This window comes from Nostoc sp. JL31, from assembly GCF_017114965.1.
GTDB lineage: Bacteria > Cyanobacteriota > Cyanobacteriia > Cyanobacteriales > Nostocaceae > Nostoc > Nostoc punctiforme_A.
In genome coordinates this window covers 113,183-170,853 of record NZ_JABXKO010000118.1, presented here as the reverse complement: position 1 = coordinate 170,853, position 57,671 = coordinate 113,183, and the positions used below count along the sequence as shown (strand labels likewise).

At 42.1% G+C, this 57,671-nt stretch carries 53 protein-coding genes, 1 tRNA gene and 1 pseudogene (2 of these 55 running past the window's edge); 24 read left to right on the top strand and 31 right to left on the bottom strand.

The features are described from left to right. Positions 1 to 495: the 3' portion of a polysaccharide deacetylase family protein gene (locus tag HWQ43_RS31355; RefSeq protein ID WP_292740887.1), read on the top strand. It extends 351 nt beyond the left edge of the window; the window shows 495 of its 846 coding nt (coding positions 352–846); the start codon falls outside the window, past its left edge; its stop codon occupies positions 493 to 495. A 34-nt stretch (positions 496 to 529) separates the two neighbouring features. Here the strand turns inward: HWQ43_RS31355 and HWQ43_RS31350 are convergent, their stop codons facing one another. Continuing rightward, positions 530 to 919 carry an alr0857 family protein gene (locus HWQ43_RS31350; RefSeq protein WP_292740886.1) on the bottom strand — a complete coding sequence of 130 codons (390 nt, stop codon included), beginning with the start codon at positions 917 to 919 and terminating at the stop codon, positions 530 to 532. A gap of 16 nt (positions 920 to 935) precedes the next feature. After that, the gene (locus HWQ43_RS31345) at positions 936 to 1,442 is read right to left on the bottom strand and encodes an HNH endonuclease (RefSeq protein WP_292740934.1); all 507 of its coding nucleotides are present in this window, start codon (positions 1,440 to 1,442) and stop codon (positions 936 to 938) included. 437 nt (positions 1,443 to 1,879) lie between these two features. On the opposite strand from HWQ43_RS31345, the gene HWQ43_RS31335 reads away from it, so the two are divergent. The 3 genes from HWQ43_RS31335 to HWQ43_RS31325 all read left to right on the top strand — a co-directional run bounded on the left by HWQ43_RS31335 (position 1,880) and on the right by HWQ43_RS31325 (position 5,511). Further along, the gene (locus tag HWQ43_RS31335) at positions 1,880 to 2,215 is read left to right on the top strand and encodes a hypothetical protein (protein ID WP_094347436.1); all 336 of its coding nucleotides are present in this window, start codon (positions 1,880 to 1,882) and stop codon (positions 2,213 to 2,215) included. Positions 2,216 to 2,866: 651 nt separating this feature from the next. Next, entirely contained in the window at positions 2,867 to 4,915 is a 2,049-nt protein-coding gene (locus HWQ43_RS31330) for a GAF domain-containing sensor histidine kinase (protein WP_292740932.1), read from the top strand. 8 nt (positions 4,916 to 4,923) lie between these two features. Beyond that, positions 4,924 to 5,511, top strand: coding sequence for an SRPBCC family protein (locus HWQ43_RS31325; RefSeq protein ID WP_292740884.1), 588 nt, complete (start codon positions 4,924 to 4,926; stop codon positions 5,509 to 5,511). Between the two features lie 94 nt (positions 5,512 to 5,605). Here HWQ43_RS31325 and HWQ43_RS31320 read toward each other — a convergent pair. Then, positions 5,606 to 5,678: transfer RNA gene (locus HWQ43_RS31320), tRNA-Glu, on the bottom strand. Positions 5,679 to 6,004: 326 nt separating this feature from the next. Between HWQ43_RS31320 and HWQ43_RS31315 the strand changes: the two genes are divergently transcribed. Beyond that, the gene (locus HWQ43_RS31315) at positions 6,005 to 7,924 is read left to right on the top strand and encodes a cation:proton antiporter (RefSeq protein WP_292740882.1); all 1,920 of its coding nucleotides are present in this window, start codon (positions 6,005 to 6,007) and stop codon (positions 7,922 to 7,924) included. Between the two features lie 61 nt (positions 7,925 to 7,985). On the opposite strand, the gene HWQ43_RS31310 is transcribed toward HWQ43_RS31315, so the two are convergent. Next, entirely contained in the window at positions 7,986 to 8,618 is a 633-nt protein-coding gene (locus HWQ43_RS31310) for a cytochrome b N-terminal domain-containing protein (protein ID WP_292740880.1), read from the bottom strand. Between the two features lie 100 nt (positions 8,619 to 8,718). Continuing rightward, on the bottom strand, positions 8,719 to 9,414 hold the full coding sequence (locus HWQ43_RS31305) for a triacylglycerol lipase (protein WP_292740878.1): 696 nt from the start codon (positions 9,412 to 9,414) through the stop codon (positions 8,719 to 8,721). A gap of 614 nt (positions 9,415 to 10,028) precedes the next feature. Here HWQ43_RS31305 and HWQ43_RS31300 point away from each other — a divergent pair. After that, complete coding sequence (locus HWQ43_RS31300; protein ID WP_292740876.1) at positions 10,029 to 11,504, top strand: hypothetical protein; 1,476 nt, start codon at positions 10,029 to 10,031, stop codon at positions 11,502 to 11,504. 464 nt (positions 11,505 to 11,968) lie between these two features. Here HWQ43_RS31300 and petJ read toward each other — a convergent pair whose 3' ends face one another. The 6 genes from petJ to HWQ43_RS31270 form a co-directional block, all read right to left on the bottom strand. Beyond that, complete coding sequence (gene petJ, locus HWQ43_RS31295; RefSeq protein ID WP_292740874.1) at positions 11,969 to 12,313, bottom strand: cytochrome c6 PetJ; 345 nt, start codon at positions 12,311 to 12,313, stop codon at positions 11,969 to 11,971. Between the two features lie 246 nt (positions 12,314 to 12,559). Further along, positions 12,560 to 12,979 carry a plastocyanin gene (gene petE / locus HWQ43_RS31290; RefSeq protein ID WP_292740871.1) on the bottom strand — a complete coding sequence of 140 codons (420 nt, stop codon included), beginning with the start codon at positions 12,977 to 12,979 and terminating at the stop codon, positions 12,560 to 12,562. Positions 12,980 to 13,222: 243 nt separating this feature from the next. Then, positions 13,223 to 13,714: a photosystem II cytochrome c-550 gene (gene psbV / locus HWQ43_RS31285; protein WP_094347444.1), complete on the bottom strand. Its 492-nt coding sequence runs from the start codon at positions 13,712 to 13,714 to the stop codon at positions 13,223 to 13,225. 133 nt (positions 13,715 to 13,847) lie between these two features. Beyond that, positions 13,848 to 14,063: a hypothetical protein gene (locus HWQ43_RS31280; RefSeq protein WP_099100724.1), complete on the bottom strand. Its 216-nt coding sequence runs from the start codon at positions 14,061 to 14,063 to the stop codon at positions 13,848 to 13,850. Between the two features lie 181 nt (positions 14,064 to 14,244). Further along, complete coding sequence (locus tag HWQ43_RS31275; RefSeq protein ID WP_292740868.1) at positions 14,245 to 15,081, bottom strand: carbohydrate ABC transporter permease; 837 nt, start codon at positions 15,079 to 15,081, stop codon at positions 14,245 to 14,247. After that, entirely contained in the window at positions 15,078 to 15,986 is a 909-nt protein-coding gene (locus HWQ43_RS31270) for a carbohydrate ABC transporter permease (RefSeq protein WP_292740866.1), read from the bottom strand. The genes HWQ43_RS31275 and HWQ43_RS31270 overlap by 4 nt, the downstream gene beginning before the upstream one ends. A 245-nt stretch (positions 15,987 to 16,231) precedes the next feature. Here HWQ43_RS31270 and HWQ43_RS31265 point away from each other — a divergent pair, with 245 nt between their 5' ends. Beyond that, the gene (locus HWQ43_RS31265; RefSeq protein WP_292740864.1) at positions 16,232 to 18,667 is read left to right on the top strand and encodes an ATP-binding protein; all 2,436 of its coding nucleotides are present in this window, start codon (positions 16,232 to 16,234) and stop codon (positions 18,665 to 18,667) included. Here the strand turns inward: HWQ43_RS31265 and HWQ43_RS31260 are convergent. Continuing rightward, a complete protein-coding gene (locus tag HWQ43_RS31260) occupies positions 18,582 to 18,902 on the bottom strand; it encodes a hypothetical protein (RefSeq protein ID WP_292740862.1) in 321 nt (106 codons plus the stop codon). The two genes, HWQ43_RS31265 and HWQ43_RS31260, sit on opposite strands and share 86 nt — an antisense overlap. A gap of 56 nt (positions 18,903 to 18,958) precedes the next feature. Here HWQ43_RS31260 and HWQ43_RS31255 point away from each other — a divergent pair, with 56 nt between their 5' ends. After that, a complete protein-coding gene (locus HWQ43_RS31255) occupies positions 18,959 to 20,335 on the top strand; it encodes a hypothetical protein (RefSeq protein ID WP_292740860.1) in 1,377 nt (458 codons plus the stop codon). A gap of 11 nt (positions 20,336 to 20,346) precedes the next feature. Further along, the gene (locus tag HWQ43_RS31250) at positions 20,347 to 20,676 is read left to right on the top strand and encodes a hypothetical protein (protein WP_292740858.1); all 330 of its coding nucleotides are present in this window, start codon (positions 20,347 to 20,349) and stop codon (positions 20,674 to 20,676) included. A gap of 157 nt (positions 20,677 to 20,833) precedes the next feature. Here HWQ43_RS31250 and HWQ43_RS31245 read toward each other — a convergent pair whose 3' ends face one another. Continuing rightward, positions 20,834 to 22,054, bottom strand: coding sequence for an ABC transporter substrate-binding protein (locus HWQ43_RS31245; RefSeq protein ID WP_292740930.1), 1,221 nt, complete (start codon positions 22,052 to 22,054; stop codon positions 20,834 to 20,836). 227 nt (positions 22,055 to 22,281) lie between these two features. Here HWQ43_RS31245 and HWQ43_RS31240 point away from each other — a divergent pair, with 227 nt between their 5' ends. Continuing rightward, a complete protein-coding gene (locus tag HWQ43_RS31240; RefSeq protein WP_292740856.1) occupies positions 22,282 to 23,721 on the top strand; it encodes an MFS transporter in 1,440 nt (479 codons plus the stop codon). 67 nt (positions 23,722 to 23,788) lie between these two features. On the opposite strand, the gene accD is transcribed toward HWQ43_RS31240, so the two are convergent. From accD to HWQ43_RS31210, 6 genes and pseudogenes are all read right to left on the bottom strand, one after another. Then, positions 23,789 to 24,739, bottom strand: a complete 951-nt coding sequence (gene accD, locus HWQ43_RS31235) for an acetyl-CoA carboxylase, carboxyltransferase subunit beta (protein ID WP_292740854.1) — start codon at positions 24,737 to 24,739, stop codon at positions 23,789 to 23,791. A 213-nt stretch (positions 24,740 to 24,952) separates the two neighbouring features. Beyond that, positions 24,953 to 25,126 carry a hypothetical protein gene (locus HWQ43_RS31230; protein WP_292740852.1) on the bottom strand — a complete coding sequence of 58 codons (174 nt, stop codon included), beginning with the start codon at positions 25,124 to 25,126 and terminating at the stop codon, positions 24,953 to 24,955. A 218-nt stretch (positions 25,127 to 25,344) separates the two neighbouring features. After that, positions 25,345 to 26,172, bottom strand: a complete 828-nt coding sequence (locus tag HWQ43_RS31225) for an A24 family peptidase (protein ID WP_292740850.1) — start codon at positions 26,170 to 26,172, stop codon at positions 25,345 to 25,347. A gap of 123 nt (positions 26,173 to 26,295) precedes the next feature. Continuing rightward, the gene (locus HWQ43_RS31220; RefSeq protein WP_104908437.1) at positions 26,296 to 26,556 is read right to left on the bottom strand and encodes a hypothetical protein; all 261 of its coding nucleotides are present in this window, start codon (positions 26,554 to 26,556) and stop codon (positions 26,296 to 26,298) included. Positions 26,557 to 26,646: 90 nt separating this feature from the next. After that, positions 26,647 to 27,735 (bottom strand): 3-isopropylmalate dehydrogenase, encoded by a 1,089-nt coding sequence (gene leuB / locus HWQ43_RS31215; protein WP_292740847.1) that lies wholly within the window; start codon positions 27,733 to 27,735, stop codon positions 26,647 to 26,649. A 141-nt stretch (positions 27,736 to 27,876) separates the two neighbouring features. Continuing rightward, positions 27,877 to 30,628: pseudogene (locus HWQ43_RS31210) on the bottom strand (HAD-IC family P-type ATPase). Positions 30,629 to 31,130: 502 nt separating this feature from the next. On the opposite strand from HWQ43_RS31210, the gene HWQ43_RS31205 reads away from it, so the two are divergent. Next, positions 31,131 to 31,616, top strand: a complete 486-nt coding sequence (locus HWQ43_RS31205; RefSeq protein WP_292740845.1) for an SRPBCC domain-containing protein — start codon at positions 31,131 to 31,133, stop codon at positions 31,614 to 31,616. 44 nt (positions 31,617 to 31,660) lie between these two features. Here the strand turns inward: HWQ43_RS31205 and HWQ43_RS31200 are convergent, their stop codons facing one another. Continuing rightward, positions 31,661 to 32,047, bottom strand: coding sequence for a hypothetical protein (locus HWQ43_RS31200; protein WP_292740843.1), 387 nt, complete (start codon positions 32,045 to 32,047; stop codon positions 31,661 to 31,663). Positions 32,048 to 32,187: 140 nt separating this feature from the next. On the opposite strand from HWQ43_RS31200, the gene rppA reads away from it, so the two are divergent. Both rppA and HWQ43_RS31190 read left to right on the top strand, forming a co-directional pair. Continuing rightward, a complete protein-coding gene (gene rppA, locus HWQ43_RS31195; RefSeq protein ID WP_292723872.1) occupies positions 32,188 to 32,868 on the top strand; it encodes a two-component system response regulator RppA in 681 nt (226 codons plus the stop codon). Between the two features lie 129 nt (positions 32,869 to 32,997). Further along, complete coding sequence (locus HWQ43_RS31190) at positions 32,998 to 34,278, top strand: HAMP domain-containing sensor histidine kinase (RefSeq protein WP_292740841.1); 1,281 nt, start codon at positions 32,998 to 33,000, stop codon at positions 34,276 to 34,278. Positions 34,279 to 34,417: 139 nt separating this feature from the next. Here the strand turns inward: HWQ43_RS31190 and HWQ43_RS31185 are convergent, their stop codons facing one another. Continuing rightward, positions 34,418 to 35,692 (bottom strand): APC family permease, encoded by a 1,275-nt coding sequence (locus HWQ43_RS31185; protein WP_292740839.1) that lies wholly within the window; start codon positions 35,690 to 35,692, stop codon positions 34,418 to 34,420. 463 nt (positions 35,693 to 36,155) lie between these two features. Here HWQ43_RS31185 and HWQ43_RS31180 point away from each other — a divergent pair, with 463 nt between their 5' ends. The 4 genes from HWQ43_RS31180 (at position 36,156) to purT (ending at position 40,717) form a co-directional block, all read left to right on the top strand. After that, positions 36,156 to 37,106 carry an ABC transporter ATP-binding protein gene (locus tag HWQ43_RS31180; protein WP_292740837.1) on the top strand — a complete coding sequence of 317 codons (951 nt, stop codon included), beginning with the start codon at positions 36,156 to 36,158 and terminating at the stop codon, positions 37,104 to 37,106. Positions 37,107 to 37,150: 44 nt separating this feature from the next. Next, a complete protein-coding gene (locus tag HWQ43_RS31175; RefSeq protein WP_292740835.1) occupies positions 37,151 to 38,902 on the top strand; it encodes an ABC transporter permease subunit in 1,752 nt (583 codons plus the stop codon). A 103-nt stretch (positions 38,903 to 39,005) separates the two neighbouring features. Next, a complete protein-coding gene (locus HWQ43_RS31170; protein ID WP_292740833.1) occupies positions 39,006 to 39,488 on the top strand; it encodes a pentapeptide repeat-containing protein in 483 nt (160 codons plus the stop codon). A gap of 65 nt (positions 39,489 to 39,553) precedes the next feature. Next, the gene (gene purT, locus HWQ43_RS31165) at positions 39,554 to 40,717 is read left to right on the top strand and encodes a formate-dependent phosphoribosylglycinamide formyltransferase (RefSeq protein WP_292740831.1); all 1,164 of its coding nucleotides are present in this window, start codon (positions 39,554 to 39,556) and stop codon (positions 40,715 to 40,717) included. A gap of 244 nt (positions 40,718 to 40,961) precedes the next feature. On the opposite strand, the gene HWQ43_RS31160 is transcribed toward purT, so the two are convergent. Next, positions 40,962 to 42,365 carry a serine hydrolase gene (locus tag HWQ43_RS31160; protein WP_366932937.1) on the bottom strand — a complete coding sequence of 468 codons (1,404 nt, stop codon included), beginning with the start codon at positions 42,363 to 42,365 and terminating at the stop codon, positions 40,962 to 40,964. A gap of 671 nt (positions 42,366 to 43,036) precedes the next feature. Here HWQ43_RS31160 and HWQ43_RS31155 point away from each other — a divergent pair. Then, positions 43,037 to 43,669 (top strand): DUF1003 domain-containing protein, encoded by a 633-nt coding sequence (locus tag HWQ43_RS31155; protein WP_292740828.1) that lies wholly within the window; start codon positions 43,037 to 43,039, stop codon positions 43,667 to 43,669. A gap of 471 nt (positions 43,670 to 44,140) precedes the next feature. Here HWQ43_RS31155 and crtH read toward each other — a convergent pair whose 3' ends face one another. Then, positions 44,141 to 45,631 carry a carotenoid isomerase gene (gene crtH, locus HWQ43_RS31150; RefSeq protein ID WP_292740826.1) on the bottom strand — a complete coding sequence of 497 codons (1,491 nt, stop codon included), beginning with the start codon at positions 45,629 to 45,631 and terminating at the stop codon, positions 44,141 to 44,143. A 408-nt stretch (positions 45,632 to 46,039) separates the two neighbouring features. On the opposite strand from crtH, the gene upp reads away from it, so the two are divergent. The 3 genes from upp (at position 46,040) to HWQ43_RS31135 (ending at position 47,518) form a co-directional block, all read left to right on the top strand. Further along, positions 46,040 to 46,690: a uracil phosphoribosyltransferase gene (gene upp, locus HWQ43_RS31145; protein WP_292740824.1), complete on the top strand. Its 651-nt coding sequence runs from the start codon at positions 46,040 to 46,042 to the stop codon at positions 46,688 to 46,690. A 75-nt stretch (positions 46,691 to 46,765) separates the two neighbouring features. Further along, positions 46,766 to 47,119, top strand: a complete 354-nt coding sequence (locus HWQ43_RS31140; RefSeq protein ID WP_292740927.1) for a hypothetical protein — start codon at positions 46,766 to 46,768, stop codon at positions 47,117 to 47,119. A gap of 129 nt (positions 47,120 to 47,248) precedes the next feature. Continuing rightward, positions 47,249 to 47,518 carry a YggT family protein gene (locus HWQ43_RS31135; protein ID WP_292740822.1) on the top strand — a complete coding sequence of 90 codons (270 nt, stop codon included), beginning with the start codon at positions 47,249 to 47,251 and terminating at the stop codon, positions 47,516 to 47,518. Positions 47,519 to 47,717: 199 nt separating this feature from the next. Here the strand turns inward: HWQ43_RS31135 and HWQ43_RS31130 are convergent, their stop codons facing one another. Beyond that, complete coding sequence (locus tag HWQ43_RS31130) at positions 47,718 to 48,149, bottom strand: biotin carboxylase (protein ID WP_292740821.1); 432 nt, start codon at positions 48,147 to 48,149, stop codon at positions 47,718 to 47,720. Between the two features lie 87 nt (positions 48,150 to 48,236). Continuing rightward, positions 48,237 to 48,824: a Uma2 family endonuclease gene (locus HWQ43_RS31125; protein ID WP_292740819.1), complete on the bottom strand. Its 588-nt coding sequence runs from the start codon at positions 48,822 to 48,824 to the stop codon at positions 48,237 to 48,239. 223 nt (positions 48,825 to 49,047) lie between these two features. Between HWQ43_RS31125 and HWQ43_RS31120 the strand changes: the two genes are divergently transcribed. Next, positions 49,048 to 49,662, top strand: a complete 615-nt coding sequence (locus tag HWQ43_RS31120; RefSeq protein ID WP_292740818.1) for a hypothetical protein — start codon at positions 49,048 to 49,050, stop codon at positions 49,660 to 49,662. Between the two features lie 45 nt (positions 49,663 to 49,707). Here HWQ43_RS31120 and HWQ43_RS31115 read toward each other — a convergent pair whose 3' ends face one another. From HWQ43_RS31115 to HWQ43_RS31100, 4 genes are all read right to left on the bottom strand, one after another. Further along, on the bottom strand, positions 49,708 to 50,910 hold the full coding sequence (locus tag HWQ43_RS31115; RefSeq protein WP_292740815.1) for an alpha/beta hydrolase: 1,203 nt from the start codon (positions 50,908 to 50,910) through the stop codon (positions 49,708 to 49,710). Positions 50,911 to 51,157: 247 nt separating this feature from the next. Then, positions 51,158 to 51,805 carry a Uma2 family endonuclease gene (locus tag HWQ43_RS31110; protein ID WP_292740925.1) on the bottom strand — a complete coding sequence of 216 codons (648 nt, stop codon included), beginning with the start codon at positions 51,803 to 51,805 and terminating at the stop codon, positions 51,158 to 51,160. Positions 51,806 to 52,338: 533 nt separating this feature from the next. Then, positions 52,339 to 53,856 carry a pitrilysin family protein gene (locus HWQ43_RS31105; protein ID WP_292740813.1) on the bottom strand — a complete coding sequence of 506 codons (1,518 nt, stop codon included), beginning with the start codon at positions 53,854 to 53,856 and terminating at the stop codon, positions 52,339 to 52,341. A gap of 37 nt (positions 53,857 to 53,893) precedes the next feature. Continuing rightward, positions 53,894 to 55,591 (bottom strand): pitrilysin family protein, encoded by a 1,698-nt coding sequence (locus tag HWQ43_RS31100; RefSeq protein ID WP_292740811.1) that lies wholly within the window; start codon positions 55,589 to 55,591, stop codon positions 53,894 to 53,896. Between the two features lie 151 nt (positions 55,592 to 55,742). Here HWQ43_RS31100 and HWQ43_RS31095 point away from each other — a divergent pair, with 151 nt between their 5' ends. After that, positions 55,743 to 56,357 (top strand): TetR/AcrR family transcriptional regulator, encoded by a 615-nt coding sequence (locus HWQ43_RS31095; RefSeq protein WP_292740809.1) that lies wholly within the window; start codon positions 55,743 to 55,745, stop codon positions 56,355 to 56,357. Positions 56,358 to 56,419: 62 nt separating this feature from the next. Here HWQ43_RS31095 and HWQ43_RS31090 read toward each other — a convergent pair whose 3' ends face one another. Then, entirely contained in the window at positions 56,420 to 56,860 is a 441-nt protein-coding gene (locus HWQ43_RS31090; RefSeq protein WP_292740807.1) for a DUF4332 domain-containing protein, read from the bottom strand. Positions 56,861 to 56,935: 75 nt separating this feature from the next. On the opposite strand from HWQ43_RS31090, the gene HWQ43_RS33940 reads away from it, so the two are divergent. Continuing rightward, positions 56,936 to 57,172 carry a hypothetical protein gene (locus tag HWQ43_RS33940; protein WP_366932936.1) on the top strand — a complete coding sequence of 79 codons (237 nt, stop codon included), beginning with the start codon at positions 56,936 to 56,938 and terminating at the stop codon, positions 57,170 to 57,172. Between the two features lie 47 nt (positions 57,173 to 57,219). On the opposite strand, the gene HWQ43_RS31085 is transcribed toward HWQ43_RS33940, so the two are convergent. Then, positions 57,220 to 57,671 carry the 3' portion of a class I SAM-dependent methyltransferase gene (locus HWQ43_RS31085; protein WP_292740806.1) on the bottom strand. It continues 292 nt past the right edge of the window, so only the last 452 of its 744 coding nucleotides appear in the window; its start codon lies beyond the right edge, outside the window — the gene reads right to left on this strand; its stop codon occupies positions 57,220 to 57,222.

Below are 57,671 nucleotides of genomic sequence, written 5' to 3'. Positions count from 1 at the left end.
GTTAAAGCAACATTCTTTTGGGTAGGACAAGCTTTACAAGCAAATCCAGACTTAGCCAAGCGTGAAGTAGCCGAGGGACACGCTATTGGCAACCATACTTGGCATCATTGGTATCGGCGAATGGATGAAGCCACAGCCAAGAGTGAAATTGATCGCACAGCCGATTTGATATACAAAACTACAGGAGTCAAAACTTCTCTGTTTCGTCCTCCTGGAGGCTTTTTAAATAACGGACTAGCCGCTTACGCGAAAAGCCAGAAAGATGCTGTCATTATGTGGTCGCTAACTTCCGCTGATACCGATCCTCACGCCAAACCCCAGGCATTTGTAAATAATGTCCTGAAAGGCGCGAAATCTGGTTTTATTGTTTTAATGCATGATGGTGGTGGCGATCGCCACAGAACTGTAGAAGCTTTGCCACAAATTATCAGCGGACTCAAACAGCAAGGCTACCGATTTGTGACAATTCCTGAACTGCTAAAAATGGCGCAATAGAGGGTGAGGACAATTTCTCACCCGACTATTTCGTTTATTCACTCATGACAGAAGCACAAGATTGAGCTTCCTGCCAAAGTTTGTGCAAAAAGAACTCAGCGCGATCGCTCATAGTAGTGACAAACACACCGATAGAATCCTTAGAACTAGCTGATAGCCAAGAACCCCGCAGGGTGACTTCCATATATTCGGCATCGCACGCACAGAGGACAATGATTTCTCTGTCATCTCTTTTTACCTCAGACCTCAGTACTTCTACTCCTGGCAAATCAACAGGAAGCAAAAAGGAAGCGGTAGTGGGTTCAATGCACAAACCTTGCCCAACTCGCAGGGCTAAAATCACTCGTTGCGCTACCCATTCTTCTAGCGACAAAGTGACACATTCCAAATCAAAACTGCTTTCAGTGTAAGTTAATTTCAGCATTTCTTATGCTCTCCTGTTATTCCAGGTTTGCTTGCATATCTATCCAAAACTGTTCAGCAAAAGAAATCGCGGGGTGGATTGGCGATTTTGGTTTGGTACGCAGTTGCATACCAGTTTCAAACAGGGTGCGATCGCCTTTACGGGAGTTACATCTTTCACAAGCTGTGACTACGTTATCCCAAGTGTGAGAACCACCTTTAGAACGCGGCATCACATGATCTAGCGTTAGATGTTTGCTGCTACCGCAATATTGGCAACTGTGATGGTCTCGTCGCAATACTTCCCGCCGATTCACTGGCGGAACTTTCCACATCCGCTCATTAGAAGTGATTGTCAAGCGAATATGTTTTGGCACATCAATTACCAAACTGGGTGAGTGAACTTGCCATCCGCTTTCTCTGGTAAAACCCAGCGGTTGCGCCTTGTTGGTTACTAACAGCACAATCGCCCGCTTGATATTGACCCGACATAGTGGCAAGTAATTTTGAGAAAACACCACCACAGATTGCTCTAACACTTGCATTGCGTTCGCGCCGCGCATGGAAGATATCGTCACAGCTTAACTCCTTATAAAAAAACCCCCGCTTCAAGTTTTCGGTGAAGCGGGGGTTAGAATTGACCGGAAAATTTTCTGGTCTCATATCGGTACAGGATTCCTTCGCCTGTACCCCCCGCTTTTTTGATTTAGTTGTGGTTTTGCAATTAGTGCACTAAAGCCTACATACTTATAATCATCATTCCCCTCTGTGATTTGCCCATGATTTCGGCTACCATCGCCCATAAATAAATACTCCACTTCCATAGCAGCTGATTCCCAATTGGTTCGGCAATTGGTAAGGCACAAAATTGAAGTAGAGATGGGGTAAATGGATTTCACAGAAAATTTCACCTATTGAACATTCCTTTAAACATACTACACTTGTATTACTATCCTGTCTATACCTTTAAGGAGAAAAACTGATGCATACGATCGCTCGCACCCCAACCACCGATATGGAAGTTACCAGCATTCGCCTAGAACGGGAACTCAAAGATAAGCTCAAAGAAATAGCTGGGAATCAGGGATATCAAGCTCTGATCCGAGATATCCTTTGGAATTATGTCCAGCAAAAATCAGGTGAGTGGAAGCCTCGATTTTCGCGATCCGACATTCGAGCTAGCATAGCTGCCACAGCTCAACAAGAAGAACGCTGTGTACTTACAGGTCAACTAATTCAACCCCAAGAACCGATGTTGTTAGGACTAACGAGGAATGGCGATATGGTTCCTCTGAGTGTCGAGAGCTTGGCTGGATAAACTTCGTCCATTTTGAAACCTGGTGTAGGGCGGGCATCTAGCCCGCCACCACCAACAGGGAGTACAAAATGCTCTTATTACTTTAAAAAATATAGTTCTGAAAATAGATGTCGTTTAGTTTTATATTCAAACGAATGCAGCCTAGTTATTTTTACTACTGGGCTGCATTTAAAATTTAGCCAAAATTGCAACCTCCTCCTACCTCCTTTACTTTTATTGATATTTTACTGAGAGTTACGGAGATCAAGGAGTAGCTTGTTAAACCTACTAGTTTTTCAAAAAATGTAATAAAACTTTATAAACAGGTTGCGTAATTTTACGCGCTTAAAAGGGGAATTTTGCTGTAATTCCAGAGAAATTACGGTTTATGTATACTTACAGACAGGATAGAGTTAGTAATTATTTCAAGATAGAGTAGTTAAAAATAAGCTAACTTAAGCATTTATAGGATATCTTAAGAATTTTATTACTTATGTACCAATGTAGCAATTTGTGTAGCAATTTGCTTGATTCAATGGAAATTTGGCTATCTGAGATAGAAAAGGGCTATAACAGGTGAGAGAAAGTATTCACACAAAATTTGTCAATTATTCAGGGTGTAGCAACACAACTAACGGTGAAGAATATGCCAAGAGGTTGGGTGCAAGAACAATGGGGTTATTATCGGAGGGCGGGCCAGAAATGAAAAAACCTTTATCATCGCCGCCACATTACATAGATGACATAGATCGACTACAACCTTACCAAGTCAAGCTGATGCAGCATCAGGAAGAACCTGCCCGCGAGTTGGTACAAAAAATTAACCAAATCATTGCTAATAGCTCTGCTACGGCTTTGATGCTGCAAGAGATTGCCCAATTGCTAGGAGTTGCTTTTCAAGTAGATTGCTGCTGCTTGGTTTCAGTGGCGGATGAGACATCTGACGAAGCAACTACTACTAATTGGTGTGCTGATGAGTTTCTAGGGTTGCCACACCCAGAAGAAATGTTTTCGATGGAACAGTTGCTTATGCACTCGCCAGTGCTGCAATGCGCTGCCCAACCATTGACTATTGAAGACATTTCGATCATTCAGAACAGTCTGGTAATTGGGTGTCAATATTTACCACTACCGATAAAAGCGGTTTTGGCAATTCCCACTCGCTTTGGTGGTAATAATAATGGAGTGATTAATCTGATTAAATTCCAACCTTATGAATGGAGTGAATCAGAAAAACAATTGCTCAAAGAAGTGGAGTCGGCTTGCGCGATCGCTTTTTCTGGAGTAGCACAAGCTCAACAAATTACTCATCAAGAGCAGTCCCTGCAAAAAAGTAAGCAACATCAAAGCTTGATCAAGCAATTAACCATATTGAGTCGTAGCAACTTGGAGCTGAATCAAATGCTCCAGTTAGTTATCGCCTCGACAGCCGAATCTCTACAGGCAGATCGGGGTCTGCTCATATTACTAAAATATACAGATCCACTATTTAAAACTCAAGCTAAAAAACAAATCCCCAAAGCGAAAGCTAATGTGATCGCCCAATGGGCTAGAGAAACACAAAATTCCGGCACTAGTAAACTAGACACCTTAGCTGAGTCTTTCTTGATTTCAGACTGTGGTTTATGCCAGCGTGCCTTCATGGATTCTGGAAAACCAGTAATCTTCGATGACTATACAGATCAAAACGATACCTTGACAGCTACTCCATTATTTGCGATAGAGAAATTGCCTGCGGTACTTTTAGTGCCATTGGAAAGTCAAGGTAAAATTTTAGGATTCTTGGTGCTACAGCAAGCTGTGATTCGCAATTGGCAACCAGAAGAATTAAATCTTGTGGAAATGGTTTGCGCTCAAGTGAGTAACGCCATAATTCAGTCACAGACATTGCGCCAAGTGCAAACCTTGGTAGATGAACGGACGGCAAAACTTCAGAGTAGTCTGGAACTCCAGGCAAAATTGCATGAAAGAACACGGCAGTATGTTGAGCAGCTACGGAAACTCAATGAACTCAAAGATGAATTTTTGAGTAACATGAGCGATCGCCTACGCTACCCCTTGACAAATATGCTGATGTCAATAAAAAACTTGCGTTTGCCAGGAATAGCACCAGAACGTCAGGGTAGATATCTAGATATTCTTGAGCAGGAATGTTCAAAGGAAATCAACTTGATTAATGACTTGTTGACACTCCAAAAGCTAGATTCGCCTCACGAAGCCCCGCAATTAGAATCTATAGATTTAAATACTAAAATTCAAGATATAGCAGCATCTTTTGAGAAAAAACTTGCGGAAAAGGGATTAAAAATTTCTGTAGATTTGCCGGAGGAATCGCTCAAACTGCAAACTGAACTGGAGAGTTTTGACCGCATCCTGCAAGAATTGTTAACGAATGCCTGTAAATACTCAGAGCCTGATACAATAGTCCGCCTTGAAGCGGTTCATCGAGTCGATCAACAAATCGATCAAGTTATCATGAAGGTGACGAATATAGGACGTGCCATTTCTGAAGAAGAAGCGACCTATATCTTTGATAAATTCCGTCGGGGAAAAGGGCGCTGGACTCCAGGGACTGGCTTGGGACTTGCTCTAGTCAAGTCTTTAGTGCAGCATCTCAATGGAGCGATCGCTGTTGCAAGTCTCCCAATTTCGGATTCTGAACAGAGCGAAATTTGCTTCACCTTGACTCTGCCCCAATTTTCTGACGAAAGCAAACCATAATTCTGAAAGTGACTAAAAAACAGAACACAACAGAGAACTCTGATTTGCAATCTTCCACTGATGACACCAACCTAGAAGGGGATTTGCTTGCTCAGGTAGAAGTTCAAATTGAGAAAATAGCAGAGCGACAGCGGCAAATCAGCGCTAAAGTCCAAATTCCCCACCCAGTGGAGCAAATCTGGAAGGTTCTGACAAATTATGAAGCCTTACCAGACTTCCTCCCCAACCTCGCCAAGAGTTGTCTAATCGAGCATCCCGATGGTGGAATTCGACTGGAGCAAGTAGGCTCCCAACGCTTACTGAATTTCAACTTTTGTGCGCGGGTAGTTCTAGATTTGGAAGAATGCTTCCCTAAAGCAATTAATTTCCGTATGGTAGAGGGAGATTTTAAAGGCTTTTCTGGTAGCTGGTGCTTAGAGCCTTATTCTTTCGGTGAGTATCTAGGAACAAATCTGTCCTATACAATTCAAGTTTGGCCTAAACTCACTATGCCAGTGGGAATGATTGAAAATCGTCTGAGCAAAGATTTGCGGTTAAATCTTTTGGCTATTCACCAACGTGTAGAAGAGCTAGCCAGCAAAGAACCGTATGCATAACAACAATTAAACCATCATTCAGGGTATTCCTGGATGATGGTTTTTATTGCTAGATTTCAGAAAAAAAAAGCTTTTGCTTTTTATTGTTTTTAAGTACCCCCAGGGGAATTCGAATCCCCGTTACCTCCGTGAAAGGGAGGTGTCCTAGGCCTCTAGACGATGGGGGCATCGGACTCAGACCTTTTATAAGTTAACCAATTTTCTTGCTCTTGTCAACAGGTTTTGCCAAAAAAAGTTTGTGGCAGCTAAACTGGGTGGAAGCAAAAGCTTGAAGAGGATACAAAGATATGGAGACAGATAAAAAAGCCCGTAGATACTTCTGCGGTCAGCCGCAGGGTGCGTCAGCGTTGGGTGTGGGGAATTTCGGGGTATACACATATCTAACAAACGCTGAAGACAGCAAGGAACAAAGGGTATGATGTTGTACCCTGTAGAGTTAATATCTACGGTTTTTTACAAGAGATTTTGAAATAAATCGCTCAAAATCTACAACATGGAAGCATCTTTTGAAATCACCATACAGATGGCGATCGCTGTCTTTGCAGGCATTAGCGCCCAAGTGCTGGCTGCATACCTTCGTGTACCCAGCATCGTCTTGTTATTGCTGTTGGGCATTTTGTTTGGCTCTGATGGTATAGGGCTTTTGCATCCCCACGTGCTAGGCACTGGACTGGAAGTTATAGTCGCCCTCGCAACGGCAATCATTTTGTTTGAAGGCGGACTTAACTTGGATCTGCGAGAGTTAGGTAGAGTTTCAGTCAGCCTACAATTGCTCGTCACTCAAGGAACACTAATCACCCTGCTTGGCGGGAGTATGGCTGCTCATTGGTTGGGTGAATTTCCCTGGAACATAGCTTTTCTCTATGCTTCCATAGTCGTGGTGACAGGCCCAACCGTCGTTGGACCATTGCTCAAACAAATCAATGTAGATCGACAAGTGGCGACACTTTTGGAAGGAGAAGGGGTTTTAATTGACCCTGTAGGGGCTATCCTCGCCTTCGTTGTTCTTGATACGATTTTGAACGGCGATGCTGACCCCATCAATGCGATCGTCGGTTTACTTATACGTCTGGGTGTTGGCGCAGCAATTGGTGGTGCTGGCGGTTATCTGATGAGTTTGATTTTCAAACGCGCCAGTTTTCTGTCATTTGAGCTAAAAAACTTAGTGGTGTTGGCGATACTTTGGAGCTTGTTTACCTTATCGCAGATGATCCGCAGTGAATCGGGAGTCATGACAACAGTAGTTGCAGGAGCGGTCTTTGCTAACTCCTCAGTCCCGGAAGAACGTCTGTTACGCAGCTTTAAGGGTCAGCTGACAATTCTTAGCGTCTCGGTGCTATTTATCTTATTAGCTGCTGACCTATCCATTGCCAGTGTGTTTGCTTTGGGTTGGGGTAGTTTATTCACCGTTTTGGTACTAATGTTTGTCGTTCGCCCGATTAATATCTTGTTGTGTACCTGGAACAGTGACCTCAACTGGCGACAGAAACTATTTTTAAGCTGGGTTGCTCCGAGAGGAATTGTTGCCGCCTCTGTAGCTTCTTTTTTTGCGATTTCGTTGACACAGCGAGGCATTAACGGCGGTGATTCCATCAAAGCTTTAGTTTTCCTGACAATTATCATGACTGTTGTCTGCCAAGGGCTAACAGCTGGCTGGGTTGCTAAATGGCTGCAAATCACCTCTAAGGACGTAACTGGGGCAGTAATTGTGGGTTGTAATCCCTTGAGTCTTGTGATTGCCCGCTTTTTTCAAGAACGGGGAGAAAACGTGGTGATGATTGATACTGACCCCGAATGTCTTGTGCAAGCTGAGGCGCAAAATCTCCGGGTGATTGCCAGCAGTGCGCTGGATGCTGCGGTTTTGGAAGAGGCAGGACTTGCCTCTATGGGTACTTTTTTGGCGATGACAAGTAATGGGGAGGTGAATTTTGTTTTGGCTCAAAGAGCCGCTGAGGAGTTTAAACCCCCGCGCGTCTTAGCTGTTTTTCCCCGCGATCCGCAAGCGAGTATTTCAGCTAGTAATAAGGTTAATCAAGCTTTTATTCCAGACTTAGCAATTAAAACTTGGAATGAGTATTTGAATGATGGGCGAGTGAAGTTGGGGACAACTACGCTAGATGAATTGGAGTTTTCGACTCAATGCGATCGCATCCAAGAAAAGATTCGGACTGGGGTGTTGATACCGCTATTGGTAGAACGAGCAGAACGCTTACAGGTAATGCCAGCTAACCAAGATTGGGAAATTGGCGATCGCATTATTTATCTGTTACATGACCCCAGACCTAGCCTTTTAAAACGCTTATCTGGTGCTACCCAATCCACTCCCCTCTCTCTAGAAAAGTTACCAGAGGTTGAAGACCTATCCCTCGCCCAATTATCTCAACTTTCTACTAGTGAGGCTTCTGGGGGATGAGGGGCAGGGGAGCAGGGGAGCAGGGGGGCAGGGGAGGAATTCCTAGCTCTTGACTTTTTATTTAGCTTTGGGAAGGAATAAATTCGCTTTCTGGTTTTGGCGGTTCTTGATACATTTGCCATTCCTGCCAGAGTAAAGCAGACAAATGTACTATGGCGAGAATTAGTGTCGCTACCGAAATCAGATAACTGTGGATTGTGTAAAGGTGTTCGACGGTAATTGTGTTAATGGCTCCACCACCAGTCAGGATTTCGCGCAGTTGCCTACCAATCAAAGGAATGGCTTCGATGGTTCCTAGCTCAATGCTAAAACGCCAGTACCCTTCCTGAGTCCAATCTAAAATCATCGCTGTCCAATCCAGCCCGATCGCACTTAGGGTTAACAAAATCACACTAATCCAAGCAGCCAGCCAACTCTTGCGAAATTGCCGACTTAAAAACATGACCACAATTTGAATGAGAGCGATCGCAATTACCGCGTTACCAGCAAGATCATGCGCTCTCCAAAACAACCAGCCGTATGGCAGTTGTGTATTAATCATCTTCAATGAGTTATAAGCTCCGCCTGCTGTCGGTTCATAGTAAAAAGACAGCAAAATTCCGGTAGAGATATAAATTAAACACAGAGTCAAAATCACGACTGATAATATCGTCGCTATTCGTCGCAAAATCTTATCGAACTGGGTGCTTTGCATGGCTCACCCCTCCTGTTCTTAACTAAGTATTTATTCTTATTACAATTTTAGCTAAGAAATTTTAATAAATTTTACTTTTCTTATATATAAATAAAGTTTTTTAAATCAAATATTGCACCCAAGCTTTTAAGGGTTCTGGTGAGCCATACCAAATTCCAGGACTTCTGGGAGAATGCTTGACACCTTCAATCACCAGATTTTCCGCCCCCTGCAAATGAGCAGCTTCAATGGGCGTAATGCCATCTCCCCAAGTGTTACCCTTACCACAGGTTAATTGGTAACTACTGTAAGCTAACCAACTACCAGGCCGCCTTTTCCCAAAGATAGTTTTGCCAGCTACACAAACGTAACGAACGTTTTTGTAAAAAGCTCCTGGGTAGTTATTGGTGACAAAATCTAGATTGGAGCGTGTCCAGCGTTCTTGGCTAATATGGGGTGTACCCAAGGTGACGAAAGTAGCAACCAAGGGATGCCCTTGGCAGAGAAATGGTTTGACATCGCCGCGTGCTAAATAAGGCTTTTCTCCCATGTAAATGCGGGATATCCAACCTCCGGCTGAGTGACCAATTAAGTTAATTTGAGTAGCATTATATTGACGTAATATATGCTTGATCGTGTAATCGAGTTGTTGCAAAATCAGTGTTACGGGTCTTACTCCAAAAGTGGGGAGCCAGTCACGCCGCCGCAGTGGGACTGTAACTGTGGGAAAATCTAAGTTTTGTAGGGATTGTTCTAGTTGGCGATAAGTGATCGCGCTTTCTAAATATCCAGGTAAAATAACTGTCGGTAACGGCATTTGAAATTTTGGATGCAATGATTGAGGGTTTGAACTTTTTTGACGAAAAAGTAGTCATATTCAAGAGCTAGAATTGCGATCGCCTGACTCACCCCTTAGAGAAAAAACCAATAGCTTTGGTGGAATTTAAGGCTAGAATGTCAATAAAATTGTACAGGTTGCAACAGTTTGAGGGGCTGCCGATGTGGTAATATTTTCAAATAGGGCCCAGTCTCGGAAAAACACGTGTGTCATCTGTTACAGAAGTGTAGTTGACTGAAAAACAGTTGAAAAAACAAGACAACTTCGGCAGATGTTTTGATGTATTCAAACTTGTGCGTTTACTTAAACTCTATAAAACTTTCAGATATTAATTTTAATTGTGTGTGTCATAACAATAAAAATCAAAAGTAGTAATTTTTCAAATATCTCTTTAGCAGACTCAAATTTTGAAAATATGATACAGCGTCATTAGATTAATTAAAAACTTGAATAAATGGCAATTTTGGCGTTTTGATTGCCAACTGGGGAAGTTATTATTTCCTTATGAAGAACGCATATCTTGCAAGATATTGCAATGTCGAAAAGAGAAAATCGCTAGTCAACTGCAACTGAGTGAGTGAACCATAACATCTATGTCTTACGTCTCCCTGCTGAAAAATATACCAGAAATCTTAAGCCAGCCAATTGGGATAGCAGCTATAGCCTCCCTTGGTATCCACGGTGCGATCGCCATGATCGTACCATTGATGCCGATGGAGTCTAACAAGCCCAAAGAAACAGCATCATCCAAAACAGTCGGACTTTTGGAATTGAGCCAAGCCGACCAAAATCGTTTGCCGCAAAGCACGCCCCAGATTGGTTTACAACAATTACCTCCAGTCGCCCCACTTGCTGCTTCAAACTTTAGCCTCCAACCGGGATTAACCCCATTAGCACCATCACCATCCAGCCAGCTGGTATTACCTCCGCTACCGGCATCATCGAATAACTATCGAGTCTCTTCCTTGCCTACAAGGCAGTCTTTGCGGATGATTCCTAGTGATAATTTGCGGTTTGATGCTTCTAAATTTGATAGTTCTAAATTTAATACCAGCGCTAGATTCTCTCAACCAGTTCCTCGTGTAGATGTGAATGAGAGTGTCGCCAAATACGAGCCACCTAAGCCGCTAGCTGTAAATAGGTTGCCAGAATTGCAGTCGCAGCAAATACCTGCTGATATGCTGCGGAATGCCCAGCCTCCAATCTTATCTGACAGTACACCCGTTGCAACGGCACAGGTAAATACGACTTCGCAGCCAATGACGCAACCAATTCCGAATGCGTCGTCTACCATTGCTCAAAACCCGCTGATAAATTCTCTAAAACAAGCTCCAAGGAATGGGGATACTTTAATTGGAACTAGGGGAAGCACGCTACAAACAGCGGATTTATCAACGAAGGGAACTCAACAGGCAATTGCACAGCTAGACTCCTACGCCAACCTGAGAAAGGAAGTCCAGCAACAATACCCCAACGCTGAACAAAAACCAGTCATCCGCCAAACATTATCCACGAATAAGTCAAATCTTGAAGGTGCTGTTTTGGGTGTATTGGTGGTAGATCCTGATGGTAAGGTCTTAGATATCAAATTTCAAGACAAGTTAATTTCCCCAGAATTGCAATTAAAAGCAAGGCAATACTTCAACAAGCAATCCCCCAAGGGTGATAAACAGATTAGTTCCTATCCATTCAACCTACGTTTCCAAAACAGCACAAGCAATCTTACTGGGACTACTCAAGAGCAAAAACCCTCGTCATTATCTGCACCGGGAATCAATAACAATCAGATTACCCCCTCACCAGCAGCGACTTTTAAACCATTACCTGATTTACAAATCAAAAATAACCCGCCTACGTCCTCACCAACAGGTACTCTCAAGCCATTATCTGAACTGCAAATTAAAAATAACCAGCCTACGCCTTCATCGGCAGCTACTACTTCTCAACCTTTATTGTTGCCGAAAATCAATCAGGGTCAGTCTACATCTGCTGCTGAATCGGATAAAAAATTAGTAGAACGGTTGCGCGAAGTTAAGGAAAACAGACAAAAGTCTAATCCAGAAAAATAATCGCCCGTTGATGATTTTAGATTCAGGTAGGGATAATTTATCTAGACGCATTTGCAGCGTCTGATAAAGAAGCGGCTACTCTACGAGTTCTCAACTGGAGTAACCGCAGGGTACTTTCCCTACCTGAAGATAATTCTTTTCGACTATTTTTTGTATAAATCCTGTTTAAAATACAATACGTTTGGCTTAAGGGTTATTGGTGTAGTTTCAAGACGCGATTTATCGCGTCTCTACATCAGGGTTTTGGGTTTAAAATATTGTTTTTGATAGTTGACAAATTAGCGATCGCTAGCTCGTCATACATAATACTTAATTTAGAAGTTCGTTAAAAGGTTCCAAGAAGGAAATCTACTGAGGGATTTCCAACAAATAAATTCTCCAATATTTTGAGGTGAGCGTCTAACTGGCTATTAACTAAAGATAGGCAAACGCTCACCCCACAAAGACTATACGGTATAGCTACTTTACCAACCTTGTTCTGCATTTTGAAAAACGTAAGCAGCCACCTCCAGAATCTCCTCAGAACTTAACTTGCCTTTAAAAGCAGGCATAGCATTTTTACCATTTTGCACTTGGTGGATAATTGCCTCGATTGAGTCTTGATTGTAATTTTCTAGGTACTTTGACAATGCTTCCTTTTTCAAGGTTTTCTGGCTGATAAGGATGTTACCGCCACCTATATGGCAAGAAGCGCAGTTAGCCTCGAAAATTTTAGCACCGTTGGATGTTTCGGCAGCTAGTGCTGGACTAATGAATGTAAATTTGAATAGAGCGATCGCCGACAGTAGAATTAATAAAAGTATTCTCAACAGTATTTCCTCGCAACAAGCCTCCAGCAAGAGTATAAACGTGATTAATCCCTGATTAAGTCAAATTTGATCAAAATTGGCGGTAACAAGTTCACTCCTCGATCGCTACAGATTGTTTAGCGTCTTAGGGAAGGATAGAACTCGTTACCGCCATTTCTGCATTTTATGCGTCACTCTAGGAGTGTAGCGTGTGGCGATGAGCTAATTTTCACGTCAGTAATCATCTCGTGTCAAACGCTGGTGTTTCTAGCCTTGGACAGTGATTGTACCAATCATGCCAGCACCACGATGAGGTTCACAGTAGAAGGTGTAGTCACCAGCAGGAGCGTCTGCTGCAAAGGTGGTTGTTTCCTTTTGGCCAGGACTCATGAGCAACTTCTTATGAGACAGAGATTTAGCTAAATCGGCGCTCTTAGTGGGGTTTTTGGTAGCATCAAACACAACATTATGGGGAGGAACTTTATTGTTTACCCATTCAACTGTGTCGCCTGGTTTAATAGTCAACTTTTTCGGTTCAAATGCCAGCATTCCTTTATCGCTACCCAATTTCACCTGGTAGGTTTCAGCCGAAGCACTGGGAGTAAAAACAGCAAAGCTGCTAACAACTAAAAGGATTGTCAACACAGCTAAACTAAGGCGTCGCCAGCTTGCCGAAATTAATTTCATAGCTCTCTCCTAACAAACAATTTTTTTCCCTTTCTCATTTTAAATAAAATCAACACCAAAGTATGACAATCTGTCATAGATCCATTTTTTTTTAAAGAATGGAGAGCAATTTATTGCAAAAAGCTGTCCAATAAGCAGTAAATGGGGAATAGGGAACGGGGAATTAGGAGTAGGGACTGAATTCTTCCCAATGCCCTATTCCCAATGCCCAATACCCTATTCCCAATGACTCAACTCCGGGATTTAGTAATAGATTTTTCCGCCTCCCCACTTAGTACCAACGATTTTGGGTTGTAAGAGAATATGACCGGCGATCGCCTCTAAGTCATCATCCGTCAGATTTCGCACTGCTGTGAAAATATCTGCGCTTTTGAGACTGGGGTGTATTTCGGAAATCTCTTCTTCCCCGTCGTAAGTAGTGGGATTTTTCAGGTAATCTACTAAACCTTCAATGTTGTTACGGTTAGGTGTTGCCAGTGCCAAGTCCTCTGGAGTGAGTCCGACGTTTTGGTTTGTCTTGGTAACTCCCCCAGCATGACATTGGGCGCAAGCGTAATTAAATAAGCGTTTGCCTTCTTTGACTTGTTTAAGGCTGAGTACAACGGTATCACCCTGAGTATTTAATGGCACTGTTCGGGTAGCTTCGTCTAGTTCCACTGCTGTCGCGCTACCGACAATCAACTGAAACGAGAGTAAAACAGTAGCCACAACAACGCCAATTAGTCTTATAAACATGTTTCCCCTTAAAGATTTTGACGCTCAACACAGCTAAGAACGCGATTCTCAATCTCCAAGCTGCTAATTGCTAATGACTCATTGTTTTTTATCATTAGCTATCAGTTATTAGCCAAAGTTCTGAGATAACCCTTCAGGTGACTTCGTGATCACCCACCAAGTCGTTAGTACCATTGGGGCGTATTTCAGAGGATATTTGGGAAATAATTGCCTTTGCATCTTCTAACGCCAAACGGGTCTTTTGGTGTTTGTAGGCGATTCCCAGTTGGTTGCACAGAGAAAACACTTGTTCTACAGGAATGCTGTAGTCGGCTGCTATCTCTGCGATCGATAGGTCTGCAAAACCCATAATGCTTGTTTACTGATAGATCGAGATTGAGTCGCTGTAATACCAATATCACGTTAGGAGTGCAATTTGTTGCCCAAAATACTGTTTGGGGAATGGGGCATTGAGAATGGGGCATGGGGCATGGGGAACAGAGAGAGCAAAGGAGAATAATTAATGCCCAATGCCCAATGCCCAATGCCTATTAACCTTTTCCCCCGGTAAAGGTGACGCTTTGAATAAAGTAACGATTAAAAAAGGCATAAATGCCTAAAGCTGGCAGGGTAAAGACCATAGAAGCCGCCATAATGTAGTTCCAATAGCTGATGTATTGACCTTTGAAGGTGTTCAGCCCCAAGGGGAGGGTAAACATTTCTGGGTCAAATAGGATAACTATAGGCAGTAAAAAATTATTCCAACTCCCCATGAAGACAAAAACCGCCTGCGCTGCTAGTGCTGGTTTTGCCAAAGGTAAGACAATGTGTCGAAAAATTCCAAAAGTATTTAAGCCATCGAGTTGAGCTGCTTCTTCTAGTTCTTTAGGAAAATTAACGAAAAACTGCCGCATCATGAAGATAAAAGTGGCATTAACCATGCTAGGAACAATCATGCCTTGATAAGAATTCAGCCAGCCGATCGCTTTCAAAATCAAAAATGTGGGAATCAGGGTGATTTGCGTCGGTACTGCTAGTACTGCCAGGATGAGAAAGAACCAAAAGCGTTTGCCCACAAAGCGCAGTCTTGCCAAGGCATAACCAGCCATTGAATTTAACAACAAGTTTAAAAGCGTAACGCTGAGTGCGATCGCTACACTATTGAACAACCAGCGCCAAAACAGTGGTTCTTGGAGAAAGATTTGCTTGTAGTTATCGAGAGTAAAATTCTTGGGGAGAAAGTTGGGTTCACCACCGACAATCTCTGTTAGTGGCTTAAATGATGCTGAAAGTGCCCAGAGAAAGGGGATTAGGGTAATGATGGCATAAAGTGTCAGTAAGACGTATAACAGGGCTTTGAGCCAGGATAAGCCAGAGGTGTTAGTCAAATCCGTTCACCTCCAAAAAGTCGCCGTTGAATCAAAGTGATGGCAATGATTACTGCTGTTAACAAAAATGCGATCGCAGCTGCATATCCCATTTGTAAATTCCGAAACACAGCTTGATAAATTAGCAGCACCACAGTTAAGGTAGCGTTGTTTGGCCCACCAGTACCGCCAGAAAAGATGTAAGACTGGTCAAAAAGTTGAAAAGTCCCAATTACCCCCACTGTTACCACAAAGAAGGTTACAGGCTTAAGCAAGGGAAGAGTAATGTGGATAAATTGCTGCCATCCATTTGCGCCATCAAGTTCCGCGGCCTCGTAAAGTGTTTGGGGTATATCTTGCAACGCCGCCAGATAAATCACCATAAAAAACGGTGCAGTTGACCAAATGTTCATGATCATAATGCCTTTGAGCGCAACTGCTGGATCGCCCAACCAGTTGTAAGTAGGTAGCCCCACAAAAGCGAGAAAATCGTTTAGTAGCCCATCAGTGTTATAAATCCACATAAAGATGAGTGTCAGCACTGCTGAAGAGGTGACTGTCGGCAAAAAGTAGAGGATGCGCCACCAGTTTTTACCACGAATCCCAGAATTCAGAGTTACCGCCAGAATTAAAGCCAGGATAGTTTGAGTTGGCACAACAATAGCTACATATTCGGCTGTGTTTCTTAAAGCAATCCAAACTCTTTCATCTTCAGCTAATCGCGTGAAGTTCCGAAAACCGATGAACTCGTACTCAATACTGCCGAGAAGTTGGACTTTTTGGAAGGAAAGAAAAACGGCGTAGACAATGGGTAAGACTACAAAAGTTCCCAAAACTAGAATGGTGGGCATCATGAACATATATCCAGCCACGTCTTCAGTGATGTTCCATCTGGGGTTATTCCGCCGCCTGTTGATTTCAAACACTACTGAACCTCCGCTTAATCCCGCACTAACCCGACTGTAGCGATGGGTTGTGCATGATTATTTATCGTACTCCTGTACAAAAATATTTAACCTCATCAAATGAGTCTCTACCTTTAGAAAGCGTAGATCAAAGCAGCAAGTCAAAAGACATCGCTTGTGTGAGTTAGCTGAATATGCAACTTAGGGAACTATATATTTGGTTTCCTTGGGATGCTAATTACCTAATTCAAGCAATAGGACACAAAATGTCATATACAGCGTACTTACGTTCGATTAAAAATAAACTCCAAAGAACTGGTAAAACTCAAAAAAGCCTACGAGTCAAAACTATCATAGAACAGTTTGGCTACCAGCGTAGAAGTCAATCATTCATAGATAATTTTAATACTGCTCTTGATGAATTGGGGCTTTGTGCAAATCCTCGGTTGGATTTGCATATTCCGTTAGATACAAAAATAGCTATTTCTATTAAAGGTGTAGAACCAATAAATGAAGTTGCTGAATCTCAATCAATTTCAGCCAAACTAAAAGAGGCAATTTCAGTTAAACACGATTTTTTCTACTACCTATTTGATTTTGGCTCTGAACAAGAATATGAACGATTCCAAGCGTGTTTAGATTCGCACCAGCCAGTAGGTATTTTTTTGATTCCGCAAGTAGAAGATTTCTTCTGTGATATTGTTGTCAAAATCTTTAATTATGAATTAATTAGAAAATATCAATATGGAGGCTATAATAGTATACCCAAAGCTGCTAGTAGGAAAATCCCTACAAGTATTGCCTCAGAAGATAAAGATTGTGAAGACGAACAAGAAAATCCTATCTCTGATGCTAGTATTTTTCAATTTTATCGCTCAACTATGACTAGTATTATACTTGGCAATACTGGTTTAGAATTGCTTGATTCTGAAAAATTCGATCGGCAGTTTGAACAGATATCCCTATATGCCAATAAATATAATTCCGAACAATTTTTTATTTTATTTCATTGTCCATCGGCATCAGAAATCCAAGCTCATCAGCGAGAAGATGCTTTAGGATATTTGGTAGATAAAGTTGCTAGTAAAATTCCTTTTACTTTTACTCTCAGGTGTAAATACCCAAATGAAGCCTCTATTGAATACAAAGAGGAAGTGTACGCCCATTTTCGTCTACTGCTAGAACTTCCATATTATGAAATAGAGGAAGATGATGCATCTTTGCAAGATTACTTTGTCGAATTACAAAAAGCTCAAATCCAAGCTGAGTCTCAATTATTGCTGAAGATGAAAGCTGAACATTTTTACACTCTGAAGTGGCAGCAGGAAAGTAAAGAATATATCTACCTTAAGTATTTTGCTATTAAAACGTTGGAAAGTCTAGGATATGGATTGTCTAATATCGGCTGTGAAGTTGACTTGACTTCTAGAGATGAAGATATATCAGACGATGATGAAGAGTATAAAAATGAAATTATAGAAGTCTATGTAAAAAATCAGGTAGTAGTTGAGATAGAAACTCTCAAATACCAAGAATTTCAGGATAACAATCTCTTTTTAGATTCAATTAAAAGAGTTTTGAGGAAATCCAAAGTATGGCCAAATCAACTAGAAAGCCTTTGGTTGGTAATTCCCGGTTTTGAGATAGCACGCAACTATTACCAACTAAAAAAAGTGAAGGAAATATTAGAATATAAGTTTTCTGGATATTATGGCGATCGCTTCCAAGTTGTAATCATGGCTCCTGATTATGAAAAACACCAATTAGTTCCAGTATCCTTTGACTCTATCAACTACCCATCTTTTGAGTATGTGGCTCAAAAACCTAGTTTAGTACAAGCATATCCAATTACTAACCGCGTCAAAGAATTTAAACTTGACTTTAGCCAAGTACAAGGGCTGAATGAAGAAAAAGAGAAACTAACTAGACTCCTGAAGCTGCAATCTAAAGGATATAAGAGTTCAATTGGTGGATTTCTTTTCTATGGCTTACCGGGATGTGGTAAAACTCTACTAGCAAATGCCTTTGCTAATGAGTCTGGAAGATATTTCTTTAAGTTCTCTCCTGCCGATATTGTCAGTGTTTGGATAGGGCAAAGTCAAAAGAATATTCGAGATATCTTTGCTCAAGCTAAGAAAAAATCTCCTTCACTTTTATTCATTGATGAGTTAGACAGTATTGGGTTTAATCGCAATGAAGATAACGCCCACACAGACCAAAAGGCAACTATCAACCAATTACTGATAGAACTAAATAATCTGCAAAATAGTGATGTAATTGTAATTGCGGCTACTAACTATTTGAGTGGGATTGATAGTGCTTTGAAGCGTTCTGGTAGATTGGATTGGAAGATTCCTGTTTTCCCACCCGATCAAGTGGAAAGAATAGATTTGTTCAAACACTACCTATCAAAAATTGATATGAATCAGCTAGTCAACTTTGAAATTCTGGCAGATAAAAGTGGGAGATTTACTTCATCAGATATTGAGTTGGTTTGCCGGGAAGTCAGAAATGCTATTCTTCTAGAAGAAATAAGTTCGGCTTTAACAACTTCAGATGTGATTACTTACATCAATAATCTGCAAGACGGCGGTTTAAGTCTTAATGAAGGACAAGTCAAAGAATTTTTGGAAGAGTGTAGGAGAATGAGTGTAAAAAATAATAAGTTAGAAACTCTGAAATTAGAATGGGGATTGTATTAGCAATAGGCTGGCGATCGCTATTACCACACCCTAATTGCTCGTAAAAAATAACTCGTCTTCCTGTTGTTGCGATCGCTTCTAATGGTTCTAAGTATTCGTGGGGTACTCCTGAGTCTCCGTGAAGACACAGCAGCGGTAGCTTACCAGAATATTCTCGATCTGGTTTGACAATCCGATACCATACCTGATGACCACGAAATGAGATAAAACCTTCGAGGGCAGAAGTATTAGACATGGCACAAAAATTATTTGACATTATAATAGTCAAATATACGTAGACAAAAATAGCAAATGGGGATCATCCACCCAAGAATAATTGATTACCACGGCATTTCAGCAACCCAAGCACAGCTAGATTTTGCCATAGCATTTCTAGATGAAGATATTCCCCTTTACGTTGACCCTTTTCTTTTATGGAAGTCTCCCTCACAACAAGACCAATCACTTCATACCTCTATAATTAATTCCTTTAATAACCTAAACTTTCTTGTTCAGAAAGGCAAAATAGATCAGGCTCGTGACAACCTCATTCTTGCATCTGAATGCCAAGAGATTGGACTTGGATTGTCAAAAAAACGAAAAGGTATAAAAATTAGTCGTAATAAAGCAGATGAAATTATCTCTCTATTTCAGAAAGTTCCTGAGTATGGAAAATACGGATTTATTCACTTTGAAGAAATCCAGTTTTATATAGATGGAATTGCGAAAGATCGGATCAGTGATATTTGTTGTAATTTTATTAAATCATTTCTAATAGACTTTACAATACAACAATGCGAACAACTAGGAATACCAATTGATAAAGCTGTTATTTCTGTACTTTACGACTACCAAAAAAACTCATTTATCCTAAATCAGGAAATTACATTGCCTGTGAATCCTGAAACCAAAGAGCCTTTAATTTTTGTTCCTAAGAGATGGCTAAAATTTTCTCCGTGGATCAACTTTGAAGACTACTTTAAAGATTACTGCCCTCGTGATGAAATTTTTAATCCTGGTGAGCCAGAAGAACGTGTTAAGGTTCTAAACTTCAATAGGGATAATTATGGCATTGTTCAGGAATATATTAAGGTAAAAGAGCGAACTCAGGATGACTGTAAAAATGATCCGCTCTTTAAACAGATTCCAGTCTTGTCGGCTAGACGCAAATTAGGTGAAATACAAAAACTACCAACAGGAAAAACGGATGAAGCAGACATTAAATACGAAGATTACATCTGTCAACTTCTTGCATCGCTTTTCTATCCAGACCTTGACTTTGCAGCAAAGCAGAGTCGTACAGAATCTGGAAGACTGATTCGAGACCTCATTTTTTACAATAATAGGTCAATTGATTTTCTTCAAGAGATTCATCAAGATTATGGTAATAGACAGCTTATTTTTGAGTTAAAGAACGTCAAGACAATCGAGCGTGAACACATTAGCCAACTCAATAGATATCTTGATTCTGGTCTTGGTAAGTTTGGTGTTATCGTGACAAGAAACCCTCTCTCAAAAGCAATGTTCGGCAATACTATCGATTTATGGTCTGGACAAAGACGATGTATCATTACGCTTACAGATGAGGATATCTCGTTAATGGTTAATATCTTTGAGAGTAAGCAGCGCTCACCAATTGATGTTCTTAAAAAAAAGTATGTGGAATTTCGTCGAGCTTGTCCCTCGTAAAAGGTGAATAGATGAAGCGTAAAGATGTTGATGAGTTTGAAAAACTATCGGGACAACTTCAAGGTATTTACGAAGAAATTTCTGTCTTGTCTAAAAAATCTCCGAATGATGCGGTCAATAAGTTTAAACTCAATTTTATCAATCAACTGTTGAATGGCTCGAATGGTTTCCTTGAAGAGAAATATCGGCCTTTTAAAGAATTTTCAGAGTTTGATACAGATGATGTTCCCCAAAATAGTGATGTAGTACTGATGTTATCTCAGTACGTAGCCGCTATGAAGCAGTTCAAATCCACTTATTATGGCTTGGATGGTGCCGTGCGTCGCTGGTTTACTGAATAAATACAGCGTTTTGAAACTAATTGAATTATACTACTGACTTCTAGAAAGTAGAGATTTCCCCACTTTCTGCCCTAATAACAATAGTCTATTTACCTGTAAATTGCGCCCTCATAGTTGATCGTTAGCAGTTAAGTATTATGCGGTCAATACTCTTAAGTTACTCCATCGCCCTAATTTGCTGATTAGCTTCATTCTGTGCCTTCAGCATTGCTTGTTTTAATGGTTGTTGCCCCAACAAAGCGCTGACAAACTGGTTATCAAAATTATTCACGATCGCACCTGGATACTGACCTACTTGCCACGGTGTAGCGTAATTAACACCCGCGACTAATGGCGATCGCAACGGGTCTTGGTCATAACCCAAATTCTTTGCCACTGATTTACGTGTTGGCAAAGCAAACCCTGTTCCTGTCCACTTTTGCATTCCTTCTTTACCTGTGAGATAAGAAATCAACTCCCAGGCTTCGGCTTTGTGTTGTGCTTGCTTGTTCATCACATAGGCGACTGTAAACACCATTGTGCCTTTTTTTTCATTAATAGTAGGCACTGGTGCAGTAGCAAACTCTACTTGTGGAAAGGTTTCAGTTAAATAGGGAATTGCCCAGTTACCTTCAATCACCATTGCCACTTTACTCTGACCAAACATTTCACTACCTGAGTTTGTCCCCACATCAGATTTTTGGGCAGAGGAGCGGTCTTTTTGATACTGGTTTACTACTAACTCTAAACCCTGCAAACCTGCTGCACTGGCAAAAGTAGCATAACCATTTCCATCGACAAGTTGTCCACCAAAGGCTTTAATTTTATAAGCTTGACGCGCTAATTCTGGAATTTCCCCAAAGCCATATTTGTTAAGCTTGCCTGTTAATTGTTGCGAGTAATTACGTAATTCATCCCAAGTCGCTGGCGGATTACTTAAGCCTGCGGCGGCGAAAGCTTTTTTGTTATAAAACAGAGCAAGGGTGGAATAGTCTTTGGGAAGCCCGTAAATCTGGTTCTGATATTTAAAACTGTTGAGTAGGGTATCCTCGAAGTCTACTAAGTCAAATTTGGGAGTGATATAACTATCTAACGGTTCCAGCACATTTTGACTCATCAAGAAAGGAGCTTCCAGGGCATCCAGATAAAAGACATCGGGCGCAGCTTCCCCAACTAAACGAGTTTTGATTACATCCATGTATTGATCGGAAATTACCTCATATTTGACCTTAATAGTTGGATGTTGTGCTTCAAAGTCTTGCAGTACTTTTCTCAAGAGTTTTTGCTCAACGGGAGAGCCTCCCCAACCACTAAGTTTGATGCTGACTGCGGTAGATGCTAACGGTTTACTTGGCAATTGTAGGCTTTGACAAGCAATAATAGCGATCGCGATCGCCATCACCAAAGCCAAAAAATTAAATAATCCTTTATTGTTCACAAACAAATAATATTCTCTTTCCTCGCTTATACCTTGTGTTATTAAGGAATGATATTTTACTTATTTGAAATTTTGGCTGAAAATTGCAAGCTAAAATAACGAAAAATTATCAGCAATGCTAATTAAAGCATACTGAGTCCCTTTGCAACCTGATTTGTCCGAGGATACTTCACCCATAATTTATGTTGATGGATTCTGTTCAGATTGAAACAACTGCACCACTAACTCTAGAATTTCCCCAGATTGCCTCACCACCAACATCAATCTCTCCAAACTCTCGAATACCCAAAGATACTATTCGCACTAGTTTAAAAGCTTCCACTGCGGATTCTGTCTTAGCATCGGTTTACTCTCTTGGAACTGGCGGGATTTTACTCAGCAATTTATTGGTGGAATTGGGTGCTAGTCCAGTGGTATTTGGGATGCTGTCTTCTATTCCCATGTTGGTCAATCTCATTCAGCCGTTGGGTGCTTATTTGTCGGAACGCAGCACCAGCCGCTTTCAATATTCGCTTCGGACACACGGAATTGGTCGGCTGCTATGGCTGATTTTAGTAATTGGTATTGCCAGCGCTAGCTTGGGAGTGGTTGATGCTCACCAGTTAGTCATATTGACACTCTTGATTGTTTTATTGAGTAATCTTTTAGGAGGGCTAGGAACTGCATCGTGGCTCAGTTGGGTAGCAATGATAGTTCCCCGACAATTACGAGGCAGGTTTTTTGGGACACGCAATAGTGCTGCTAACCTTACCACTTTGGTTTGCGTACCAATGGCCGGTCTAGTTGTATCACATTGGTATGGGGGATCTGTACAAGGCTATGGGATAGTTCTACTGGTAAGCGTTGTGTTTGGGATTATGGGATTAGGGTGCCAGTATTTCCAGGTGGATATGAATCCGCGATGCCTAGGGCTGCAAGCTACGCAAAACACTTATTATGGCAAGTTAACTCAACCAAGTGAGATTCAATCAGAGGTTGTAAAAGAAGAATCTTCTGAAGTCGCTCAATCAATTCATCCACCACAAGAACAGTCAACCAACAGCATCTGGAAAAACTCTAACTTTTTGATTTTTCTGCTGTATTTCAGCTTTTGGGCGCTTGCTGTTAACCTCAGTAGTCCTTTTTTTAACCTCTATATGCTCGACACGCTGGATTTGGATGTGAGCTATGTGACTATCTACAATAGCTTTCAGGCGGCGGCGACTTTGCTAATGCTTATCCTGTGGGGAAGATTAGCAGACAAAATAGGCAATCGTCCCATTCTCATCTGTATTGGGATTTTGGTTGGAGTCACCCCACTTCTCTGGCTAGGAATTGGTGCTAATCACCTTGATATCTGGTTGTGGCTACCTCTATTACACATTTTGGCTGGAGGTACTTGGGCGGCCATTGATTTGTGCAGCAATAATATACAATTAGCGATCGCACCAACTAAAAATCAGTCTATCTATTTTGCGATCGCAGCTGCTGCTGCTGGTGTAAGTGGTGCTTTGGGCACAACTATAGGCAGTTTTATCGCCCAATTTGCCCAGTCTGGAGGTTTACTCAGCTTGTTTGTCCTCTCTGCTCTATTCCGACTAGTAGCCCTTGTTCCGCTCATGTTTCTCCAAGAGCCAGGTAGAGGATAAGAGGGATGAGGAGGACAAGGTAGTATTTTCTCCCTTGGCTCCCCCTGCTCCCCCTGCTCCCCCTGCTTTATTCTGCTGCGGTAGAAGTCAAGGACATTGTTTCCCACAAAACCATGTGAGGTGTTGTTAATACCGGCTGGTGTAGAGCAATCAGCTGGGTTAGGGTGTTCTTTAATTGGGTACGGGGTACGATATCATCAACAAAACCATGCTGGAGCAAATCTTCAGCAGTCTGGAAATTTTCGGGTAGTTTTTCCCGTAGGGTTTGCTCAATCACTCGCCGACCAGCAAAACCAATGGTTGCCTTGGGTTCTGCCAAAATGATATCGCCCAACATTGCAAAACTAGCGGTAACACCGCCCGTTGTCGGATTGGTCAAAACTGGAATATATAATAATCGAGCGTCTTTATGGCGCTGTAAGGCTGCGGAGATTTTCGCCATCTGCATCAAAGAGAGCATACCTTCTTGCATCCTGGCGCCACCAGAGGTACAGATGATAACTACAGGATAGCGTCGTTGAGTGGCTTGCTCAATCATGCGGGTGAGTCTTTCTCCCACGACGGAACCCATACTACCACCCATGAAGCGGAAGTCCATAACCCCAAGGGCAATAGGCAAACTATTGATTTGACCTAAACCAGTTCTAACTGCATCTATTAAGCCAATTTTATCTTGTGTTTCCCGCAAGCGATCGCTGTAGAGTTTGCGATCGCGAAATTCTAGCGGATCAGTTGGACGTAAATGCTCATCCAGTGGTTTCCAGGTATTGTTATCTATCAATTGACGGATGCGCTCATCACTGTCTACCCGATTGTGATGACCACATTCGACACAAACCATCTGATTGGCTTTCAGGTCTTTTGTATATGCTAATACGCCGCACTTAGAACATTTATGCCACAATCCATCAGCAATTTCACGTTCTTGGCGTTCGAGGCTGGTAGATCCTGACTTCCTCCGATTTGCAAACCAATCAAATAAAGACTTTAAACCACGTGATTCTTCGTTGTTAGCCATTTTTTATTTTATTTTAAGTGGGTATGAGGTCGAAAACATGTCAAACCGTATTGGGTTGTCCTGAGTCATTAGTCATTTTTCTTTATTAAGACTAATGGCTACATCGTTAAACTACGCTTTTAAGCAATTCAGACCTTAATTTTCATCTTTGGTTGCCAGCTTAACGAAAATACTTATACCAATACAAGTCTCTTGCTCTTTTTTTCAGCAGACTTAATTATATGGACGTAGTGACAAAACCATGAGAATACCAACCTCCAAATAAGATGCTCTCCCCCTCCCACCCAAATCAATTATTTGTATTGCTGGGTTTTGAACAATCAGCATCTGTTGTACTAGTTGCGCTTGCCAACGGTTAATCGTCGTTAAGAGGGTAATACAAGTCACAAGCTGAATATTATCAAAATGTGAAAGGTAGATGGGGTAATGTTGGTTACAGTCACGAATTATAAATATTTCTTATGAAAGGGCATTAGTTATGGGTATGGGGCATTGGGCATTGGGAATGGACAAGGTAGAGGGGGGAGCCGAGGAGAGGCTTGTTCAATAATTCCCCCTTGTCCCTTTGTCCCCTTGTCCCCTTGTCCCCCACTCCCTACTTCAATTCAAGAGGCTGGAAAAAATAACCGCAGGTAGCTAGACAAAATAGCTTCGCCGCTAAACAGGGTAATCACAGATCCTAAAGCCAGAAAAGGGCCAAAAGGTATTTTTTGTCCTAATTTTTGTCGCGATCGCTGCATAATCAAAATACCGATGCCAATTAATGCTCCCAACGCACAGGCAATAAAACTAGCCAAGAGCAAATGTTTCCAGCCTAGCCAGGCTCCCATCATGGCTGCTAACTTGGCGTCACCTGCACCCATTGCAGTTTTACCAAAGGCAATTGAACTCAAGAGGGCGATCGCATCAAACAGCCATAAGCCTAATACTGCGCCAACTATAGCCATTATCAGGTGATTTACCAATGCCACAAAACTACCTTCTGGTAGAAATCCAACTACCATTTGAAACAAAATCCCCACCACTAAACCCGACTGAGTAAGTGGATTGGGTAGGGTCATTGTATCTAAATCGATGAGTGATAGCGCCAATAACCAACTACAAAAAGCCCAATAGCCTATTGTTAAAGTCGAAACTTGAAATACCAAAAAAATTAGTAAAAAAATTATGCCCGTTACCCCTTCTACCACGGGATAACGGACAGAAATTTTGCTTTTGCAATATCGACACTGCCCTTTTAAAGAAATCCAGCCGAACACTGGTACATTGTCGTAAGCTTTTAGCTGGTTTAAGCATTTAGGACAACGAGAAGGCGGCCAAAGAATTGACAACCCGGCAGGTAGGCGATAAACAATAACATTGAGAAAACTACCAATAGATGCACCCAAAGCAAAGACCATTACACTCGCCGGGATGGCGAACAAAATGTCCATACAGTCATTTGTCCTTTGTCCTTTGTCATTTGTCCTGTGTCATTTGTGCTTTGTCATTTGTCCTTTGTCAATAACTAATGACCAATAACTAATGACTAATGACCAATGACCAATGACCAATGACTAATACATGTGCGATTCAATTTGACTTAAGGGTACAAAACACTCTTGAGGCAAAAGAACTGGTTGGTTAGTAAAAATAACCTTACCTCGATGAGTCACACGATTAATTGCTACACCGGAAGGTTGCCCAGCTATTTCGGGATGGACTTCACAGTGAGTATAGTATATCTGCCCAGCAGCTCTGATTACAGCAGGATCAATCAAAGGCGATTGGTTCTTTGGGGCGGTAAAATTTACTTGTCCTTGTCGTAATGCGTACACTATCGACTGTTATTTGATTGCTAGATTTCCCTTTAGTCTACCCGAAACTCATGGCAAAGGTTGCCAAATTGCCCAAGTTGCTCTACAAAATTATTTTTGTTCGATAGCTTTGATGAGTGAGTCTCCCATAGCGCGGCAACCAAGGAGATTTTTTCCTGGAGAAATTATATCTCCTGTGCGATCGCCCTGCTCTAAAACTTGCAATACGGCTTGTTCGATCCGATTTGCCGCTTCTGGTTGGTCTAAACCGTAGCGTAACATCATCGCCGCACTCAAAACCTGTGCTAGAGGATTTGCCTTATCAAGTCCAGCGATATCTGGGGCAGAACCATGAACTGGTTCAAACACACCAGGCCCAGAAGCGCCCAAACTAGCTGAGGGTAACATCCCAATACTACCTGTGAGCATGGCAGCAGCATCAGAGAGAATATCGCCAAACAAGTTGCCTGTAACGATGGTGTCGAACTGTTTGGGAGCGCGTACCAACTGCATCGCAGCATTATCTACATATAAATGAGAGAGTTCGATATCTGGATATTCTTGAGAAAGTTGGGTGATGCGATCGCGCCACAACTGAGATACTTCTAATACGTTGGCTTTATCCACCGAACAAAGTTTTCCACCGCGTTTTTTTGCCGCTTCAAACGCCACTCGTCCAATGCGTTCAATTTCCGATTCAGTGTAAACCATTGTATTTACACCACGTTTCTCACCGGTTTCTGTAGCAAAAATCCCTTTAGGTTTACCAAAGTAAATCCCACCAGTGAGTTCACGCACCACCATAATATCCACGCCTTCGACAATTTCGCGCTTCAAAGTTGAGGCATCAATTAGCTGGGGCAAAATTTTCGCTGGGCGCAAATTGGCAAATAATCCTAAACCTGCACGCAGTCCTAACAAACCTGCTTCTGGGCGTAAATTGGATGGCAGGGAATCCCACTTATAGCCACCAATGGCTGCGAGTAATACAGCATCACTGTTACGGCAAGTATCTAGAGTGAGAGAGGGCAGAGGTTCCCCTGTGGCATCAATTGCTGCACCACCGATCAGGGCTTCTTGGAATTCAAACTTCAGATCGAATTGCTTCCCTACGACTTTCAGCACATCTACCGCCACTGCCATAATTTCAGGGCCAATGCCATCGCCGGGGAGTAGAGTAATGCGGTAGTTCTGGGTCATAGCTGGTTATTACTAGGTAAATGCTTTCAGATCAAATATCATACCTAGCAAAATGTACTGATGGAGTTTTTAATTTATTTGGGTGTAGCTCTAACGTAATCATCTGGCATTGGATGAAACTACTAAAAAAGTCCTATATCCCTAGTTGAGCGGATCGAAACGCTGCAAGATGAGAGCTATGAACACCACTGGCAAACCTACACCCATACAAATAAGAGCTTGGATAAATGTTAAAGGTGTGGTGTCAAACACTTGATTCATCATGCTCCACTGACTGAACAGACATTGTAAAATCACCACAACCACAATTCCGATCGCAGGTGCATAGGCTACGGGTGTGCGTTTACCTTGTATTCTCACGACTAGAAGATGGTAAAAACTGGGTAATGCTTAACAGATAAAAGACTTCTGCTGCCACCAATCCATTAATCGCCATCGTGCGAGCTAAGGCTTCATTGCCTGTAGTTTGCAGTATCCATTGAAACATCCCAAAAATTACCAGCCAATTGAAGATGGAAATCGCTATGATGCGCTGGAGTAACCCACCCGATAAAAGTCTTTCTCTGGGGTTGCGCGGTGGTTGTTGCATCACCTGTCCAGATTTTGGCTCAAAGGCGAGGGGAACAATCAACCCTACTGAACTGACCATGTTGAGCCAGAGAATTTGGATTGGTAAGATGGGAAGCACGGTGGCCAGGAGAATGGCAATCAAAATTGTCATGGATTCTCCCACGTTGATCGGCAGCAAGAAGGCGATCGCTTTTCGTAAGTTGCGATAAACCCCACGCCCTTCCTCCACAGCCGCTTCTATTGAGGCAAAGTTATCATCAGTTAGAAGCATATCCGCCGATTCTTTGGCAACCTCTGCCCCGGCTATACCCATCGCTACACCAATATCCGCCTGTTTGAGAGCGGGAGCATCATTGACACCATCTCCAGTCATGGCAACAATTTCACCCTGAGACTGCAATGCTTTCACCAGATGCAATTTTTGTTCTGGAGCAACTCGCGCAAATACCATACCTTGTTCAGCTGCTTGAGCAAATTCTTTTTCATCCATCTGAACTAATTGCCGTCCGGTGAAAACTTGTGCTTCAGTCGAGCAAATTCCCATTTGCCGGGCGATCGCAGCTGCTGTTAGGGCGTGGTCGCCTGTAATCATTTTTACCTGAATCCCAGCAGATTGACAGGCTTTTACTGCGGCGATCGCTTCCTCACGAGGCGGATCGATTATGCCCTGAAGTCCCAGAAACACCAGTCCTCGATCTATATCATTGCGATCCAAGGATCGCTTAGTGGCAACTTCTTTGCTGGCAAAAGCTAGCACTCGTAACCCTTGGTTTGCCATACCAGCAACTTCCTGTTCCACTGCGGCAGGATTGAGCGCAACCTGTTGTCCTTGAGTATCGAGCAGGCAATCGCATCGTTGGAGAATTGCCTCTACAGAACCTTTGAGATAAATCACATTCAGCGATCGCTTCGCATCCAATTCATGCAAAGTTGCCATGTACTGGAATTGAGACTCAAAGGGAATGGTGTCTATTCTAGGTAATTCTTGCTCTAGATTCTCTTGCGTCAATCCCGCTTTATTGGCAGCCGTAATCAATGCTCCCTCAGTTGGGATTCCTACTAAGTCCCACTGTCCATCTCCCCATTCGATATGAGAATCATTGCAGAGCAATCCTGCTTCCAGGGATTCCCAAAGAGCAATATGTCCATCTGCATTGAAATCAACAGGTTGTTGATCGATCAAGATTTCACCATCTGGGGCATAACCAATACCGCTAACGGTGTAATGTTGTCCACCTGCATAAATCTTTTGAACCGTCATCTGATTCTCAGTTAACGTCCCAGTTTTGTCAGAGCAAATAACAGTGGTACTTCCCAAGGTTTCCACAGCAGGTAGCTTGCGAATAATCGCCTTACGTCGTGCCATCCGGGAAACTCCGATCGCTAAAGTGACGGTAACAATTGCAGGCAATCCTTCGGGAATCGCGCTGACTACCAGAGCTACACTCGCTTTGAAAACATCAATCCAAGATTCGCCTTGTCCTAATCCGACTGCAAATGTCAGGGCAGCTAAACCTAAAATGACATACAACAAGCTTTTGCTAAACTTGTCAATATTTCGCGTCAGTGGTGTTTTCAGATTTGTGCTGCTTTCAATTAACTGGGAGATGCGACCGGTTTCTGTGGCATCTGCGATCGCCACTACAATCCCTTCTGCCTGTCCAAAACTAACGAAACTTCCGGCATACACCATATTGCTTCGTTCGGCTAACGGTGTTTCGATAGGCAGTGATGCCGTTGCTTTCTCAACCGGAACGGATTCGCCTGTTAAGGCAGACTCGTCAACTTGCAACCCACGCACACTTAATAACCGCAGATCGGCGGGTACTTTATCCCCAGATGCCAGCAATACTAAATCACCTAGAACAAGTTCAGTCGAAGCCAGACGGGTTTTTTGACCATCGCGAATCAAAGTTGCTTCGGTAGTGACAGCTTTGGATAGAGCAGCGATCACGCCTTCTGCTTTCGATTCTTGAATGTAGCCAATGATGACATTAATCAGGGTGACACCAAAAATTACTCCCGCATCTAGCCAATCTCGCAGCAGCAGCGTCACCACTCCCGCCGTCAGCAAAATATATAGTAGTGGTTGATTAAATTGCTCTAAAAATCGTAGCCAAGAACTTTTTCCACTTTTAGCAGTCAGTTGATTTGCACCCATCTGCTGGTGTCGTTTGGTAGCTTCTTCATGGGTCAAACCTGCTTCCGGATGGCTGGCTAAGGTTTGCACAACCTTTTGTTCACCCAGAGTATGCCATTCATAGTTGAGTAAATCTTTTGTTGTCTGGGCAAAAGTATTTGTAGCGATCGTATCTGCTGTCATTTTCGTCTCCAAAAAATAATTAGTAACTAAGAGGATGTTTGAAAAGTCATGATTGATGTATGAAATATTTTTTACCCCACCCTAACCCTCCCCGTATGTATTGGGGAGGGAACCAAATTTTCCGGTTTCCCCCCTTTATAAGGGGGGATTAAGGGGGGTAAAACGCCTGTGGGACATGCATTTGAGCTTAAGTTGACACCAATGCTTCACAACTGTCTACTAACCACCAGAATTTTGCTGTTAAAACGTGAGTTTTCTACGAATAGTATTCATTATGTTTTACAAGAAACAATCTAGTTTTCTCGTAGTCCACCAAAGAAACTTTATATGGTTTATTTTATGGTAGGAAAATCAAGTTATTTTCTCCCCCTGCTTCCCCTGCTTTATCTACCTACCTTCACCCGTAATTTTTGGGTTAGTCGATTACTAGGACTAGAATACATGGGGTTGTTTTTAGCAGGAATAACCGTTTTAATTTTGGTTTTCCTATCAACTCATACCCATGAAAATCTACACTGAAATTGAAATTCAGGCATCCGATGAGCAAGTCTGGAACCTACTCACTGATTTTGCCAGTTTTCCACATTGGAATCTGTTTATTCGTCAAATTAGTGGTTTGCTGAGTGAAGGGGCACAGCTAACCGTTCACTTTCAGCCTCCGGGTAGAGATATTATGACCTTTCGACCTACGGTGATTACGGTAGAACCTAATCGCAAACTGCGCTGGTTATGGCACTTTTTGATACCAGGGTTATTTGACGTTGAACATAGCTTTATCATTGAACCGTTAGCAAGCGATGTCTACGACGGGCTACGCCTACGCGTTCGCTTCATTCAGCAAGAATCTTTCCAGGGTTTACTAGTACCTCTGTTGGCTCGTCGATTAAATATCGACGTTCGCCAAGGGTTTGAAGCTATGAACCAAACATTGAAAACCAAGGCAGAACGCATTGAAAATAAAAATCAAGAGGTCAGAAAGTTTATATAATCAGCTTTTTTCAACTATAGTAATAGCCTGAAATCGGATCGATGTTATTCCACAATCTCATAGCGCACTAACTTTCTAACATCTTCACGGGGTAGACCTAGTTCTTGGGCAATTGTCGCTTCTATTTGGCTGAATTCTATTGTTGGAAGTTCTAATTCCAACCGCTTCAAGATGGGGTCTGCTGTTTCTACTTCTACCTGGGTAATTTTTTTAGTTCGATTGACAGCGGCGTTAATGAGCAACACATTGACTGATACGCGTGCTTCAAGCTGAGTATCTGACTGAAGTTTTTTCTCGGTGGAGTAGGGTCGCCTTAACTCTTGAGCAGTGATGAAACTACAGCCAAGCCAAAACACAACCGCTACCAGTGGTAGAGGCAACCAAAACTCCAATCCCAGCCCTTGCAGCCAACGTTTACTAATACGCCACACACTACACCTGCTTCTGATTTTGCTAGGTCACACTTCATCTATATCCTAATGGGGTAGACAATCCTCTGAAATCTTACTGATGAAAGACGTTGAGATTGCTTCAATAGATTATTCTAAACAAGCACAAGTGTATAAAGGTGATGAAAATCTTACTGGTAGAGGATGATCCAAAGCAATTAATGCCGCTGCAAATGGTTCTCTCTCAGGCGGGACACAGCGTCGATGGTGTCAAGGATGGTGAAACTGCTCAATGGCTTTTGGCTGAAAAAGAATATGACCTGCTGATTTTGGATTGGATGTTACCTCGGATTAGTGGAGTGAGTTTGTGTCAACAGTATCGGGCGGCAGGAAAAACAGCTCCCGTATTAATGATTACGGCAAAAGATACCACACCTGATAAAGTCATAGGATTAGATGCCGGAGCAGATGATTACCTCGTCAAACCGATTGATATCGTGGAGTTTATGGCACGGGTGCGGGCATTGAGGAGGCGATCGCCCCTTTGGCAAGGAGACACCCTCTGCTTGGCAGACCTCGAACTTCATCTCGATAGACTAATTTTGGAGCGACAAGGGGCGATCGTATCGCTTTCCAGCCAAGAATTTCAGTTGCTAGAGTACTTCATGCGTCATCCTAAGCAAGTCCTGACTCGCAACCAGATTGAGCAAGCTGTATGGGAGTGGGGTAGTGAGCCAGAAAGCAATGCAATCACCGTTCTAGTTCGTAAACTTCGCCAACGTTTGCAAACATTAGCAGCAGCCGATTGGATTGAAACTGTTTACGGTATGGGCTATCGCCTCAACCCTCCAGAACCATCTTGAAACTTGATAGTGGCTGAGATGGAGAGTAGGGAGTAGTGTGGTTCAATTATTTGAAAAGTCTTGTAATTACGTTAGCGTAGCGGTAGCGAGTCCGCGAGCGTCATTATGAATTACGAATTAGCATAAGTTGTGTTTAACCGCAGTCGTCGTAATTTAGCTCGTTGGTTTACCCTTTCAATGGGGTGCATTCTGATTCTCTTTGCTGGAGTCATTTACAATCTTGAGGTAAAAGACAAGCTCAAAGCATTAGATAAACTGCTTTATAAAAGAGCAGAGCTAATGGCAGCCAGTTCGCAATATCGGCTGGATCAAGGACAAAAAGAAGTCGATCTGAGCAATATACCGCTATTGGGTAGTGGTTCTCACCCTGCTGATATTGAACTAGTTTATATTCGTTGGTATGACCCGAATGGCAAAATCAATCGTTTTTTTGGTACTCCACCTCCAGAAAAGTTAGAAATAGCATCTGAGTTTCTCACGATTAAGTCCGTTGACCAGTTTACAAGTGAGACGCTTTGGCTGCGTCAAGTCACACTACCTGTTCAAGGAGGAAATTCGGTTATCGGTTATCTGCAAGTTGCTATCCCTCTGACAGAAACTCAAAACGAACTCAGAGAATTTCAGTTAATATTGACCCTTGCTGTACCTGTAGCACTGGGGTTAATTGGACTTACAGGTTGGGTACTTAGTGGCATAGCTATGCAGCCTGTTCAGCTAGCCTATAATCAACTACAACGCTTTACATCAGATGCTTCTCATGAGTTGCGATCGCCCCTTTCTGCGATTTTGACCAATGCCCAAGTTGGGTTACTAATGGCAGCAGACCATCCCCAAATCCATCCCTCAGTGGAGAATATCATCGATAGCGCCAAGTCGATGAGTACCTTGGTCAATAACCTACTGCTGTTAGCTCGACATCAGGGAAAATTAACTCCCGAATCTCTCAAAAAGGTTAATCTTAATAGCTTGCTAGAGAATTTAGCTATTTATTACCATACTGTTGCTGAAAAAGCGTCGATCAAGTTGATCAGCCATTTACCAGAACAACCCATTGAGTTGTGGGCTGACCCCGATTTGCTGCGGCTAGCTGTTGAAAACTTGCTCAATAACGCCTGTAATTACACTCCGTCTGGTGGAACTGTCTGGTTACGCTTAGAATCTCACCCAGATCGGGCAGTAATTCAGGTCATTGATACTGGAATTGGAATTCCAGAGGCAGATTTACCTTACATTTTTGATCGCTTTTACCGAGTTGATACAGAACGTGCCAGAGAAAGCGGCGGATTTGGGTTGGGATTAGCGATCGCTCAACAAATTGTCCAGGCTCACGGCGGTAATATTCATGTGATGAGCAATGAGGGTAAAGGCTCGACGTTTCAGATCAAGTTACCGTTTATGAGCCATTCCTAAATCACCTTTAAAAGATGATTCATAATGAAAATCTAAAGCAAACGATCCGCTAACAGTGCCTTCTCTGTTAGCGAATTCAAGTTAAATTAATCCAAACGTGGACTATTACAAATACATTTTAGAGTTGAGCAAAGCTTCTTCAAAGGTGTAGCTGTCGGTTTTTTGACAGGTAGTAGATTACTTCGATGCCTATGGCTACTCCTACCATGAACACTAAAACCCAGACAGTTTGTGGATCTGTTTGCAAAGCAAACCAAATTAATATTCCTAGTGCCACCAAACATATTCCAGTCCCTAGAAGTGAAATCCACTGCTTGCTTTTCGTATAACGATGCATACGAGCATTAGCTAAATTAACCGCAGCAAATATCAGGAGAAACCCAGCACTACCCATCGTTGAGATCCGATTTATATCACAAAAATTGGCGATTATGAGAGTGATACCACTAGTAATAAACAAGCCAATTGAAGATTGAGCTATGCCATTTATTTGGCTGCCAGTGTCAAACCCCCTAGATTTAGCAATAACAGTGCTAAAACGAGCTGAACCGTAGAGTGTTGCGTTACTAGCTGAGATAGTTGAGAAAACAGCAGCAATAGTAATCAAAACAGATCCAAATTGCCCCATAATTGGTTTGGCAACTTCAGCCAAAGCATAGTCTTTTGCTGCCAAAATCTGTTCTATTGGTTCTGCTCCCAATGTAACCAGTGCTACTAAAACGTAAAGCAAAATAACGAACCCGATTACAGAGTAATAAACCCGTGGCAAAGTATGCTTGGGATTGACAAGATCCTCTGCTGCATTGGCGATTAGCTCAAAACCTTCATAAGACAAAAAGATCGCTATTGCTCCTGCGAAAATTGACTGTAGCGACGATACTGAGACTGGTTCTAGACGGGAAATGTCGATATGACTACTTCCCATAAGAATGAACAGTATCAAAATCCCCAGTTTGAAGCTGACAATCCAGATTTGAGATTTACCAATATGATTGGCAGTTAGTAGATTTAATCCAGTTGTCCCTAAAATTGCCAAGCTAATCAGTAAATGCTTCCAAATAGGTTGAGTAGATGTAAACAGGCTAACTCCATAACTACCAAAAGCCTGCAAGTAAAAGGAAAGCATGACTACATAGCTAAACCATAGTAGAAGATTCAGTGTCCCACTAAACAGCCCTGAACCAAAAGCCTGGTTTAAGAAGGTTACTGTCCCGCCTCGACATGGATGAGCTACCGAAAGTTTTGCATAAGCATAAGTAGTTATCAAAGCTATTGTCCCGGCGATCGCAAATGCTAGTGGTGCGCCTACATCAGCTATTTGAATTACTACTCCCAGCGCTGGAAAAAGTCCACCGACAATGCCGCCGACACCCAATGCCCACACAGACCAAAAACCGATTTTTTTGCTTGACACCTGTAACCTCTTTAGGAATAGATAGTCTTATAGTCGTTGACCAACACGCACATAATCAAGCTGAGATTAGGCGGTTGGGAATATAGCGGTTCTCGATCGAATGAGGCACATCCCCAAAGTTGAAAGGTTTTATATATAAAGTCTAGCTATACTTCACCAGCATAGGAAGCGCTTTAAAAGCCTGACTAAAGAACTTGATCGTGCTGGTATGGCGCAATTTATGCAGCAATTTGACAGGATTTACGCAACTGGCACAGCGCGATCGCGATTGTGTAGTGTTTATGTGCTACATAGAAATGGGATACCTACAACTCAGAAAAGATTTTATGACAATATCCAGAACTCACATACTTTTTTATGTCGCTAATTTTCTGAAAGCTAGTTTCAATTTCTGAAACCAGCCTGACAAAAGCTGTAAAAAAAGTTAGGTTAACTGTTAATCACAAGCCGCACCCCAGCCGCGATGGTAAAAGAATTAGCAATTTGCACCCGTGGACTAACTAAGCAATTTGACCGGCACGTTGCTGTCAATGATGTTGATTTAGAGGTTCAAGCGGGGGAAGTATATGGACTGATTGGGCCGAATGGCGCGGGTAAAACAACTCTCATCCGAATGTTGGCAACTGCTGAGGAACCAACTACGGGTGAGATTTATATTAATGGCGATCGCTTACTTCGTGACAAGAGTAATCCCAAACTTAAGCGTCGTCTAGGCTACTTACCCGATGACTATCCACTGTATGAAGATTTGACAGTTTGGGACTACCTAGATTATTTTGCACGTCTCTATCGCTTGCGAGAACCACGCCGCACTCAACGCCTACATGAAGTTTTAGAACTCATCCAACTTGGTAATAAACGCCACAGTCAGATTTCTACTCTATCGCGGGGGATGAAACAGCGCTTAAGTTTAGCGAGAACCATTATCCACGAACCGATTTTACTACTACTAGATGAGCCTGTTTCTGGGCTTGACCCCATTGCCAGGATGCACTTTCGCGAAATCATTAAGGCTTTGCAAGAAGCTGGGATGACTGTAATTATTTCTTCCCATGTTCTCAGTGATTTAGCGGAACTGTGTACATCTGTAGGAATTATGGAACTTGGTTTCTTGGTAGAAAGTACCTCTTTACAACAACTTTACCAACGTCTTTCCCATCAGCAAATTGTGATATCAACTCTGGGGAACCTAGAGGCACTTTTAAAGGAATTGAAACATCATAATTTAGTAGATGAGTGGGAGGTAATATCAGGAAAAAATAGCGTGCGGGTGAATTTTTCGGGCAAAGATGAAGATAGTGCTGAGTTGTTGCGATCGCTCATCAAAGCAGATATTCCCCTGACTGATTTTCACTGCACCCAAGAAGACTTAGAAACTATTTTCTTAAAATTAGGTCACAAACAAGCATCTTAATTCGTCAATAAATATCACTCCCCATTTTTGGAGAATTTTTTCCGATGATGCTCAATTTAATAGACAAAATCGGTGATTGGAATCCACAATTATTCCGCGAACTCAAAGGACGGCTGAAATTTTTTAATGTTGCGATCGCAGTTGCAACATCACTACTTCTACAAGTGGTAGTTTTTCTATATCAATTACGCGATTTTCCTGATGAGCGATACTCCCTCACTGGCACATACTGCCGTTTACGTCAAGTATATGAACTGCAACAAAAGCAGGCTTACCAGGAATCAAATCAATCTACAATTAATGACTTGAATGATTTTCTGTTAAATAATTTTTGCCCCCAAAACCAAATTGATTGGCAATTGTGGTGGCGAGATCACTGGGAATATATATTTCTAACATTTAGTGTAATTTTTGTATTTACACTATTAGTTGCAGGAACTTATTTGCTAATCAACGATTTAGCCAAAGAAGAAAGTCGCGGCACATTGAATTTTATCCGTCTCAGCCCGCAATCAGAAACAAGTATATTGAGTGGTAAATTGCTAGGAGTTCCAAGTTTAGTTTATCTCGTAATCTTAGTTGCAGTTCCTTTGCATATGTTGGCTGGACGTTCTGCCAAAATTGCCTTTAGTTACATTTTTAGTTACTACGCCATTCTTATTGCTAGCTGTCTTTTCTTCTACAGTGCTGCACTTCTCTTTGGTTTAGTTACTCGTTGGTTTAGCGGTTTCCAGCCTTGGCTAGGTAGTGGTGCAGTTTTGCTTTTATTGTTCACAGTAATGGGGTTTGCATCGTCTTCTAGCCACAGTTTAAATAATTCAACTGCTTGGTTAAGGCTTTTCGCTCCTTGGGATACAATAAATTATCTGTTTCCTAACTTGTTACGTATATATAATGGTTCTCCTCTGAAAAACGTGGAGTTTTTCTATATCCCATTAGGGAAAAATGTTGTTAGTGTTGTTGGTTTCCATTTATTGAACTTGGGATTGGGCAGTTACGGAATATTACAAGCTCTTAAACGTAGCTTCCGTAATCCTCAAGCCTCAATCATCAGTAAGAGACAAAGTTATTTATTCATAGCTTTTTGCCAGGTGATGATGTGGGGATTTAGCTTACAATCTTGGCGAAATGATTCCAGATTTAATGAATATGTTGCACAAAATTTAGTTTTTCTGGCACTATATAACTTGGTGTTGCTTCTCAGTTTAATTGCTGTGCTTTCTCCGCATCGTCAAGATGTACAAGATTGGGCAAGATACCGACATCAGGAAGTTTCTAGTCGCAAGAGTGTTTGGCAGGATCTAATTTGGTCGGAAAAAAGCCCTGCAATTGTAGCGATCGCTATTAATTTGACAATTGTTGCTATACCTTGGCTAGTCTGGATTTCACTTACATCTGTTTTTGATACAGAGCATAGTGAGAATTTTGACAGGTTGAAAGTACTTTTAGCTATAGCTTTGTCTATTAGCATCATCATGATTTACGCTACCATTGCCCAATTGATACTTTTGTTGAAAACTCCCAAACGTTCTTTCTGGGCAATAGGTACTATAGGTGTGGTAACATTCGTACCACCGATAATTCTAGAATTTCTCGGCATCTCCTTGTGGAAACATCCTACTATATGGCTGTTTTCAACTTTTCCTTGGGCCGCGATACAATACTCTGGGGCGACAACAATTTTTATGGCATTCCTAGCTCAGTTGAGTGTTTTAGCGTTGTTGAATTTCCAGTTAACAAGGCAGGTAAGATTAGCAGGCGAATCTGCTACAAAAGCATTATTAGCAGGACGTTAAGTAAGTAGTTATTCATTAGAACCCCGATTTCTTTGAGAATTCGGGGTTTTTGCATTAAGGTTAAACTTTTAATTAGCACAGGTATTACGACAATCTGACAATCATGCTAAATCTGCCGACTCAAGACCTACGCTATACAGCCATTCAGTTTTTAGAACAAAGTCCCCCACAACGTCTACAAATTCTTAAACAACTGGGTATCGCTCGTTATGATTTTCTAACTCAGATACGCCTAAATGAACCAAATATCATCTGTATTATGCGGTTTTTTAAATATCCAAGTCAGCTAAAGTTTCCTAATCTTATGGGAGCAGATTTATCTGGTTTAATTTTAGATGGAGTAAACTTGATTCGAGGAAATTTATTAGAAGCAAATCTACAAGGTAGTAGTTTAGTCAATGCAGACCTTTTGTTTGTAAATTTTACGAAAGCCGATTTGAGAAATGCAGATTTACGAGGTGCAACTTTGAATGAGACTATCTGGTTTGAGACTCTAGTAGATAAGTCTCAGCTTGGTAGAGGTACTGGTTTAAATCATCTGCAACGTCAAGATTTACAACTACGAGGAGCGATATTTAATTCTTGAGAAGTTAGTAATGAAAACACAAAAAATTATAAGATTATTGAATTGATATTGGTCTGGATAAGTTAATGAGTATTAAGTTGCCCCAAAAATTGATGCTGTTGGGTTCAGGAGAATTAGGTAAGGAATTTGCGATCGCTGCTCAACGTCTTGGTAATTATGTGATTGCGGTTGACCGCTACGCCAATGCTCCGGCGATGCAGGTTGCTGATGCTTATGAAGTTATTTCTATGCTCAGTGCTGATGATTTAGAAGCTGTGGTGACGAAACATCAGCCAGATATTATTATACCAGAAATTGAAGCAATCCGAACAGAAAAACTCATCGAATTTGAACAGCGAGGGATTACAGTTATACCGACTGCGGCTGCTACTAACTATACAATGAACCGCGACAGAATTCGCGAACTAGCACATCAAGAATTGGGCATCAGAACGGCTAAATATGGTTATGCAACAACTCTAGAAGAATTGATTGTAATTTCGGATAAAATTGGCTTTCCCAATGTTGTTAAACCTGTGATGTCATCATCAGGGAAAGGTCAATCTGTAGTGCAGGATAAGAGTGAAGTTGAGAAAGCTTGGAATTATGCGATCGCTAATTCTAGAGGAGACAGTCAAAAGGTCATCGTAGAAGAATTTATTAACTTTGAAATTGAGATAACTTTACTGACAATTAAACAGTGGAATTCACCGACAATTTTCTGCTCTCCTATTGGTCATCGCCAAGAAAGAGGCGATTATCAAGAATCGTGGCAACCCGCAGATATTTCTGAAGATAAGATATTAAAAGCTCAAGAAATAGCGATAAAAGTCACTGATGCTTTAGGAGGAGCCGGAATTTTTGGCGTTGAATTTTTCATTACTAAAAATGAAGTGATTTTTTCAGAGCTTTCTCCTAGACCTCACGATACGGGAATGGTGACATTAATCTCACAAAATCTAAATGAATTTGAACTACATCTACGAGCTATTTTAGACTTGCCAATTCCTCATATAGAACAGCTAGGAGCCTCAGCAAGTGCAGTAATTTTAGCCTCAGAAAAATCTGATTCTATTGCTTTTAATGGTGTCGCCGATGCTTTGTCAGAAAAAGATGTAGATATTAAATTATTTGGTAAACCTAATGCTCATCCATATCGGCGAATGGGCGTAGCTTTGGCGAAAGGTGTGAATGTCCAAGAGGCTAGGGAAAAGGCTACTAAAGCCGCAAGTAAAATCACAATTATCTAATTACTGTAGGGGTGCACATCTGTGCAGTGGTGTCAACTTAAGCTCAAATGCTTGTCCCCACATACACTTTACCCCACCCCCAACCCCTCCCCTTGCCAAGGGGAGGGGCGGTTTTGGCTTTAGACAAAACCGGGGTGGGGTGACGCGGATAGTGATGGTAAGCGAGTGGACTTAATATCAGGTGATTATAGGGCTTTCACGTTAACTTGACACCTATGCGCAGCTAGCTCTGTGCGCCCTACTCCTATCTCGTAACACTATTAAGCGAATTAACCGCAGCAACCGGATTCGGCTGATTCAAATAATCGTAAACTAATTGGGAAACTTGACGGATAAAGTCTCTCCCTCTGGTGTCTTTATAAGGACGAGTGACAAAGATAGCCGCCAGGTAACGCTTACCATTGGGCATAGTTACAAACCCTGCATCGCCAATGAGAAAGCCGATATCTCCGGTTTTGTTGGCGATAACTGCACCTTTCCCCAAACCGGCGGGAAGGAGTGTGTGAATTGTGGTGTGACGCAGAATATCTAAGGCTTGCTCCCGACTTTGTGGCGAAACTAGTTTGTTATTCACAACTAAAGCCAGCACCCGCGCCATATCTTGAGAACTTGTGGTGTTGGTTCCTCTCAAGTCAGCTAAAAGATGGCGAATTACTGTGTCTTTCAGTCCCCAACTACGGAAACGCTGATTTAGTTTCGCCGCTCCACCTAAGCGATCGATAATCATGTTGGTGGCGGTATTATCACTAATGGTAATCATCTTAGTGATGGTTTCTAAAGCTGTGTACTTCTTCCCAACTCGCTCATATTGCATACTTCCAGAACCATTGGTAACTAAGTCACGCCGCATAGTCAGGTTTTCCTGAAGGGTGACTTTACCAGCATCTAAATCCTGGAAAAAGGCGATGAGTATTGGCAGTTTGATTGTACTAGCAGCTGGGAAAACGCGATCGCCTCCAATATCCAGATAATCCCCAGTATCCAAATCCAGGAAAAACATTCCTGTTTTCAGAAAACTGTAGCGACTCATCAAGGCTTTAATTTGAGGTTCCAGCGCTTTCATCGGTGAATGCATCGGAACCACGCCAGCAAACAAAGTGCTATTATCATTCACTCTTGGAGAAATACTCGGAGTTATCTCTAAATATTGCGGCTGGGTTGCAGTCAATCGTATTGGTTTGGGTAACTGCATAGACCAATGATTGGGGAATTCCTCTTGCAGTTGCACCTGTGCTAAATCAAAGGTGTAGCCGGGTGCTAAAGTAACTACCATGCGGGTAGTCTCTGCATTAAACTGCTCGATGCGAATGTCTTTAATTACTGGCCCCACTCTTTGACTAGTCTGTGGATATCCTAATGTAACTCCAGACAAATCAATTACCAGACGAGTCGGGTTGTTAAGTAATTGTACCTTCGGTTGAACATTCTCATCTGTGGTGAAGTCCAGATGGTTGCGATTGCTATCAAAATGCCAATTTGCGATGGCTATGCCCGCCGCAGGCATCGCACCATTAGCTTTAACAGTGGAACCAAACAGGAGCAAGCTTAAGAGGCTGGGTAGAAACCAGCTAAATTTTACAATATTTTCTTTGTGTGTGAGTAGCATCAGCGATCGCTTTGTGTGTGAGGAAGACTCTTGAACCAACAAAAGCCGCCCACCATTAAAGCACAATTATAAAAAGTTTTGTAAATTGCAGTGAAAAGGCACGGTAAAGAAGCAACCGAACCTATTTTGAGCGTGGCGTAATCTATTGCATCCACGCACGAATGCGTTTGCGTATCGCAGCTGATGACTGTTTCTCCGGCGTGAGCCACGATGCCACAATTGTGTCACTGAAGGCTTTTATTGCGAAATCTACGTAGATATTCGATAGGAATACCACATAAACATGAGTATTCTCCTGACATAACATTGACATCAGAATGACATATCTAAAAAGTATATAATCAACTATATTTTTAACAAATTATCAGAATTTATATTTAGTAATTGCACTATTTACAAATTCAATCTTACTTAATCAACTATTAACCAAGCAAGTAATTTTGCTATTGCATAAAGCTCCTTGTACATGATCCCAACAGCCCTGACTGGACGTTGAATTTGGGCATTGAGGCGTTTAGTCTTAATACAATATTGAAACAAGAAATTTGATGCTATGATTCTGTTTCAATATCTCTGCTTGATTCAACAGCAATAGCAATCTGCCAGAATCTGTCTATAGGTACTTTCATATATTTTTCTACCTAAAAGTATACATATATAGCTAAAATTTGAGTTATTGATTTAGAGAAATCAGTACTACAAGAAAACTGTCCATGTTTTCCCAAGATAAACCAAATCCAAAAGATTCACCGCAAGTATCATCTTCAGCGCCTTGCCAAACCATTTTGCCTACAGCCCCATTGCCGGAAGCGATTAGTCAAAATATCGAGACTATTATTGCCCTGCACAGACGTTATGAAAAAGACGTACCTCAACATCAACGGTTTGTAGAAACGGTAACAGCCTTTTTTGGTCGTCCGGCATTCCTGTATAGCATCCTGTTAGGAATTATTCTGTGGGTAACACCCAATGTATTACCACGACGTTTAGGCATATCAAGATTCGATCCCCCGCCATTTTCTTGGCTACAATTTTCACTGACCGCAGGTTCCCTGTTAGTAACAACAGGGGTGTTGATAAAACAAGAGCGTCAGGAAAAACTAGCAGAGCAACGGGCGCAACTTAGCCTTCAGCTTAACCTGCTCTCTGAGCAGAAAATCGCAAAACTTATCGCTTTAGTTGAAGAATTACGCCAAGATATTCCCAATGTCAAGAATCGCTCTGATCCGCAGGCCCAAATAATGAAAGAAGCTGTTGATCCGCAAGCGATTCTAGATGCTTTAGAAGAGACTTTAGCATCAGAGTTAGCTAATTTTCAGAATCAAAAAATACCAGATCAGGAGTAAAAATGCTGATCATTATGTTAGCAAAAGCACTAAGATTAGTAACTTTTTGATTGTATTTGCTGCCCATCTCAATACGTTTTAGATAACTTGGAGAGGTAGTTTGGAGGCACTTAAAGTGAAGAAATTAAATTTAAATACTATTGCTTCCCCAGCACTTTCTTCTACTTCGCTCAAAGAACTCGCTTTAACAGATAACTTTTTTAACCAAACCGTATTGATATAGCAATCCTAATTGAGTTGTGAAAAATATAGATTAGGAAACGAACCGCCAAGGACGCCTTCTCTGCGAGAGGCTCTGCCAACGCGCAGCGTCTCGAAGAGAAGGACGCAAAGGAAAGAAAGAAGAAAGAGAGATATAATTTTCACGAATGATTTAGGACTGCTATAGTTACTCAGATTGTTAGGGTAGCTATCAGCTTCACTAGTAAAGCTATCCGCTTACTAGGTTTTTTGCGTAGGCTGTTTCTGTAATTAAAATCCTAAATCTACGGCAATACGGTGGGCGCAAGCAAACCCAGAAAAAGCGACTGCATTCAAACCTTGACCCGGAAAGGTACTATCCCCTACACAATAAAGTCCTGAAATAGCTGTGCGATTAAAGGGCATATTCAATAATCCCCACAACTTACGCCGAGGAATTGGCCCATAAGTGCCATCCTCACGACCCAAAAAGCGGCGATGGGTGCGCGGTGTTCCGACTTCTAAATAATCCAATCCGGCATCTAAACCGGGAAAAAGCTTCTCTAGGCGGTCAATAATTCGCCAAGCTGCCTTTTCTTTCTTCGCTTCGTACTCACTCGGAGAAAGTTCTTGCCAATCATCAATCCAGTGAGGCGTAAAGGCATGAATGATGTGATATCCATTTGGTGCTAAATCTGGGTCAAGTAATGTGGGAATCGAAACAAACACTGTGCCTTCTGCGGCTGTCATCTTTTCCCAGTCTTCCAGCAAAATATGGTGACACTCTGTCCCCGCAGGTAAAACTGACTCCTTTACCCCGATGTGCAAACTCAAGAAGCTTGGAGATTTTTGATAGTTTTGTTGCCACTTTTTCTCATTATCTGGCATTGCTTCTACTGGTAGTAATTGTGTAAATGTATCCCAGCGTGTAGCATTAGAAACTATGCGTTTACCCCGATATACTTTACCATTAGCCAGTTGTACACCTACCGCTTTTCCCTGTTCTGTGAGAATTTTGGTGACTCTAGCTTGGTACTGAATCTGACCTCCAGCCTTTTCTAGACCTTCCACAAGTTTTTGGGCAATTTGTCCAACTCCGCCTTTGGGATAGTTAACTCCGCCATAATGCCTGTCAGAAAAGACCATTCCAGCGTTAATCATTGGTGTCATGTCTGATGGAACCACCGACCAGCAATAACATTCCATATCGATAAATTTCAATAATTGCGGGTCTTTGATGTAGCGCCGCGCCACATCCCCGGCATTTTGGGGCAGATACTTGGCTAAACCGAGACACGCCAAAGGATGCTGGAAAAATACGCGCAGTAAATACCGAGGTTCTTCTAGCGACAGCAAATCCATACTGTTGAGGCACTTGAAGACTTTTTGGCATTCGTCATAAAAGCGACGAATCCCTTGTTCTTCATGAGGAAAGTGAGCAATAAGATTTTGCAAAAATTTTTCATAAACCCGGTCAACCTTCAGGTCTAAACCTTGGGGTAAATGATAGTGAATCTGTACCGGATCTGCGATCGCTTCTTGGCTGACATTTACAGCTGATAATGCACGGGTGAGTAAGTTGGTTGTACCGTTCTGTCCCAGCCCAAAAATCATTGACGCACCAACATCAAATCGATAGCCTTGGCGTTCAAAATAACCAGCGCTACCACCGGGAATCAAATAACGTTCCAGTACCAGCACTTTCGCTCCCTTCGCCGCTAACTGGGTCGCTGTTACTAATCCGCCAATCCCAGACCCAATTACGATCGCGTCAATTGTCATTTGTCCTTTGTCCTTTGTCATTTGTACTGAGCGTATCGCTAAAGCGAAAGCTCCGCTAACGCGTAGCGTCTGTCTGCGACACGCTGCGCGAACGTAGAGAAGTATTTGTCCTTTGTCCAGAGTCAATCAATATTTAATTTAACTAATGACAAATGACCAATGACAAATGACCAATCAAAAAAAAAGAGGGACGAGCCTGCTACTGCTGGCTAATCCCGTCTGCCGATCCTTAAAAGAGAGGAGAACACTTTATAAGAATATAGTCTTGATTGAGAATATATGTCAACTACTAATGAAAACTTTTATCAATAAAATTGGGATTGTTAATTTTAAGCTGTCAGCCGGATGCAGGAAAGAGTATTATGGTGTTTCAGTTCTTATACAATAAAAAGGCGCCTATTTCTGGCTATGACGCTACAATTGCGCGTTTATGTTCCACCCCATCCCCTGATCAAGCACTGGCTAGCAGTTGCCCGTGATGCAGGCACGCCTTCAGTATTGTTCCGCAGTGCCATGACTGAGTTGGGAAGATGGCTGACTTATGAAGCTGCACGAGACTGGTTGCCGACTCAAGAAACAGCAGTACAGAGTCCCTTAGATACCTGTCCAGCAACGGTGATCGATCCGCAAGTACCTATGGCAGTAGTGCCGATTCTGCGGGCTGGGCTAGGATTACTAGAGGGAGCGCAGACTTTACTGCCTTTAGCATCGATTTACCACCTTGGCTTGGCGCGAGATGAAGAGACACTGCAACCTCATTGTTATCTGAACAAGTTACCAGAAAAATTTGACCCCGAAACACGAGTGTTAGTTACCGATCCAATGTTGGCAACCGGAGGGTCAATGATGGCAGCAATGGCAGAATTGACACAACGGGGTGCTGACCCAGCTTTGACGCGGATTGTTTGTGTAGTGGCGGCTCCACCAGCTTTACAAAAATTGAGTGAAGCTTATCCAGGTTTAATAATTTACACCGCTACTATTGACGAAAAACTGGACAGCAGGGGGTATATTGTACCGGGATTAGGAGATGCAGGCGATCGCATCTTTGGGACTTAAGCTAGTATGCAGCTAGGGCAGGAAAATAGCATAACTACTGTAAAAGTTGCAAGGTTTGTTGAAGGCGGTAAAGATATGAGTCAGCGAGATGGTTTTGGCAGTGGTTTTGTAGCAGGGGCGTTTGTTGGTGGCATATTTGGCGGTGTTATCGGGGCGCTGATTGCTTCTCGACGCGATCCAGAATTGCTAATAGAAGAGGAGACAGAACTGACAGATAGCCAAGCCGAAGCTAAGAAAATAGCAGCAAAGCGGCGTCAGATGAAAGCCTCAGAAAGCGAAAGTATCGGCATAGAAACGGCCAGGCGATCGCTAGAAGATAAAATTGCCCAGCTAAATGCCACAATTGATGAAGTGCGGAAGCAACTGGGAAATGTTAATAGCAGTTCACCCCAAGCAACTAATGACCGCTCGCTCACTAAAGACTCCTGAAGTTTGTTCAGGCGTGGTAAAAGTGTCAAGTGTGGTAAACGTGAAATCCGCAAACACTTTTGACTTTGGACTAAATTAAAATTAAAAGATAAGACCGCGTTTGACACCTAGTAGGAAACCAAACTATCCATGAGTTTACTGATTACGACACTAATTACCTTTGTCAGCTTTTATAGCTATTTGCTAATTATCCGGGTTTTGCTAACCTGGTTCCCGACAATCAACTGGTATAACCAGCCATTTGCCGCTTTAGCCCAGATAACCGATCCTTATCTGAATCTATTCCGCTCAATTATTCCTCCATTGGGCGGTATGGATTTTTCGCCGATCTTAGCTTTCTTAGCACTCAATCTACTTAGTGGGCTTCTGAGTGCCATTCCAGCTAGCCTGCCCTTATAGAAAGAAAGATTTTGATTACTACCTTGGTAAAAAATTGTGTAGAGACGTTAAGCATACAAGCGTCTCTACAATTTTTTACGAATTACTAATTAACCCAAGTTGCTAGTTATCAAAAAATACCATTATGCAACACTAACTAGCAACTTACATTAATTACCTAGCCTGTTTCTCGCCTTTGGCGAGTACTACGAATTAAGAATTACCTACGCACTTGACCGCTAAACCCCGCAGCCTTGAATTGCTTCAACTGCAACGGAGTAGGCTGATTTGCCGGTACAGAAATTCTCAATTCAAAATCGCTAATACCTGGTGGTAACTCGGTAATAGAGCCTAAGCGAGTGCGGTTTTGCATCACCGAGTCATTATTGGCATCATAAATGCGTCCAAAAATATCTGCGTCGTAGACTGTTTTATTAGTGCCATTTTCTGCCTTGCCAACGACAAGAAAACAATTGGCAGCCGCGCTACCACTACTGATAACAGCCCCTTGTGCTAGTTCTGGTGGACAATCTTTATAAGAGACATCAAATAGTTTAATCTGTGTCAGGGCTACAGCTGGGGGAGTAATCACCCACGATAGAAGGGTAATGAGACATAAAATAAAAACGACCGTGAGTGAACGCAACCGCATAAAAGACCCCGTGATTTAATTCAATAATTATTAACTGATAACCTCAGCTTACAACATACCCCTACTCTCTATTCTCTAGTTCCCTGATTAATTCGCTACTGCAAATACCTGCTCCACGATCAATTCCCAATCAGGTACTATATCTGATGCAATGGTTGCCGTACCCTTCAAGACCGTATCTTCATATTGTCCCTCGACCCACTTGCAAAGGGTGATTTGTTTTAACTCAGGATCAACAATCCAGTACTCAGTAATGCCTCTAGCTCCGTATTCCGTGCGCTTGTAACGGTAATCGCGGCTGCGGTTCTCAGTTCCGGGGCTGACAACTTCAACCACCAGTGCAGGCGGGGGCATATCGCGGGTAATCAGATTGCGAGGACTGCCAATCAAAGCCGCTTTCGACTCTTCCGTATGCAACACCAGATCGGGTAGGCGACAGGTTGCTCGCCGCCCACTAACTTCAACTTCAATGTCCTTGTAAGCCAGTAAGGTAATAGGAAAACGCTTTGCCAACTCGAATAATAGAAATTTGGCAATATCACAATTTTCCTGGCTCTCGGTTGGCATTTCTACTAGCTCTCCATCCACTAATTCATAGCGGGTATCAGTGCGATCGTCATAAGCCATAAATTCCTCAAAAGTCAGGAGTTTTGTGGGATGCTGAGTTTGAGTCATCGCAATTTTCCTAACTAGGTGATAAATAGGTCAACACTAGAAAATACCAAACCGATACCAAGAACTTAGGAGACAGGAGAAAGAATCAAGTTTTTCTCCTGACTTCCTTGAATATTAGGCATCTTACATTTAATTATGTCTATATTTAACTACAGGGTGATTGGAGACTTGAATTTAACATTTGTAATAATTAGGGGAATAACCCCTCAATTGCTATTAACTTATGACACCAGATGAGATTGAAGTAGCTATGTTCGCAGCCTTTAATGATTGTGATGCAGCAAGCTGTCCTCTCACTGACACGCAGAAACAGATATTACTGCAAGTGATTGAGCAAATTCAGGGAAATTCTACCTCTGGGAAGTCAAATATTGCTAATCCTCTAGACGAACTTACCCCAGAGGAGTTAGAAGTATTTTTACAATTTGTTAAGGATGAAGAACAACGCAACCGTACTTGGAAAGTGCAATTACTCAACGACTGGTTGCTGGAAAATGACTCTGGAACGGTACAATTTATTCGCCAACGCTATGGTTTACAGTGGCTGAATCGTGTTGAGTCATATCATTTTGACAAGTATTCTTATTTTGAGGATGCACTGAAGTTAAGAGTAGGCGATCGCATTGAAGTTTCCAATGCACTATGGGAATGGGTGCAGGAGGATGGGCCTTGCAAGCGGGAATGGTTTCCCTGTATGGTGATTAAGGTTGAGGAAATTAGCGATAGCGATGATTCCTCTACTAATTGCGTCGTCCGCTTCTTCAACGGCGCTGAATATGAAATTCAAGGTATGTATGAATGGAATCGCTATAATTGGCGCTGGCCTCAAAAGGAGTAAGGAGTGCTGAGTTTTTAATACTTGTGAATGAGTCTGTTAATAAAATCATTGCCTGAACAACGCCCAAGCCAAAAATCTCTCAGTATAATACAACGCTAATTGATTGCTCACACCGTTGAAAACAGCATCAAAAGCGTGTTCTGCCCAAGGAATTTCGATAAAAACCGCAGTGTTGCCAGATTCATGTAAACGTTCGTACATCTGTCTGCCAAATCGCGCTTGCACCAAATGGTCGCGACTGCCGTAAATTAATAAAGTTGGCGGTAAAGGGTGCGTTAGGTAATTTATCGGTGAAGCAATTTGATACCGATTAGGCAATTCTTCTAAAGAACCACCAAGAAATGCTTTTAAAACAGCGCGAGAATTTATAGGATCGGGATTTGGTGGTGTTTTGTATCCTTCAGTTAAGTTAACAGGCCCGTAATAGTTCACCACAGCACGAATGGGTGGTGCATCGGGTTGATAAGCCGCTAGCATTGCTAGATGTGCCCCAGCAGAACGTCCTAAAAGTACCATACGTTCTGAATCGGCTTCATATTCAGCTGCATGTTTGCGAATAAAATTTAGGGCTGTACGCACATCATCTAACTGAGAGGGAAACTGATATTGAGGTGCGTGTCGATAGTCGATCGCAAATACCGTATATCCCTGATTAGCAATATATTGATTAAACTCGGAATTGGCATGAGTATTACCATATTGCCAAGCTCCACCATAAATTACTACCACTGCTGGATATTTCCCTACCTCTGAGGGTTGGTAAACTTCCATTTTTAAAGGTACTCCTCCAGGAGAAGCAAAGAGAATATCTTTTTGATGACGCGTTTTCCCTAATGGAATACCCCAGAAGAAATTAACTAAGTCAAAGGGATGGGTTTGCATTTTAGCCCTTACTTTGACTGGAATTTGCTCTAGATAATTTGCTCCCAACCCTTGTTTCATCGCTTTAGCCATCTGCATTTGAGTTGGTGGAATATTCACTAGCACCCATCCACAAGTTAGCAATCCGATTAAACTGAAAATGCAAACTAAACGCTGTAATTTACGGCGACGGATACAGAATAAAGACAGCAATAAAAAGAGCAAATTTAATAATAATAACCAAGGGCTGACTTCTGGCGCTCCTACTGCTAGCGTGAGTAAAAACATATTTGGAGCCGGAAGAATAATCCAAGAACTAAGAAATAGAGTTGCAAAACTGAGTACTAATGCCAGCCATAATAAAGCTATTTTGGGTTTAAGAAACATCGATTAAAATGCGGTAATAATGGCTTCAAAGAAATACAATTTATCTGCTAATGCTAAGTTTGGCAATAGTTCTATAGCAGAATTCAGGAGTCAGAGTTCAGGGGATTTCAAGACGCGATTTATCGCGTCTCTACATCTGGGTTTTGGGTTATACAAATGTATTTATTTATGCTTTGCGGTAGACTAGGTTATATACTTCGCTAACTTGAAATCCGCTGTATGTTGTGAATTCTGGTGACAGTATAAGTTATTGCTGTTGTATCTGTTTTTGTACCCAAAGACGAAAAGCCTTGAGCGTTGCATTTCTACCTGCTGTTGTACTTTGCTCTAGATATTGGGGAATTGCTTCAATTAGTGAGAATAGAGGAAAATTTAGGCTTTGTTGAGATTCTAGATAATGTCCATCTTGCAAAACATTAATTTGGAGCTTCCCTCGATCAAAACGCCAAAGCTCAGGTACTTTTAGCGCTTCATAAATATTAGGATGAGTCCGAGAGGTAATATCAATTTCTAGAGCTAAATCTGGAGGAGGGTCTACTGCTAAATCTAGCCGCTTCTTGCCGCGAATCTTAGATTCATTTTTTATATAAAAACACTGATTGGGTTCTATACCTTGAGCCATTGCTTGGTTTTTGAAAGTGGTAGAACCAAGGCTGATGAATTCAGTACTCAACTCTTCTAGAAGCGCTTTGACTAAATCACCAATAATTTCTTTGTCATATTCATGTTCTGGCAGTGGTGCCATAATCTCCAGTATTCCCCTGTCATAAGCAATTCGTGCTGCTCGGTGTTCCCCTAAATCCTCTAGAATTGCTTCCAATTCCTGCCAGGTTACATCTCGTAGTAGCACTCTTTGTCCTGGTGGAACATGGATGCGCTTTAATTCCAACAACATCATCTTCGCTCCCAGTAGCTAAAACCTAAATTTAGCTTACTCTAGTTAAATAATTCGCTGCGACAATTTTTGCTGCTTCATCGCTAGATTCTCAGATATACCGCAGGTTGTCGTTAGACATAGCTTGCTTAAAGAAGCCCTTTATAGAACAATACGGTTCAGTTAAGGCTAAAACTCTTTATCAAAATCAATTTTTTTAACGTAGACGCAAAGCGGCTTGCCGCAGGCTACCGCAGAGGCACAGAGGGAACAGAGAGAGGAAAAAAATGCTTAACCCAAGCGTATTGCTTTATAGAAGTGTATGCTGGAGCGATCGCTCCGAAAAAGATTAATAAAATAAAGAAAAAACCTCTGGCAACTCCAGAGGTTTTGGTTCCTGATTTAGTTTCTACTTGTTACTCCAATTTGTTCTCTATCATTTCCCGATAATGAAGAAAATTATTTGAACAACAAGATCCCCGAATTCTTAGAGAAGTCGGGGATCTGAGCCTTACGATTTTATTTGGATACTGAGTATCTACCTATCTACGCTATTAATTCTTCGCCTGTGGCTGCGAACCAGGAATCGTTACATCTATTGGTGTCACCTGTTTAGCTAGCTGTGTCAATGGCGGTTGAATGGCGGTTTGATTCCCCACTACTAAAGTCACAATCTTTTCTGGCTTGAGGTATTCTCGTGCTACCCGTTGGACATCGGCTGCTGTAGTGGCGGCGACGGCTTTTTGATAGCGAAAGAGAAAATCAGCAGGATAACCGTAATATTCGTATCGCATCAACCGTGATAAGGTTTGGCTGGGATCTTCAAAGTTGAACACAAAGGAGTTGAGTGTAGACTCTTTGGCAAAAGCCAGTTCTTTTGCTGTCACTCTTTGAGTTTGGGTGCGCTTGATTTCAGCTTGTAAGGCTTTGACAAACTGGACGGTAGCATCCGATCGCGTTTGTCCACCTGCAATAAATATGCCAGGATAATCGTAGCGGGGACTCCACTGCCCATAGACAGAGTAAGCTAAACCTTGACGCGATCGCACTTCATTAAATAAGCGTCCACCAAATCCATTTAACACTCCATTCAATACATCCAGCGCGGCATAATCGGGATTGTCGAAACGTCCGCCTAAATGCCCGATAAGCACACTACTTTGGGTTAGTTGTGGCTGATTGACAAAAAAGACTCCACCTGTGTTAGCTGGCAAAACCTTTGGTAATGTGGGTTTAGCAATACCTGGGTTACGCTGCCAATCGCCAAACTTAGCTTGAATGAGCGATCGCATTTTCTTAGCATCAAAATCACCCACAATCCCCAAAATCATATTATTGGGGTGGAAATATTGCTGATAAAACTTGAGCAAATCCTCACGCTCAACCTTATCCACCGTTGCATACTCTATCGTGCGAGCATAAGGGCTATCTTTCCCGTAGATCAATTTCTTAAATTCCCGACTAGCAATCCCATCTGGATTATCATTACGACGGGCAATGCCACCTTTGGCTTGTGTCTTAGCCAAGTCTAGCTTTTCTTGAGCAAATACAGGCGATCGCAGTACCTCCGCAAACAGCCCAAACACTGTTTCTAAATCTTCACTGAGGGCATCAAAGCTAGCACTACCAGAAGCTTCACTAATACCAACTTCCACAGATGCTGCCCGTTGTTCCAATATCTCGTTGAGTTCATCAGGCGAATGCTTCTTAGTTCCTCCAGTTCGCATTACCGCGCCTGTAAAACCAGCCAACCCAACTTTCTCCATTGGTTCCAAGCGATTCCCTGTCCGTACAAACGCTGTACCATTCACCAACGGTAACTCATGATCTTCCATTAAATACACAACCAAGCCATTTTGCAGCACAAGCCGCTCATACTTGGGTAACTTAATCTCAGGTAGCGGTGGTAGCTGCAATTCTGTGTAATGTTTTGCCTCAGCCGTCGCCGCTAAAGAAAAATTACAAGTTAAAAGTAAACACGCAAAAACAGCAACCAAAGCATAAATCAGCCCCTTCCTATTTTGAATTTTCAACGCTATCTGCCTTTTACCCTTCACCTTATACCTCTGCATATCTCTCTTCCTTTGCGCCCTTTGCGGTTCGTTTCTCTTAAGCTTCTTTCGACAACAGCTTCCCAATCGTGCGATTTCCCGGCGTAAAAGTCTCCTTTGCCACCCGTTGAATATCAGCCGTCGTCACCGCCGAAATATCATCCAACTGCTTAAACAAATTCCGCCAAGAGCCAGTTTTCACCTCATATTCCAACAATTGTTGAGCCATGCCCATATTGGAATCGAGAGTACGTAACAAACCCGCCCGTGCTTGGGTTTTCACTCGTTGCAAATCAGCCGCCGCTACAGGCTCAGTTTTTAATTTGTCAATTTCTTGACGCAAAGCCACCGCCAACTCATCAACTGTATGACCAGGAGCTGTGAGAGCATAGAAAAAGATCAGGTTTGGATACTTATCTCCAGGAAATCCACTGTAACCTTGAGCATTTAGCGCCAACCGCTGCTTTTCTACCAAAGATTTATATAGCCGCGACGTGCGCCCATCACTTAATAAACTGCCAATGATTTCATAGATTGCATTATCTGGATGAGTAATCGCCGGACGATGATAACCTTCTAAATACCAGGGTTGTGAAGGTAGCTGTAAAGTAACTTCCCGCGTTTGTTGTTGTGGCGGTTCCATCGGAATTTGTTCAACAGCTTTGGTTTTAGCTTGAAAGCGGCCAAAATAAGTTTGTGCCAGTTTTTTTACCTGAGTGGGATTGACATCTCCGACAATAGCGATCGCTAAATTACTTGGTACGTAGTGAGTATCAAAAAACTTTTGGACATCTTCTGGTGTCAGATTGCGAATATCTTGGTCATAACCAATCACCGGACGCCTGTAGGGATGAGCTTTGTAAGCAGTATCGACAAATTTTTCCACCATCTGTCCAATGGGTGAATTTTCCACCCGCATTCGTCGTTCTTCTAAAATTACATCTTTCTCTTTATAAAACTCACGACGAATTACCGGATCGAGAAATCGTTCCGACTCCAACGACATCCAAAGTTCTAGCTTATTGGCAGGAAAGCTGTAAAAATAACGAGTGGCTTCAGTAGAAGTATTGGCATTTAAACCCACACCTCCCGCTTGTTCAACAATTTGCCCCAATTCATTTTGCTTGACTAGCTTTCCTGCTTGCAATTCCACTTGTTTAAACTCAGTTTCTAACCGCGCAACCTCAGCTTTTTTGCCATCGGCTTTCGCTGCTTTAATTTGAGCATTAAACTGCTCTAAGGTATCTAGTAGCGGTTTTTCTTTTTTGTAGTCTTGTGTACCAATGCGGGTTGTGCCTTTAAACGCCAAATGTTCCAAAAAGTGAGCTACACCAGTTTTACCATCTGGCTCATCCACACCACCCACATTTGCATAAGTAAGAAAAGAAACCACGGGCGCTTGATGCCGTTCCAAGACAATGAATTTCAAACCATTGTCGAGGCGAAACTCCGTTAACTGCTTAATAACTCGATCTAGATAAGGTTGGATTGAACTTTGAACTGGCGGGGTTTGAGTTTTGGTTTCTTGAGGAGGAGATGCCGTCTGAGTTTGAGCTAAAGCAATTTCTGGCAGCAATCCCCACGAGAAGATAATTAAAGTCAACAAAGTGACAAACAACCGCCGTAATCTGACAGATACGCGATCTGAGCAATCCAAAATCTCCAATCGTTCGACAGAGATATTCTGCGATCGCTCAATCGAGCCACGCTCACGACGAAGTATAAAATCTAAAATTGACCGACTGCTCTGGTTCATAAGCGAAAATTAAGATAAAGTTACATTACCTAAATAACAGGATACTTAGCAAAAGGGCGTTAATCTTGTATTAAGCTTTCAGTGACTCTTTTTACTTGACGTTAGACAATAATGCTACAAGCGGTGTTCCGAATATTTAACCATAACTGTTATGCGAGTTTTTAATTCTTCCCCACCTTCAGAGACTCAGACACGCACCCGAATTTTAGAGGCAGCACAACGATTGTTTGCTTCTAAAGGATTTGACGGTACTACCACCCGCGACTTAGCACAAGCGGCAGGTATAGCTGAAGGTACTCTATTTCGTCATTTTCCGAATAAAAAAGCAATTTTGGTGGAAGTAGCCACGAGTGGCTGGGTAGAGATTCTGACAGATTTGCTCACAGAATTAAGTGAAATGGGCAGCTATAAAGCCGTTGCTCAGGTGATGCGCCGTCGGATGTGGAATTTTCAAAAAAATGCCGATTTGATGCGTGTTTGTTTTATGGAGGTGCAATTTCACCCCGATTTGCGCGATCGCATTCAATTAGAAGTCATTACCAAAATGACTGATGTCGGCGAAGCATTCTTTCAAACAGCGATGGATAAAGGTATTTATCGTCAAGGAGACGCGAAGCTAGTTGCAAAAGTTTTCTTAGGAATGTTTGCGATCGCAGGTTTTTCCAATAACACTATCATCGAACCTGACGCCTCTCCCCAACAAATGCAGGAAATGGCGGAAGGACTCGCTGATATCTTCCTGAATGGTGTCTTGGTTAAAGAGTGAGGAGTTATGAGTTATGAGTTATGAATTATGAGTTTTAACTCCTCACTCCTAACTCCTCACTCCTAACTAATGATTGTTTTCGCTTGCTGGCTCCATTGTTGTACTAGCTCAATTGCTGGACACAAATCTCGGCGCTGCATTGTTGCTACCTGCAAGCGCATAATTTGTTGGTGCAATCTGTGAGTGGGAGTTTGAGCTAACTGCACTACAGAACCAATACCTGCATGAAGCAATAAACCACAATATTGTGTCCCGACACTGGGAATACGTGCCAAGTCAGCTAAAGCCATCCATTTATTTACATACTGAAGATGAATCTGTAGTTTATTTGCTAACGCTAGTCTTGACTCTAAAGTTTTCCCTTGTTTGACTAAGGTTACTGTGCTAGTAATCCCACAATTTTGGAGTTGAGATTGTTCCTCGTGGCTCAGTCCAGGTAATTCCTCAATTGGCCAATCACGAGATTGGATAGTAGTTCTACTATCTTTGTGTTTAGCAGACATTTTTGAAATAAAAATATAGGCTTGTTTAAATATTGTGACAGTTGTTTCTTCGCAAAAGTACGCTTTTGCGGTTTAGTGTTTGTATTGACGCGCGATTTTAACTCAATCTTCTGCAATGCGATTGTTTTGCCTAACAATGCGATTGTTTTGCCTAACAATGCGATTGTTTCGCCTAACAATACAATTGTTTTGCCTAACAATACGATTGTTTCGCCTAACAATACAATTGTGTCACCTAACAATACAATTGTGTCACCTAACAATGCGATTGTGTCGCCTAACAATGCGATTGTGTCGCCTAACAAACATTAGATATCTTGCAAAACTCCCTAACAGCCTCTAACCAACTGCATTGACAGCTATTTTAGGCAGGTAATGCCTATCATATCGGGATAGTCAATGTAATCCTGCCAGAACTCGGAGCCAAATTTCTCTATGCCTTTGGGAGAGACTGTTGGATGATGCCAGTGGATCTCTTTAAAACCAGCACTCATCAAGGCCCATTCATAAGTCGCTTTGCTGAGGTAGTAGTTATCAATACTGATAGACTCACCGTCATCAGGAATGCTCAATGTTAAGGTTATGGGCGTACCTTCCTTGAGCGAGTCAGTACATCTCCTAGCAATGCCATATTTCTCATGTTTATGATAAAACTCTGGAAGCAGTTCTAAATTATTGTTCAAACTGACGAATCGACCACCAGGTTTCAGATGAATTGCTATAGCCTGACACATTTCGAGTAGTTGCTCTTTAGTTGAAGCGCAATTCAGCAAGTAGGAGACTACCACCAGATCGAAGCTGCCAATAGAAC

What these genes read in the sequence shown, in the direction of transcription:
- HWQ43_RS31155 (WP_292740828.1), top strand. Translation starts at nt 43,037, where the DNA reads ATGTTTTCCCAAGATAAACCAAATCCAAAAGATTCACCGCAAGTATCA.
- HWQ43_RS31280 (WP_099100724.1), bottom strand. Translation starts at nt 14,063, where the DNA reads ATGGGTTTTGCAGACCTATCGATCGCAGAGATAGCAGCCGACTACAGC.
- HWQ43_RS31260 (WP_292740862.1), bottom strand. Translation starts at nt 18,902, where the DNA reads ATGTCTAATACTTCTGCCCTCGAAGGTTTTATCTCATTTCGTGGTCAT.
- HWQ43_RS31330 (WP_292740932.1), top strand. Translation starts at nt 2,867, where the DNA reads ATGGGGTTATTATCGGAGGGCGGGCCAGAAATGAAAAAACCTTTATCA.
- HWQ43_RS31345 (WP_292740934.1), bottom strand. Translation starts at nt 1,442, where the DNA reads ATGCAAGTGTTAGAGCAATCTGTGGTGGTGTTTTCTCAAAATTACTTG.
- HWQ43_RS31240 (WP_292740856.1), top strand. Translation starts at nt 22,282, where the DNA reads ATGGATTCTGTTCAGATTGAAACAACTGCACCACTAACTCTAGAATTT.
- HWQ43_RS31120 (WP_292740818.1), top strand. Translation starts at nt 49,048, where the DNA reads ATGACACCAGATGAGATTGAAGTAGCTATGTTCGCAGCCTTTAATGAT.
- HWQ43_RS31095 (WP_292740809.1), top strand. Translation starts at nt 55,743, where the DNA reads ATGCGAGTTTTTAATTCTTCCCCACCTTCAGAGACTCAGACACGCACC.
- psbV (WP_094347444.1), bottom strand. Translation starts at nt 13,714, where the DNA reads ATGTTTATAAGACTAATTGGCGTTGTTGTGGCTACTGTTTTACTCTCG.
- HWQ43_RS31130 (WP_292740821.1), bottom strand. Translation starts at nt 48,149, where the DNA reads ATGCGGTTGCGTTCACTCACGGTCGTTTTTATTTTATGTCTCATTACC.
- HWQ43_RS31225 (WP_292740850.1), bottom strand. Translation starts at nt 26,172, where the DNA reads ATGGACATTTTGTTCGCCATCCCGGCGAGTGTAATGGTCTTTGCTTTG.
- HWQ43_RS31250 (WP_292740858.1), top strand. Translation starts at nt 20,347, where the DNA reads ATGAAGCGTAAAGATGTTGATGAGTTTGAAAAACTATCGGGACAACTT.
- HWQ43_RS31255 (WP_292740860.1), top strand. Translation starts at nt 18,959, where the DNA reads ATGGGGATCATCCACCCAAGAATAATTGATTACCACGGCATTTCAGCA.
- HWQ43_RS31125 (WP_292740819.1), bottom strand. Translation starts at nt 48,824, where the DNA reads ATGACTCAAACTCAGCATCCCACAAAACTCCTGACTTTTGAGGAATTT.
- HWQ43_RS31315 (WP_292740882.1), top strand. Translation starts at nt 6,005, where the DNA reads ATGGAAGCATCTTTTGAAATCACCATACAGATGGCGATCGCTGTCTTT.
- HWQ43_RS31300 (WP_292740876.1), top strand. Translation starts at nt 10,029, where the DNA reads ATGTCTTACGTCTCCCTGCTGAAAAATATACCAGAAATCTTAAGCCAG.
- upp (WP_292740824.1), top strand. Translation starts at nt 46,040, where the DNA reads ATGACGCTACAATTGCGCGTTTATGTTCCACCCCATCCCCTGATCAAG.
- HWQ43_RS31135 (WP_292740822.1), top strand. Translation starts at nt 47,249, where the DNA reads ATGAGTTTACTGATTACGACACTAATTACCTTTGTCAGCTTTTATAGC.
- HWQ43_RS31265 (WP_292740864.1), top strand. Translation starts at nt 16,232, where the DNA reads ATGTCATATACAGCGTACTTACGTTCGATTAAAAATAAACTCCAAAGA.
- HWQ43_RS31175 (WP_292740835.1), top strand. Translation starts at nt 37,151, where the DNA reads ATGATGCTCAATTTAATAGACAAAATCGGTGATTGGAATCCACAATTA.
- rppA (WP_292723872.1), top strand. Translation starts at nt 32,188, where the DNA reads ATGAAAATCTTACTGGTAGAGGATGATCCAAAGCAATTAATGCCGCTG.
- HWQ43_RS31350 (WP_292740886.1), bottom strand. Translation starts at nt 919, where the DNA reads ATGCTGAAATTAACTTACACTGAAAGCAGTTTTGATTTGGAATGTGTC.
- HWQ43_RS31245 (WP_292740930.1), bottom strand. Translation starts at nt 22,054, where the DNA reads ATGGCGATCGCGATCGCTATTATTGCTTGTCAAAGCCTACAATTGCCA.
- HWQ43_RS31305 (WP_292740878.1), bottom strand. Translation starts at nt 9,414, where the DNA reads ATGCCGTTACCGACAGTTATTTTACCTGGATATTTAGAAAGCGCGATC.
- purT (WP_292740831.1), top strand. Translation starts at nt 39,554, where the DNA reads ATGAGTATTAAGTTGCCCCAAAAATTGATGCTGTTGGGTTCAGGAGAA.
- HWQ43_RS31170 (WP_292740833.1), top strand. Translation starts at nt 39,006, where the DNA reads ATGCTAAATCTGCCGACTCAAGACCTACGCTATACAGCCATTCAGTTT.
- HWQ43_RS31205 (WP_292740845.1), top strand. Translation starts at nt 31,131, where the DNA reads ATGAAAATCTACACTGAAATTGAAATTCAGGCATCCGATGAGCAAGTC.
- HWQ43_RS31335 (WP_094347436.1), top strand. Translation starts at nt 1,880, where the DNA reads ATGCATACGATCGCTCGCACCCCAACCACCGATATGGAAGTTACCAGC.
- HWQ43_RS31105 (WP_292740813.1), bottom strand. Translation starts at nt 53,856, where the DNA reads ATGCAGAGGTATAAGGTGAAGGGTAAAAGGCAGATAGCGTTGAAAATT.
- HWQ43_RS31090 (WP_292740807.1), bottom strand. Translation starts at nt 56,860, where the DNA reads ATGTCTGCTAAACACAAAGATAGTAGAACTACTATCCAATCTCGTGAT.
- HWQ43_RS31100 (WP_292740811.1), bottom strand. Translation starts at nt 55,591, where the DNA reads ATGAACCAGAGCAGTCGGTCAATTTTAGATTTTATACTTCGTCGTGAG.
- leuB (WP_292740847.1), bottom strand. Translation starts at nt 27,735, where the DNA reads ATGACCCAGAACTACCGCATTACTCTACTCCCCGGCGATGGCATTGGC.
- HWQ43_RS31110 (WP_292740925.1), bottom strand. Translation starts at nt 51,805, where the DNA reads ATGTTGTTGGAATTAAAGCGCATCCATGTTCCACCAGGACAAAGAGTG.
- HWQ43_RS31140 (WP_292740927.1), top strand. Translation starts at nt 46,766, where the DNA reads ATGAGTCAGCGAGATGGTTTTGGCAGTGGTTTTGTAGCAGGGGCGTTT.
- crtH (WP_292740826.1), bottom strand. Translation starts at nt 45,631, where the DNA reads ATGACAATTGACGCGATCGTAATTGGGTCTGGGATTGGCGGATTAGTA.
- accD (WP_292740854.1), bottom strand. Translation starts at nt 24,739, where the DNA reads ATGGCTAACAACGAAGAATCACGTGGTTTAAAGTCTTTATTTGATTGG.
- HWQ43_RS31180 (WP_292740837.1), top strand. Translation starts at nt 36,156, where the DNA reads ATGGTAAAAGAATTAGCAATTTGCACCCGTGGACTAACTAAGCAATTT.
- HWQ43_RS31115 (WP_292740815.1), bottom strand. Translation starts at nt 50,910, where the DNA reads ATGTTTCTTAAACCCAAAATAGCTTTATTATGGCTGGCATTAGTACTC.
- HWQ43_RS31310 (WP_292740880.1), bottom strand. Translation starts at nt 8,618, where the DNA reads ATGCAAAGCACCCAGTTCGATAAGATTTTGCGACGAATAGCGACGATA.
- petE (WP_292740871.1), bottom strand. Translation starts at nt 12,979, where the DNA reads ATGAAATTAATTTCGGCAAGCTGGCGACGCCTTAGTTTAGCTGTGTTG.